We start from the raw sequence: 49,318 nt of genomic DNA, 5'->3' as shown, positions 1-49,318 counted from the left end.
AAGCCCTCCAGCGCCGATGGTACTTGGACCGCAGGGTCCTGGGAGAGTAGGACGTCGCCAAGCACGAGAAGCCTGTCGCAGTTTGCGGCAGGTTTTTTGTTTCGTTTTTTAACAAAACCTTATGAATTTGAGTTTAAATATACATAAAAAGAAGCTGATCCTCCATTTCTGGCTGAGGGACAGCTTCTTTTTAATGATAATAAATATGATGCAGCTATGAAGAAGCAAGTTAACGGTGGTAGTACGAGGCTTCGTATTTTCCTAGACGGAGAATGCCTTCTTTTTTTTGCTTGCGGAAGGTAACGGATAATAGGAGGCGTGGAACGATGAGCCACAGATGCCAACAGATTATGCTGATCATGAGCGATTCCGAAATCCATGGATATAAGATGCCTGTCCCGCAAAGTCCTATCCAGAATAACTGGCGATGTACGCGGCGAAAAAGCTGAAGCTTAATATCGTTGGCAGGCTTAAAGCCGAACCAAGGTGGCGTGATGCCCCAGACCCAGCGGCGATCAGCTGCCTCATCCACTCGAATAAAGGTTAGCAGCAAGATAATGAGATGAATGACCTGAATGACTGCAAAGCCGAACAACCAGCTGAAAAGTCCATCTCTTCCATACATAATAAGCTGAAAAGCCACGAATATAACCGCAATAAGGATATGGCTTTGGACAAGCTCTGGCCTAATAATTTTGCGTTTAACAAGCTGGTATTGATAAATCGTTGCAGCTTGCTGCTCAGATAATGATTGACGCATCTTTCTAACATCCCTCCATAACGTTCAAGCCTGTCCTATATATATCGGTTAATTAGAGTCTTCCCGCGATAGCATACGGGTAATTTTGTATTCACCATCTGGGCTCTCGCGGCATACGATATATAAATATTTGAAATGGGCTATGAAACAAGTTTAAAAAGCTAGAATATATGCCATAATAGTAGCTATAGAGTTGGGATGAAAGGCGGGATTCGAATGCTTGAAAATCATCAGCTTCATTGTATTATATGCGGTGAGCATAAAGCCGAGGGTGAAGGAATTCGCATCGTTACTGAATTTATATGCCAATCATGCGAAATTGAAATGGTGCAAACCGACGTTAAAGATGCTAAATATCCGTTCTTTATCCATCAGATGAAGCAAATCTTCATTGAAAAAAACGCTTGAGCGAACTCTAACTATAGAATTCGCTCTTTTTTTCTTGAAATATAGGCATGTACAAATCCTTTAAAATAGATTTAATTTTATAGTGAAAGGAACGGCTATCTTTGATGCAACATGTACATGCTCCATTATATGAAATGCTGCTTAAACATACAGATTCGCAGCCGGTTAGTTTCCACGTACCTGGGCATCGCTACGGCCACGCATTTAGAGTGGATAAGCCTGAGTTGGAAGGCGAAGGGCTGGAGCCCGTTTTTATAAAAGAAATGAAAGAGACTTTTGCAGCGATTATGAAGCTGGATGTGACAGAACTGTCCGCTACGGATGATTTGCATCATCCAGAGGGGGCCATTGCCGAAGCGCAAAGTTTGGCAGCACGCTGCTTTGGCGCGGAGGAAAGCTTTTTTCTCGTGGGAGGGAGCACCTCTGGCAATCTAGCTATGCTGCTGGCTGTATGTGAGCCTGGGGATTATATTCTTGTACAGCGCAACGTGCATAAGTCAGTCATTAACGGCTTGAAGCTGGCGGGTGCCAGGGCGGTATTTATAATGCCGCAAATCGATGAACCAACAGGAATTGCGACGCAGCCTTCCCTTGCACAGGTGAAGATGACGATGGACTTATACCCGCAGGCGAAAGCTGTATTTCTCAATACTCCGAATTACTATGGGATGAGCGTGAACCTCCAGCCTTACGCTGAAGCGATTCATCAGGGTGGCATGCTGCTGCTTGTCGATGAAGCACATGGTGCCCATTACGGCCTGCATCCTGAGCTGCCAGGCTCAGCGATTGCGGCTGGTGCTGATGCCGTCGTGCAGTCCACTCATAAAACGCTCACTGCACTTACAATGGGAGCGATGCTACATGTGCAGGGGGAGCTTATTAACCGATTCGCAGTACGGGAAGCTTTAGCTACGATCCAAAGCTCAAGCCCTTCTTTTCCAATAATGGCCTCGCTCGATATTTCCCGTGCAATGATAGAGGCAGCAGGAGCTGGATGGTTTGAAGATGCGCTAGCTGCTGCGGCATATTTGCGTATGGGAATAGAAGAGAGCTGTGCGGCAATTGAGATATTAACACCGTATGCTGATAGGTTAGCAGTATCTCCTGCTTACAATCAATTAGATCCATTGCGAATTGTATTATGGGATCGAACGGGTGCGTTAAGTGGTTTTGAGATATTGAAGCTGCTGGAACAGCAGGGGTGCTGGGCAGAAATGGCGGATATGCGCCATGTCGTTCTTTTGCTGGGGATAGGCATTCAGTTCGTGGACGTGGATCGTCTTATTCAAGCCTGTCAAGCGGTAGAGATGATTATCGCTTCTAAAGGACGGGTAATAGCTGAACAACCGCCTGCAAGAGCTGGGAGCCCTCTGTTTTTGCCAGAATCGGTAGAGCCTGTTACCTTTTCGAGAGCAAGTATTGGGTCCGTGGTAAGAGTAAAGCTGGAAGGTGCGGTAAATTGTAAGGCGGCAGAGATGGTCGTTCCTTATCCGCCAGGCATACCAATTGTATATCCCGGAGAACGGCTGACTGTGGAAATTCTGGGCTATATAAAGGAGCTTGCAAGCAGTGGAGCGAAGTTCCAAGGAGCGGTAGATCCAGCCATGCAATCCATTGCAATCGTGGAATAAATATGATTAAGCGGCAAAAGCTCGTATACAAGGGAAAGTCGCTTTGTTAAAATGGAAGTAAGCATTTCGCTGAAAAATTCAGTTTCATAGATTAGGAGTTACGAACCGTTGAATAAGGGTATTTTCATTACAATAGAAGGCGGCGAAGGAGCGGGGAAAACGACACTGATTGAGCAGCTTGCGCATAAGATGCAGCAGCAGGGCAAAGCAGTGTTGACCACTCGGGAGCCGGGAGGCATTCCTATTGCGGAGAAGATCCGATCGGTCATACTGGATCGGAATCATACGGCAATGGATGCTAGGACAGAAGCACTCTTGTATGCGGCTTCAAGGCGACAGCATCTTGTAGAGAAGGTCATGCCAGCACTTACAGCAGGCAAGCTTGTTATTTGCGACCGTTTCGTGGACAGCAGCCTAGCCTATCAGGGACATGCGCGCGGTCTTGGCATGGAAGAGGTATGGTCGATTAATCAGTTTGCAATTGAAGGTGCGATGCCGCAGCTTACGATCTACATGGATGTGACGCCAGAGGTAGGTCTTGCCCGTATTGGACAATCGGATGAGCGTGAGATTAATCGGCTTGATTTGGAGGAAATCGCTTTTCATGAGCGAGTAAGGGAAGGTTATTTTATATTGCTGGAGAAGTTTCCTGAACGAATAGTCCGAGTCGATGCGAATCAGGAGCCGGATATTGTGCTCAACGATGTTTTGACCGCAATAGAGAGCCGGATCTAGCATTTTTTGGATAAAGCAGAGTTAACAGTTTACGTTTAAACGACAACAAATAATGGGAGGAATCAGGATGAAATTAGTCATTGCGATTATTCAGGATAAGGATAGCAACCGCTTGTCGAATGCGCTTGTGACAGAAGGATTTCGGGCAACGAAGCTGGCAAGTACGGGCGGTTTCCTGCGCGCTGGCAATACAACATTTATGATTGGTATTGAAGACGAGCGCGTACATGAAGTGTTTCAAGTGATTAAAACCAACTGCAAAGTGCGCGATCAACTAGTTACGCCTGTATCGCCAATCGGCGGCTCAACGGATTCTTACATTCCTTTCCCGGTAGAAGTACAAGTTGGTGGCGCTGCTGTATTCGTCGTTCCGGTAGAACGCTTTGAACATTTCTGATTGGACGTGATAACGGATGAAAATTGATCCAGGCTTTCGTCCGCTTGGGGCGAATCGCGCGAATAACGACCTAGCTTCCAAGCAGCCGCAGATGAAGAGCTTTGGCGATGTTATGGTTCAGCAGGAAGCACAGCGGACACAAGAGCAATTGCAGCAGAAGCTGCAGGACATTCATAGGCAGGGCGATCATTTATCCAGAGTGATGACGGTGCGCGAATTAAAGCTGTACCGCCAGATGGTAAAGAAATTTCTGGAGGACACCGTTAGGCGCGGTATTGGGCTTAAAGAGCTGAGAGGCTTTGACCGCCGAGGCCGCACGAAGCGCTACAAGCTGCTTGACGAGATTGATGCAGAGCTCGTTAACATGGCCGAGGAGCTGCTGGAGACCGAAGAAGGGCGTATTGAATTGCTAGCCCGAATTGGTGAAGTGCGTGGCATGCTAATTAATTTATTGTTTTAGGTCGGGAAGGCTTCGATCGAGGAAGGAATATTTGAGCTTATGAGCATGGAGCAGCTAACCGGTCAATGGAAAGCGAAGCGTATTTTACAGCATGCGCTGCAAAGCGGTAAAGTGTCGCATGCTTATTTATTTTATGGACCGAAGGGCAGTGGCAGACTGGCGATGGCGGAAGCTTTCGCTAAAGCATTATTCTGTACAAGCGGTGGAGATGATGCCTGTGGCCACTGCTTGGAATGCCGCAAGTTCGATAATAACAATCAGCAGGATATGATTCGGATCGCTCCGGAAGGTCAGTCGATCAAGATTGATCAAATTCGCGAGCTGCAGCGGGAGCTTGGGCTGCGGGGCAGCGGGGCGAAACGAAAAGTATACATGATTGAGCGAGTAGAGACGATGACGCTTCAAGCGGCGAACAGCCTACTGAAATTTTTGGAGGAGCCGCTATCCCCTGTTGTAGCGATATTAATAACCGATAATGGACAAGCTGTTCTGCCGACCATTCGTTCGCGCACACAGTGGGTGCCGTTCCTCCCGATGTCTTCCGCCGAGATGCTTCAAACGTTAACAAATGAAGGACTGCCCTCCATTCTTGCCCGCGCAGCTGTACAGCTGAGCTCAGGATTGGACGGTGCTAGGGAAATCATCCAGCAGAATCAGTTTGCAGAAATCCGAAACGTAGTGATACAATTAGGGAAGGACAGTCTGACCCGATTCACCGCGGCAATGATTACCGTCCAGCAGCAGTTCATTAAGAAGGATATTGGTGAAGATCCACAGCTGCTGTTATCTCTGTTTGTATTATGGTTTAAGGACATGATTAAATTTCAGGCCGGAAGGCAAGAAGATATTGTATATATAGATCAGTTGGAATGGATAAGCAAGCATGCATTCAGCCGGCCAGTTGAAGGCTGGGTCACTTGCATGGAGCATACACTCGAAGCAAGCAAGCGTATTCGGTCGAATGTATCTGCTCAACTCGCTTTAGAGCAATTAATGGTAAACTTACAGGAGGGCTAAATCCTTGTATAATGTCGTGGGTGTCCGCTTTAAGAAGGCGGGTAAGATTTATTACTTTGATCCAGCCCTGCATCCCGTTGACAAGGACCAGCATGTCATTGTTGAGACGGCCAGGGGGATCGAGTATGGCAAAGTAGTGGTTGGACAAAAGCAAGTCGGTGAATCGGATGTTGTCCTTCCGTTAAAGCGTGTTATACGAATCGCCAGCGACGTGGATGCGAAGGTAGTAGAAGAGAATCGTTCTGCTGCTCAAGCTGCATTCTCAACCTGTTCAGACAAAATAAAAGACCATCAGCTGAAGATGAAGCTGGTTGATGTCGAATTTACGTTCGATCGCAACAAGATCATTTTTTATTTTACAGCTGAGGGCAGGGTGGATTTTCGCGAGCTTGTGAAAGATTTGGCTAGCGTATTTCGTACCCGGATCGAGCTGCGGCAAATCGGGGTTCGTGACGAGGCGAAGATGCTTGGCGGCATCGGACCATGTGGGCGGATATTATGCTGCTCCTCATGGCTGGGCGATTTTGAGCCAGTCTCAATCAAGATGGCGAAGGATCAGAATTTGTCGCTCAATCCGACAAAGATCTCTGGTTTATGCGGCCGCTTGATGTGCTGCTTGAAATACGAGCATGACAATTATGAAAGCTCGAGAGAAGAGCTTCCAGCCATCGGCAAAATCGTTATCACTTCGCTTGGTGAAGGCAAGGTAACGGGAATCAATGTTGGTTCCAAAACTGTGTACGTGCACTTGTTTGAAGTTTCGGGGAAACCGAAGGAACTTCCGTTAGACGATGTCATTTTGAAATGACAGCATTAAGAACAATTCATAGCATGTCCAAACGACCAAGCGCAATGCTTACAGCTAAGGTGCAAGACGATGCTTGAAGCTCTGGGGTGGGAACTTGGAGAAAAAAGAGATTTTTGTTCAAATGGATCAGCTTGATAGCCAAATGGGCGAGTTTCATCGCCAAGTTGGGGATCTGAAGCTGCGAGTGAAGGAACTGCTGGAAGAGAATAAGCGGTTAAGCATGGAAAACCATCAGCTGCGCAAAATTTTGAAACGGGAAACTGTTCCGCCACAAGTGGAGGAGCCTTTGCCAGTCAAGGCAGCAGGAGCTTCAAAATCAGCTGCGGGCAAGACGATGGGGACGAGCACAAAGGTAGAGCAGCAGGCAGAAGCAGCCGATCTGTTCACCTCCGCGGAAGATGCAGCTGCATATTCCGTAGGAGAAGGGCATGATAATTTGGCCAGACTTTACCATGAAGGCTTTCATATCTGCAATGTCTATTATGGGCATTTGCGGACAGAAGGAGATTGTCTCTTCTGCTTATCCTTCTTAAATAAATAATGCAATCGGTCAACACTATGCCGTCCTTGCTAAGAGGACGGTATCTTTATGTCAAGGGAGCAGTGGGAAAGTCGTGGAAGATCAAATCAAGCTGGAAGCCAATGAACGATTGGACGATTTAATGATGGATACCGGACTGCGAATTATCCAGAGCAGGGAAGTATTCAGCTTTTCAACAGATGCGGTACTGCTTTCCAACTTCGCAAGTATTCCGAAGAAAGGAAAGATTATTGACCTTTGTACAGGGAATGGAGTCATTCCATTGTTACTGACAGGGCGGACGAAAGCGCAAATTGATGCGGTGGAAATTCAGCCTAGACTTGCAGATATGGCTAGGCGGAGCGTTAGCCTGAATGGGCTGGAGCAGCAAATTAATATTGTAGAAGCGGATTTGCGACATTTTGCAGCGAATAAAGCGATTTATGGAACTTATGATGCGGTGACGGTAAACCCGCCTTATATGTCGGCTGAAGCAGGCGACTCTAATGAAAATGAGCATTATGCGATTGCCAGGCACGAGGTGCATGGTACCTTGCAAGATATTGTTGAAGCATGCTCAAGACTTGTGCGTCCAGCTGGAAAGGTCGCTATGGTTCACCGCCCATCACGCTTTGTAGAAATTATTGAGACGATGCGCAAGTATAAGCTGGAGCCGAAGCGGGTACAGTTCATTCATCCGAATAAAAATGGCGAAGCGAATATGGTGCTTATTGAGGCTATGCGCGATGGAAGACCAGAGCTGAGACTGCTGCCGCCGATTATGGTATATGATACTTAGCCTAGTGGAATGCTAGAAGGAGGGCTCAACAATGTTTGTGCAAAAAAGCTTTAGCGGGCCGCAGCAAAATGGTGCCGGGACGTTATATTTAGTCGGAACACCAATCGGAAACTTAGAGGATATGACCTTTCGCGCGATTCGCACGTTGAAAGAAGTTGATCTTATAGCTGCCGAGGATACGAGACAGACACGTAAGCTTCTTTCCCATTTTGAAATTGCTACACGCCTTGTCAGCTATCATGAACATAATAAGCAAGCGAGTGGCACTGAGCTTATAAGATTACTGCAAGAGGGCCAATCCATTGCTCTTGTAAGTGACGCGGGGCTGCCTGCTGTCTCCGATCCCGGTGCGGATTTAGTAGCCGAGGCGGTAGAGCAGGGTATTTTTGTCGTTCCGATTCCTGGTGCAAATGCGGCCTTGTCGGCTTTAATTGTATCCGGCTTGCCAACGGAGCGTTTTATGTTTGCTGGATTTCCGCCGCGCGAGAAAAGGTCGCTTGCGAAGTGGCTGCTTCAGCTTCATGCACAGGAAGGCACCTTGATGCTGTATGAGTCGCCGCATCGCTTACGGAAGACACTGGAGGCCATACTGGAGCATCTGGGAGATCGCCGCATCGCGATGGTGCGGGAGCTGACGAAACGTTTTGAAGAAATGGCGCGTGGGACAGTAACGGAATGTATCGCTTGGATTGAGGAAAATCCGCCTTTAGGGGAGTACTGTCTTATAATAGAAGGAAGTAACTCGGATGAGAATACGGGGGAACTTGCTGCCGCTTGGTGGGCGGAGCTGAGCATGGAAGAGCATGTGCAGCATTATGAAGCAGAGCTTGGGCGTAAGGACGCGATTAAAAAGGCCGCTACAGATCGTGGTCTATCAAAACGTGATGTTTATAATGAAGTAAACCGCTAGAAAAACAAAAAATAGAGAAAAAAAAGACCTTCCTGGCCGGGTTCTAGCGCAGGAAGGCAATAAGGAGTATTAAAAGGTTAGAATTAACTAGTTGAATAAGGCTATTATAACCTATTTTTTTTATTTTGTCACAGGTGAAGGCATTTCTGATAAACAAATGTGACAAACAATTTTTCCTTTGAAGTAAGATACGTTCTCAGCGTTACCACAGAAGATACAAGCTGGCTCGTATTTCTTCAACATAATGCGCTCGCCGTCTACATAAATCTCTAGTGCATCTTTCTCTCCAATACCAAGCGTACGGCGAAGCTCGATAGGAATAACAACGCGACCTAATTCATCAACCTTACGGACAATACCTGTGGACTTCATCATAATAATTTGTTTCCCCTCTCATCAAAAAGTGTATTCGTCACTTTTCGACATAGTTTCTCTTTTTATGTCTACTATAATACCAACGTTTCCCATAATAGTCAACTGAAATTATTGAAGCAAATTGCAGCTACTAAGGGAGTTTGACTATATAGTAAGGTCATATTACTCTTACTATAGAATACAACAGCTTCGACATTTTGGAAACTGTTTTGCGACATTCTTCGACATATTTTTTACTTTTTTATGTCGAACCAGAGAACAAAAGGAGTTGATTTGTTGAATGAACCGACAGCTATCGGAAGAAAAAGTTTTTAAGGACCCTGTTCATAAATATATTTATGTCCAGGATCAGACAATATGGGATTTAATCAACACGAAGGAGTTTCAAAGATTACGGCGTATACGGCAGCTTGGAACCTCTTATCTCACTTTTCATGGCGCTGAGCACAGCCGATTCTCCCATTCCCTTGGTGTGTACGAAATCACTAGAAAGATTATTTCGCAATTCGAGCGGAATGGTTTTCCCGGCTGGCCGCAGGAGGAGCGGCTATTGGCGCTTTGCGCTGCCCTGCTGCATGACGTTGGTCATGGGCCATTTTCCCATTCGTTGGAGCAAGTATTCGATACCCATCACGAGCAGTGGACCTGCAGCATTCTGCTTGAGGATACCGAGGTCAATCGTGTACTACGAAATGTAGCAGACGACTTTCCTGAACATGTAACAGCTGTTATTAATAAGACATATCCAAATCCAATTGTCAGCGGGTTGATTTCCAGCCAGCTTGATGCGGACCGTATGGACTATTTATTGAGGGATGCCTATTTTACAGGCGTTAATTACGGCAACTTTGACCTGGAGCGTATTTTGCGCGTGCTCCGTCCTATAGATGGAAAGATCGTTGTTAAAGAAAGCGGCATGCACGCCGTAGAGCATTATTTGATGTCCCGCTATCAAATGTATTGGCAAATTTATTTTCATCCGGTGACAAGAAGCTCGGAAATCATCCTTAGACAAATATTTCGTAGAGCGAAGGAGCTTTATGAGGGTGGCTATGCTTTTGGCTGGATGCCGGAGCCGCTCAAACGGCTGCTTGACGGGACAATTGACGTTAAACAATATTTGAAGCTGGATGAGGCCTATTTGCAGACGGCCTTTACAGAATGGGGCGACGAGGGCGATGAGCTGCTCGCAGAGCTATGTGATCGTTTTCTGACGCGTCGCCTCTATAAATACATTATGCTGGATAAACCGGATATTAGCCTCTTTAATGAAGTAAGACAACAATTTGCAGCGATCGGATTGAATCCGGATTACCATATGGAAATTGATTTTCCATTTGATCAACCCTATGATGTGTATCAGCCTGATACGAAAAAAGGCGGAAAAGAGGAAAAGACGCCGATTTTGTTAATGGACGGGTATGAGGCTGTCAGTGAAATTTCCACGAAATCCGACATCATTCGTTCCATCACCGGGCTTCATCAGGGCCAGTCCCATTTGTATTATCCGGAAGAGAAGCTGCGTGCTTCTGCAGATCAATTAAGCGATAAAGTACGAAAGTTATTTAAAATATAGGAAAGTATTTGATTTTGCTATACTTTCTCTATATTTCTCGGACTGAAACGCGCCGCCAAAGGACGGCTTTCGACCGTTTCACCTTAAACTATAATATAGAAGGAGTTTGCTGAGCTATGATTTCTTTATTCGACACACACACGCATTTGGACTCCCCACATTTTGACGAAGACCGCGAAGCCGTTATCGAAAGAGCGCGTGCAGCAGGGGTGGATTTAATGGTCAATATTGGCTTTAATAGGGAAACGATTCCAACTACGCTTGCACTTGCAGAAAAATATGATTTTATATACGCCGCGGTCGGCTGGCATCCCGTTGACAGCATTGATATGCTGCCAGAGGATCTTAATTGGATTGAGGATTTGTGCTCTAATCCTAAAGTGGTAGCCATTGGCGAAATCGGACTGGATTACCATTGGGATACGTCCCCTAAGGACGTACAACACCGTGTATTTCGCGAGCAAATTCGATTAGCCAAAAAGCTGAAAAAACCAATTATTATTCATAATCGCGATGCTCATGAGGATGTTGTCAAGCTGCTGAAGGAGGAAAATGCATCTGAAGTCGGAGGCATTATGCATTGTTTTTCCGGCAGTCCAGAAACGGCTCAAAAATGCCTAGATATGAACTTCTATATTTCGTTCGGTGGACCGCTTACATTCAAAAATGCAAGGGTGCCAAAAGAGGTGCTTGCGATGGTTCCGAGCGACCGAATTTTGATCGAAACGGATGCCCCATATTTGACCCCTCATCCATTCCGTGGGAAACGAAATGAGACGTCTTATGTGTCGCTCGTTGCGGAAGCGGCAGCAGAAATATTAGGAAAATCGGTGGCCGAAATCGCCAATTTGACGACCGAAAACGGTAAAAAATGTTTCGGAATTGAGTAAAAACGGCTATAAAAGCGAGAATAAGTGACCTTTACGGCGATAAAACTAATTTTTCATGCTGAAATAGACTCTCTTTTCCGTAAATATCCTAAAATTTCGCTTAAATCGGTTTTTATCTGATCTTTACAATTAGGCTCCGATGAAGGTATGATTCATTTCAGAGCTTTAAATTTTTGTATTGGATTTCCAGTTTGCGCTTAATCTTCGAACTTTGGAGAGCGGGGGAACCAGGCACGATGCTGTGAGGAAATTGCGGATCACATTGCACGGGCACTTGAATTTCTTCTAGGGGTGAATTTGGCGGGGATTGCCATGAGCATTCTTCCGACGATAGGGCAGCTCTCTTGCCCGAACCCGACAGCTAACCTCGTAAGCGTTTATAGAGAGTGATCAACCTCGTGCATCCACCATTCCTGAATAGTCTATTCGACGTTCCCAGGAAGCCACGATACAGATCCTCTGTCGACGGGCTTTCTTTTTATTTTTGAATATTGGGTAAACCGTCGTCATAGGGTAAATCTAGGAGGTTGCAGAGGAAATATACTGGAGCGTGCTAGAAGCACGCCAATATACTATAGTCGCGTCAATGGTATCATGCGTAATTCGACGGCGGGGCTATGAAGGAGGACCGATGAAGTGGGCATTATTCAAGCAAGTGAGACCCATGGGAAACGATCATCCAGCATGTCTTTCGCATTGCGATGGAAGCGTGAAAACTTGCGTTTGATTCTTTTGAGTACTACGATCTCAATCGCTATGACTTTCATGTTTTTGGTGTTGTTGTACGGATCGGCTGACAAAAGCGTATCCGTAGTAGTGAATGGACAAGAAACTGTTGTTTCAACGAAACAATGGGTCCTGCAACGCCTACTGGATGAACAAGCTATTACAATTGGCCCGCATGATGAGGTATCTGTACCTCTGAATACGGCAGTAAAGGAAGGGGACCGCTTTGAGATTAAGCATGCGGTACCGCTACTTGTAAAAGCTGATGGCAAGACATCAACGGTGTACACGACAGAGAAAACCGTGCAGGCAGCGATAAAGAAATTAAATATTCCTGTTGAAGATGATGATAAAGTATTACCTTCGCTTGGCTCGGGCGTCAGCGCGGATATGACCGTAACGGTCATTCGCGTCGATACGAAGCTAGGCAAGTCGTCCAGCACAACACCGTTCACCATTGTGAAGAAGGAAGATCCGAACCTGGAAGTAGGCAAGGAAAAGGTTGTGCAGACGGGCAAAGAAGGCGTCGTAACGATCAAAATTGAGAAGCAGTTTGAAGATGGCGTGCTTGTCTCCAAGAAAGTAGTAGACAAGGTAGTTGAATCGGCTGCGGTTAATCAGGTCGTTGCAATCGGTACGAAAAAGCCGGAGCCTAAGGTTACTGTGCTGTCCACAGCGACAACCAGCAACAATGTAACGGTAGACGGCACCACGCTCACATCCAAAAAGGTGCTTAGCAACGTCACCTTGACGGCTTATTCAGCTGGCTTAGCTTCGACGGGCAAGAGCGAAGGCCACCCGGATTACGGTATTACGGCTTCTGGTGCTAAAGTATCGGAAGGACGGACGATTGCCGTTGACCCGGATGTCATTCCACTCGGTTGGTGGGTGTACATCGAGGGTATTGGTTTCCGCCGCGCTGAAGATACCGGAAGTGCGATCAAGGGTAATAAGATCGATGTGTATTTTGACAGTGAAAAGCAAGCTAATCAATTCGGGAAGAAAAAAGGTTTTACCGTCTATGTGATTGGTCCTAATAAGCCATCGCTTAGCTAATTAGCATCAGTTCTTTATGGATTGTGCTCTAGTTTATCGCAATTATAAGCTAAATATGACAGGTTACGGAAGAGGCCTTGCCTCTTCTTTTTGTTTGCGTAAGATTCGCTTGAATAGCTAATTGGGGGTATAATAAAACAGACGCGAATGAGCGGGTTGTTGTTGCAGCAATCGCCCATTTTTTTGAAATATATGCATGGATAAGTTTCCCTTTGCGAAAGGATTGTTCGATGTGATCAAGGAAATGATTGTAGTAGAAGGCAAAGAGGATACGGTGGCGATTAAGCGGGCCGTTGAAGCCGATACGATTGAGACGAATGGATCGGCCATTGGTGAGGATGTGCTGCGGCGCATTGCGCTGGCACAGGAGCGCCGTGGCGTTATTATATTTACAGATCCGGACCATGCAGGAGAGCGTATTCGCAAAATCGTCGCTCAGCGCGTACCGGGCTGCAAGCATGCTTTTTTACCGCAGGAGCTGGCCTCCTATAAAGGGGATATCGGCATTGAGAATGCGGCTCCTGATGCAATCAGGCAGGCGCTCTCGGAGCTGCGGACAGAAACGGCTGAAAGCGTGGGGGCCATTACTTGGGATGATTTGATGGCGGCTGGCTTAATCGTGCATGAGGAAGCGGCGAAGCGGCGGCTGGTTATGGGCAAGCTGCTGGGAATCGGCTACGCTAATGGGAAGCAGTTCTATAAGCGCTGCACAAGCTTCTGCATTACGCGCGAGGAGTTTGAGAAGGCGCTGCAAGCCATGGAACAACAGGAACAGGGGTGACGAGGGCGTATGACGGAGCAACAAGGGTTGAATAAAAGCGCGGTTAAGACCGCAGAGGTAGCCACGCCTAAACGGACGAAGGAAATAATTGCAAAGTACGGGTTTTCCTTTAAGAAGAGCTTAGGACAAAACTTTCTCATTGACCAAAATATATTAAACAATATAGTCAGTGCAGCTGAGCTTGACGAGACAAAAGGGGCACTTGAGATCGGCCCTGGTATCGGAGCGTTGACGCAGCGCCTTGCGGCAGTTGCGGGTACCGTAACTGCTGTGGAAATCGACAATCGGCTTATTCCGATTTTGCATGATATTTTCGAAAACGAGGCGAATGTGGGCATCGTGCACGGCGATGTGCTCAAGCTAGACCTGAAGCAGCTGTTCGAAGAGCGTTTCAGCGGCGTAACGGGCGTCAGCGTCGTGGCGAACCTGCCTTATTACGTGACGACCCCAATTCTGATGAAGCTGCTGGAGGAGCGCCTGCCGCTGGAAAATATCGTCGTCATGATCCAGAAGGAAGTCGCACAGCGGATGGCAGCGAAGCCGGGTGGCAAGGAATACGGCAGCCTGAGCGTGGCTGTGCAGTATTATTGCGAGCCTAAGCTCGTCTGTACAGTTCCTCATACGGTGTTCATACCTCAGCCGAATGTAGACTCGGCGGTTATTAAGCTTGCGCTGCGGGACAAGCCGGCTGTTGATGTGCCCGATGAGGCACATTTCTTCCGCATTGTGCAGGCCAGCTTCGCACAGCGCCGCAAGACGCTCTACAACAATTTGACGGCGCTTGTGGGCAAAGAACAGCGGGAGGCGTTGACAACGCTGCTGCAGGGGCTTGCGATCGATCCTGCGCGGCGGGGTGAAACGCTGTCGCTGGAGGAATTCGCCAAGATCAGCCGCGCATTTTTGGAAGTGGGCTGGAGAGGCTAAATAAAGATGGGCGCCGCCGGGCAATCGCTCCGGGGCGCCCGTTTGATTTTTCCGCACACTACACGCCATTTGCCCATAGGATAGACGAAGAGGTGATTTACCTATGGAGCAAGGGGAGCTGGTCGTCCGCAAATCGTATGGCGGTGACGTGCTATTCCGCGTAGAAGCTGTTCGAACGGATCATGCCCTGTTGAAAGGCACGGATTACCGATTGCTTGCGGATGCACCGATTCCTGATTTATCGGTTGTTCGCGATCCAAAGAAAGAAAAAGCTACGCAACTGGTCCGAGTGAAAGTAAATGACTCGCTAAGCCGCATACGTCAGCAGCATGAGCAAATGGCCGTTCAGGTGAAGGCGGATATTCGGCATGCGATGCCACAAAGCCAGCCTTTCTTCGAGGTGCCCGGCAAAGTGCTGCATTTGGACGGTGACGGCAATTATTTGCGTAAAAGCATGCAGCTGTACCAGACGATGAACGTACCGGCGCATGGCGTGCATGCGCATGAGTCACAGATGGCTGATTTGCTTTATCGGCTGCTGCCTCAAGTGAAGCCGGACATTGTGGTCATTACGGGGCATGACGGCGTGCTAAAAACAAGGCTGGAAGCAGATCTGCACAGCCTGAGCAGCTATAAAAACTCGCAGAGCTTCTATAACGCGGTCCGCGTAGCGCGGGATTACGAGAAGAATCGCGACGGCCTTGTCGTCATTGCAGGAGCGTGCCAGTCGCATTTTGAAGCGCTGCTGCAAGCCGGCTCGAACTTCGCAAGCTCGCCCGGGAGAATTTTGATTCATGCGTTAGACCCGGTATACATTGCAATCAAAGCAAGCTATACGTCCATACGCGATACCATTAACCTGGCAGATGTCATTCATGGCACGATCAGCGGTATTGATGGCGTAGGCGGCATTGAGACGCTGGGAAGGTACCGCATTGGCTTGCCAAAGCCTAAAATTAAGGCAGCAGAGTCATCCTTGCAAAGCATTTCTTAACAAATGGCCGAGTGCAGTTGAGACTCGCAACCGTTCTCGGCTCCATTGATTTCATAATTTTTCGATAAATTATTCATGGAATGATAAAAATGGATGAAAACACCGTTGACAATTAAATAAGTTGACTGATATAATATTTTGCTTTGTTTGACAACCCCTCTCCATTTTGTTATAATGGACAAGGAAAGAGGTGGTAGTGGACAATGGCAAAAAATGCCCTACTGGATATAAAACGCAATTTGGAAGCTCATGTGGGCTCCAAGATTCGTCTGCGAGCAAATGGCGGTCGTCGTAAGACCGTTGAGCGCACCGGTGTGTTGGAAGAAACCTACCCTTCTGTTTTCATTGTTAAACTGGATCAGGAATCGCAGTCATTCAAGCGTGTTTCCTACAGTTATGCGGATATACTGACGGAGTCGGTGGAAGTGACCGTATGCAATGATGAAGGTCAAGTCCGAATTACCCAGACATAACATCAGATCTATAGATGCCGATAGGCTATACTAAACGCGGAGACGAAAGTTCTTCGCGTTTTTTTTCATTTTCCAAGCTGGAAGCGGTCGGTTGGTGGTCAAGCGTATAGGGCGGCTAGGTTGTCGCATACTAAGGGGGCATAACCAATTCAGCAGCAAGGGAGGACCTCACGCATGAGCCGTAGAAGACGCAGTGTAATGTCCGAGGAATTGAAGTATGAGCTGGCGAAGGATCTAGGTTTTTATGATACGGTACAAAAGGAAGGCTGGGGCGGCATACGCGCCAAAGATGCTGGCAATATGGTCAAGCGGGCGATCCAGATGGCGGAGCAAGCCGCGGCAAATGGAATCAATCGGCCTTAACTGGGCACCTGGAATGCAACGCAAAAACGGCAATAATCGGCTAAGAGTCGCCGCTCTGTATATAAGCGGCAGGACTCTTAGCTTTTCTTCTGCCCGTTTGCTATAATATTGGATAAGTTAATGATAGGAACGGGAGAGCTTAGGATGAAAATTTATGAAAAAGCTCCGGCTAAAATCAATTTGTTGCTCGATGTGCTTCGCAAGCGTGAAGATGGCTTCCACGAGGTCGAGATGATCATGACGATGGTAGACCTTGCAGACCGTCTCGAAATGCAGGAGCTGCCGCGCGACACGATTATCATATCGAGCCAGGCCGGCTACATACCTTTAGATGAGAAGAACCTGGCGTTTCAGGCAGCGCGGCTTATTAAAGACCGCTATGATGTGCGTAAAGGTGTATATATTCATTTGGACAAAAAGATTCCGGTTGCCGCTGGCCTTGCCGGCGGCAGCAGCGACGCGGCAGCAGCCCTTAGAGGGCTGAACAGGCTGTGGCAGCTGAACATCCCTGAGCAGGAGCTGTGTACGCTTGGAGCGGAGCTTGGCTCTGACGTACCGTTTTGCGTAACGGGCGGGACTGCCATCGCTACCGGACGCGGCGAGCGTCTGGAGCCGATCGAAAGTCCGCCGCAGTGCTGGGTCGTCCTTGCGAAGCCCCCAATCAATGTTTCCACCGCAGACGTGTACGGCAAGTTTCGGGTAGCGGGCATTGACCAGCATCCGTCTGCTGCCGACATGGTGTCAGCTATTCAGCGCGGTTCCTTCGCCGATGTGTGCGGGGGACTTGGCAATGTGCTGGAATCGGTAACGCTTGATCTATATCCGGAGGTGCGCCAGCTCAAGGAGAGCATGATTCGTCTCGGAGCGGATGGCGTGTTAATGTCAGGCAGCGGGCCGACGGTATTCGGGCTAGTATCGAAAGAAGGTAAGCTTCCGCGTATTTATAATGGGCTGCGCGGTTTTTGCAAGGAAGTTTACGTGGTAAGAATGCTAACATAAAAGTGACGTTTTCCTTGATTAAATCCGTATAAAAATGTTATATTAACATTATAATATTCGGATTTTAGCAGGGGGAGAATTCCTTGAAAAAGTTAAAACGCAGCGCAAGACTGGTAGAGATGACGCAATACCTGCTAAGTCGCCCACATACGTTAATCTCGCTAACAGCTTTTGCGGACCGCTATCAGTCAGCCAAATCGTCCATTAGCGAGGATCTGGCGATCATTAAAGAAGTATTTGAAGAAGAGGGCATTGGCGAGCTTAACACCCTTGCGGGCGCCGCAGGCGGCGTAAAGTTCGCACCGAAGATGCATGCCTCTGATGCACGCGACATTATGAATAATATTTGTCGTCAGCTGGAGCAGCCTGAACGGGTGCTCCCTGGCGGTTATTTGTATATGACGGATATGCTTGGCCAGCCTGAGCTGCTGGCTGATATCGGCCGCATGTTTGCGACCGCTTTTGCCGCTAGGAAAATTGATGTCATTATGACGGTAGAGACGAAGGGCATCCCGCTCGCTTACGCAACGGCTGCCTGCCTGAATCTGCCCGTCGTTATCGTACGCCGAGATAATAAGGTGACGGAAGGCTCTGCGGTTAGCATCAATTACGTCTCTGGCTCTAATAAACGCATTCAAACGATGTCTCTTGCTAGGCGCGCACTTAAGGAGCAGTCCCGCGTGCTTATTATTGATGACTTCATGAAAGCAGGCGGCACCATTCAAGGGATGATGGATCTGCTCTTTGAATTCAAGGCGACCGTTGCCGGCGTTGGCGTCTTTGTAGAATCGGGCGAGGTGGAGCTCGAAGAACGACTGCTTGAAGATTATGTGTCGTTAGCGAAGCTGACGGCCGTAGATTTGAAGACCAAGCAGACGACGGTCATACCAGGCAATTATTTTCGCACAGAATAACGATTATAACTAAAGAAGGGTTGGAATAAATGATGTCACAGCATTTAGAACCGAAGGTTATTGCAACAGATAAGGCGCCTGCCGCTATCGGACCTTATTCACAAGCGATTCAGCTTGGGGGACTTCTTTTTACATCGGGGCAAATTCCGCTTAACGCAGCTGGCGAGCTTGTGACGGGCGATATTACGGTGCAGGCGAACCAAGTATTCCGCAACCTGGAGGCTGTGCTTGCCGAAGCGGGAGCAACACTGCAAAATGTAGTGAAGGCAACCGTCTTTATGAAGGACATGAACCAGTTTGTGGCGATGAATGAAGTGTATGCTTCTTACTTTGGTGACCACAAACCAGCACGTTCGGCAGTAGAAGTAGCAAGGCTTCCGAAGGATGTCCTTGTCGAAATTGAAGTGATTGCAGCGATTCCTGTCGAATAGCGTCAGATAAAATTCAAATAGAAAATTTTTTTAAAAATATGCATGTTTTTTCCAAAATAGGAGAAGGAATTGGCACAAAAATGTGGAATATTACACCAAGTCCCAGATAGGCAAAGGTGGTGAACACAAGTGCAAATTACTGATGTAAGACTCCGCCGTGTCAATTCGGAAGGTCGCATGAAGGCTATTGCTTCCATCACGATTGACAACGAATTCGTCGTTCACGATATCCGTGTAATCGACGGAAACAATGGAATGTTTGTTGCAATGCCGAGCAAGCGTACCCCCGATGGAGAATTCCGAGATATCGCTCATCCGATTTCTTCGACCACTCGGGAGAAAATTCAAGCTGCCGTACTCGCTGAGTACGAGCGCGCTGCAACGGAAGAAGAAGTGGCCATTGAAGAGGGTGCTTAATAGCAGCTTCGTTAGAGGGCAAAAATCAGTATCTGCATGAAGAGATAAGGGGGCCAAGGGGGCTCCCTTTTCTTTTTGCCCAAGATGGGATATATTCTTGTAGATAGATGGATGCGGCAGGCCATATATATAATAGGACAACAAAGATTCAGAGCCTGGTAGAGAAAAGCGGTTTTCATGTTGCAGGCGCTTGTGCTCACTAGACTTTTAACTTGGGAGGAATAGCAATTGAAAGTAATGGCGATTGTGCTTGCAGCAGGTCAAGGCAAGCGGATGAAATCCAAACGATATAAAGTGCTTCATCACGTATGCGGCAAACCGATGGTAGGCCATGTGCTGGATACGGTAAAACAGGCGGCTAGCGAGCGGACGGTTGTCATCGTTGGCCATGGCGCAGAGATGGTTAAAGCTTATTTGGGCGAGCAGGCGGAATATGTGCTGCAGGAGCAGCAGCTCGGTACGGGCCATGCGGTGCGTCAAGCTGAAGCGCTGATTGGCGCAGAAGACGGCAAAACGATCGTTATTTGCGGCGATACGCCGCTGGTGCGTGCAGAGACGATTCAGGCGATGCTGGCTTTGCAGCAGTCGAGCGGAGCGGCGGCAACGGTGCTGACGGCTTCTTTCGTTGATCCGACAGGCTATGGACGAATTATTCGCGGCGAGAGCGGCGAGGTTGAGAGAATCGTCGAGCAGAAGGATTGCACGCCAGAGGAAGCAGCGACGAAGGAAATCAATACGGGTACGTACGTGTTTGATAACCGCAAGCTGTTCGAGGCGCTTGCCAAGGTAACAAGCAATAATGCCCAAGGCGAGTTTTATTTGACTGATGTCATTGGCATTTTCCGCCAAGCAGGCGAGTCCGTTCAAGGCTATTGCACAGAGGATACGGCGGAAGCGATCGGCATTAATGACCGTGTAGCGCTTGCTGAAGCGGAAGGCTTGATGCGGGCGCGCATTAACCGCAAGCATTTAATTGAAGGTGTTACGATTATTGATACAGCATCCACTTATATAGAAGCAGATGTGCAAATTGGTGCCGACACGGTTATTTACCCAGGCACGGTGCTGCGCGGTTCTACGGTTATTGGCGAGGATTGCATCATTGGGCCAAATGCGGATATTCAGGATTCAGTCATCGGAGACGGCGTTAGCGTTAAATATTCGGTTATCGCCGAATCAGAAGTCGGAAATAAAAGCTCGGTTGGGCCATACGCGAATTTGCGTCCCGGCTCCAAGCTGGGCGAAGACTGCAAAATCGGCGATTTTGTCGAGCTGAAAAATGCTACGCTTGGCGACGGCAGCAAGGTATCGCATTTGAGCTATGTGGGCGATGCAGTAGTCGGTAAAGACGTGAACATCGGCTGCGGAGCGATAACGGTCAATTACGACGGCTTCAATAAGTCGGTGACGGAAATTGGCGATGGCGCCTTTGTCGGCAGCAACGTTAATTTAATTGCTCCAGTGAAGATTGGCGACGGCGCTTTTGTCGTTGCTGGCTCGACGATTACAAAGGATGTGCCAGCAGGCGATCTAGCGGTTGCGCGTGCCCGTCAGGAGAATAAGGAAGGCTACGCCGAGAAGATTCGTAATCGTGCGAAAGCGAAGAAGGATAAGAGCAAGAAGGGTTAATTATATATCACGGCGAAGCGAATGCTGCTTCTAAAGCTGCCCTAAAAAAGGAAGCGCCGTTTAGGTTTGTTTATTTTTTGGCTCATTAGGGTAAAGCTATATGGAATATCACTTTTCTAGGAGGTTTCCATGATGTCTAACTCGATGATTGCCGAAACAAGAACTGCTCTTACAAACGGTGAGCTGCGCTCCCTGAGACAGCGGGGCAAAGTGCCTGCCGTGGTATATGGCAAACAGCTGTCCCAATCTACATCTGTTTTGCTTGAAGAGAAAGAATTGCTGGCTTTGCTCCGTTCGCATCCAAAGGCCGTACTGGAACTGAATATTCCATCCCATGGCAAAAAGCCGGTTATGATAACGGATGTACAGCGTGATCCGGTATCGCGCCAAGTGCTGCATGTGGATTTTCATCAAATTAACATGAATGAAGAAGTGAAGACGCAGGTCCGTATCGACTTCTTGGGTGAATCGAACGGGGTGAAGGAAGGCGGCATTTTGCAGGTGATGCTCCATGAGCTTGAGGTGCAGTGTTTGCCGGGCAGCATTCCAGATTCCATTGAGCTGAACGTGGCGGATTTGGAGATGGGCAGCAACCTGCTCGTCAGCGATATCGAGGTGCCGAGCGGTGTAGAAGTGAAGTCCGATCCCGAGCAGGTCGTTGTGACCGTGCTGGCTCCTCAGAAGGAAATTTCCGAAGAGGAAGCAGCGGAATCGGCAGCCGAGTCGTTTGCTCACGAGGTACGCTCCGAGGATGCGAAAGAGGTTGGCAGCAGCTCGTAGCCTGCAGGCTCGCAGTAGCTTAGCTCTTAGTTAGCAGCTAGTAGCTCGTAGGACAAGCGTGACCGGCAGCTTCTGCTGGATCATTATATAGGTATTGAAGAAACGTTGCCACACGATAAAAGCGGCTAGCGGCTCCATGCATTTGCATGGGGCCGCTTTTTGTTTGTCCGTTAAGGTAGTTGCCCTCAAACGTCGATGCAATGGATGGCAGCGCCTCACGACGCCAACATTGAGACGTAGAACATGCTCAGGTACCTTTTTCAAAAAAGGCTCCCGCCTTGAGCTGGTCCACGAATTGCTGGAGCCAAGCGTAATATTGCACAGCATGCCGCAGCTTCTGCAAATCCTCCAAGCAGCGCATACGCTCCTCCTCGCTCGTCTTCATGTCCAGAATCAGCTCGCTGAGCAGCGGAATAGTCGATTCGGCGGCTTCTGTCATAACATCCACTTCGTGCTGAAGCTTTGAGGTGAAAAAGTTTTGGAACGTTTTGAAAAAATCGGTCTCCGCCTGATACAGATCCTGCCGCTCCCGCTTCTCTGGCAGCTTCATAATCATTTGCGATGACATTAACGAGCGTACAGCGTAGCTCATGTTGCTTTTGCTCATATTCATATGCGCCTTCATCTCATCGAGCGTCATCGGCTTATCCTCAAAAAACATAATGCCATATAATTGTCCGAACGAATAGTTCGCCCCGTATAAATTCATCGTTTGCGCGATTGCGTCAATCATCGTTTGGCGCAAGGCTAGCCGCTGCGTCTCCTGCTCCTCCGTATGGTCTGGCATAACCATCCTCCATTTCTCCCGTCTGCCTCTTGTCCATATTATAGCGAACTCTTAAAAATTCAGCTTTATATTTGTATCTTTACAAGAAATTAAGCTGGTGATGACGATGCGTTAATAGTTCTACGACATAATGAGTATACAATAAATTTTGAATTTATAGATTTTTATTTCGGTAAAACGGCTAAAAAGGTCATTAATTAAATTTTTATTGAATGGAGAGTTTAGGTATTGAAACGGACAGGATGGTTGAACGAGTTAAAAGCAGTGCTGTTTACGCTGCCGGCAATGATTCCAATTACGGTCTTCTGGCTGGCGCCGCTGGTGTATGTCTTTTATTTGAGCTTTGTGGAATGGGACTTTATGAGTCCGGATAAGCTGTTCGTCGGCTTGGACAATTATGTATATTTGCTGCAAAATCCCGCCTTCTACCAGTCGCTGAGGGTGACGCTTCTATTCTGTCTCGGCAGTGTGCTGCCTATTATGGCAGGTGGGCTGGGGCTGGCGCTGCTGCTTGGGCGCTCGCTTAAGGGCTCCGCTCTGTATCGAACGCTCGTATTTGCGCCCTGGGTAACGCCAACGGTGGCCGTTTCAATCGTCTGGTCATGGATATTAGAGCCTAAGGTGGGGCTAGGCAATACGATTTTAGGGGCGATAGGGCTTCCGGCAATTGGCTGGCTGCAAGACCCCAAATGGGCATTGGTCGGGGTGCTGCTGGTGGGCATCTGGAAATCGGTCGGATGGGCGATGATCTTCTACATTGTAGCGCTGCGAAGCGTGCCGACGGATATGCTGGAGGCGGCAGGGCTGGATGGAGCCGGGGCTGTTCAAAAATTTCTGAACGTAACGCTGCCGCTTATCTCGCCAACAACGTTCTTCCTGTTCGTTGTGCAGACGATCGAGGCGCTGCAAGCTTACGATTCCATTAATGTATTGACGCAGGGCGGTCCATCAGGCTCGACTCGGACGCTGCTGTATCTGTATTACCAATCGGCCTTCGAATCATTCCAGGTTGGCGAAGCGTCGTCGATTTCTATCGTTATGATCGTCATTTGCGTTCTATTGTCCGTTCTATCCTTCACGGTCAGCCGCAAAATGGTGCATTACAACTAGCTAATAGGGAGGAATTTGGAGTTATGAAGGCTGTTTACCAAGCAGGGCTGGCGCTGCGGCATATTAGCTTGCTGGCTATTGCGCTCGCAATGGCATTTCCATTCTATTGGATGATGACAAGCGCGCTGAAGACAAACGATGAGATTTGGCAGTTTCCACCGACATTATGGCCGGAGGTGCCGTTATGGAGCAATTATGTGGAGGCGTGGCTTGCAGCACCCTTCGGTCAATACATTGCCAACAGCGTAATTGTTGCGGGCGCCATTGTCCTTTTGCAAATTATTAATTCAGCGATGATGGCTTACGCTTTGACCCATATGAGATTTCGGTTAAAAGGTTTTTTGACCAGCATTATTATGCTCGGTTACATGATTCCAAGCACAGCGGTGTATTTGCCCAGCTATATGATTTTATCCAAGCTCTATTTGCTAGATTCATATGCGGGCCTAATTATATCAAACGCGGTCAGCGTCTTCTCGATTTTTCTCATCAGACAGGCCTTTCTGCAAGTGTCGCATGAGATGGTGGAGGCCGGGCAAATCGATGGTGCATCGCACAGCCGAATTTTATGGACGATTATGGTGCCGCTGACCCGTGCCTCGTTCGTAGTGCTTGCACTCATTACGTTCATCTCGCAGTACAACAATTATTTTTGGCCGATGCTTATTACGAAAAATCCCGATCTCCAGCTCGTGTCGGCGGGACTGCGCAGCTTCTTCGTGGAAGGGGGTGCTTACGGGCTGAAATGGCCGCTCATTATGGCGGCAAGCTCTTTCACAATTATTCCGCTCTTGCTGCTGTTTCTGTTCGCCCAGCGGACGATTATGCAGAGTGTTAACTTATCTTCTGGCATTAAGGGGTAGCTTTACGCAATTAAAATAATAAAAAGTGGAGGAATGGACCATGTTGAAAAAAATGAAATGGGTGAGCACAATGTCGCTCACACTTGCAATGGTGACGCTTAGCGCATGTGGACAGACGGCAAACACGCAGACAGGTGGAGCGAGCAGCAGCAGTACGCCTGAGCAATCGGCAGCAGCCTCGGAGGCGCCGAAAGCGCCGGTGCAAATTGAGTTTTGGTACGGCCTTGGCGGCAAGCTGGGCGAAAATGTAGAAGCCATTATTAAGAAATTCAATGAATCGCAAAGCGAGGTCATCGTCAAAGGTGTCGTTCAAGCGGATTACAATGAAACGGAGCAAAAGCTTCAGGCAGCTATTGCCGCTGGACAGCCTCCCGCTGCGGTGCTGGCCTCCAATGTGGATTGGGCGGCTAAAGGGTATTTTGAGCCGCTGGATGGCTATATCGCCGCTGCGCCAGATTTTAAGAAAGAGGATTTTATCCAAACGTTTCTAGAGCAAGGACAAGTAGCAGGCAAGCAGTATTTTATGCCGATGTATGGTACGACTCAGCTCATGTATTATCGCTTGGATACTTTCGAGAAAGCGGGCATCAAGCCGGAGGATATCAAAACGTGGGAGGACCTTGCGGCAGCGGCTGAGAAAATGGCGGTGAAGGAAGGCGGCAAAACGACCTTCTATGGCTGGGAACCGATGTGGGGCGCAGACAATATGATTGATGCGACGCTCAGCAAGGGCGGCAAAATTTTGAGTGATGACGGAAAGACGGTTGTATTCGATTCGCCGGAATGGATTGAGACATGGGATTTATTCCGAAAATGGCTGCATGAAGATAAAACGATGGCGATTCACTCCGGTGGACAAGGCTGGGAGTACTGGTACAAAACGATTGATGATGTAATGAAAGGCCAAGCGGCAGGCTATACGGGTTCAAGCGGTGACCAAGGCGATCTGGATTTCAGCATCGTTGGCGCTATGCAGCAGCCGGGCTGGGAAGGTGTAGGCGAAGGCAAGCCAGTCGCTCGAGCAATTATGGCGGGCGTTCCTGCAAAAGCGAAGGATGAGCAGAAGGAAGCGGCCTTTAAATGGCTGTCGTTCTTCACGGGAAGCGAAAATACGGCATCGTGGTCGATGAACACAGGTTACATTGCGGTACGTTTATCTGCACAAGATGATCCAGCTTTTAAGGCATTCAGCGAGACAAATCCGCAAATTAAAGTGCCTTTGCAGCAAGCGTCGCATGGCTCGAAGCCATTTCTTGACCCGACAGGCGGCAAAATCAGCGATGCGCTGACTGTAGCGGCTGATCAGGTGCAAATCGAGAATATTTCGGCAGAGAAGGCGCTGAAGCAGGCTAAGGAAACCGCGCAGCGTGAGCTGGATAAGGCGCTAAAGGGCAAATAAGCGATGATGGATCGTTTAGCTCGTCTAGCTGGAAGGGAAGATGGCATAGAGCAGGAACAACAGCGAAGTCAGGAACAGCAGCGAAATCAGGAAAAAGCGCAAGGGAAGCAGCATCCAGTTGCTAGCCTTAAGGTTGACGAAGGCAAGCCCTGTGACGTTGAAGCCATTCTTTTTGATAAAGATGGAACGATTATTGATTTTGTCTCGATGTGGGGGAATTGGAGCGAGCTGCTGGCGAGCCGCTATACGGAGCGCCTTGCGGCTAAAGGCTTGCTGCTGTCCAAAGGGATGTTCCCCTCCCTCTGGGGAACCAGCCTTGATGCGGCGGGGAATGTATGCGCGTATGACCGCAACGGTCCGCTTGCGATGGGGACGATGAATGACTTGTATGCCATTGCAGCCTTGCAAGGCTATAAGCTCGGCTTGTCTTGGGGCGAATCGATGCAGCTAGTGAGGGAAAGCAAGGAAGAGGCTGATTTGGAGCTGAAAAGACGAAAAGCTGCCATCCCGCTTGCGGGCGTTATCCCTTTTATTGAACAGTGCAAAAAGGCAGGGCTGAAGCTCGGCATCGTCACGGCCGATGATACCGAAGCGGCGCGTGAGCATTTAGAGTGGATGGGGCTGCTGCCCTATTTCTCCGTCGTTATAGGAGCGGATCTCGTGCCGCGCAGCAAGCCGTATCCCGACATGCTGGAGCTGGCTTGCCAGGAGCTTGGTGTTGTCCCTTCGTCGATTGCTATTATTGGCGATACCGATGGCGACATGAGAATGGGGCAGGCAGCGGGGGCGGCATTATGTATCGGCATAGCGAATCAGGCCGCGAGCGTGCTTCCCTCGGCGGATGTCATCATTGCTTCCTATTCGCAGCTTGTTGTGGAGGAAGCTCATACTGAAGGGTGAGTAAATAGTGGGCTATCTATGGCTGGCACTGGCAATTGTGCTGGAGTTGTCTGGAACAATATCGATGAAACTATCGGCGAGCTTTACGCGCGTGATTCCGTCGATTGCTATGTTTATTTTTTATGGAAGCAGCTTTACCTGCCTGAACTTTGCCCTGCGTTATATGCATGTAAGCGTTGCGTATGCGGTATGGTCAGGTGTAGGCATTACGCTCATTACAGGGGCTGGCTATATCTGGTTCGGCGAGCGAATCCCGCTCTCGGCTCTGCTATGGGTCGGAGTTATTGTGATCGGCGTTGTTGGGCTGAATATGAGCATTAGCGCGCATGGGGCGGCGGTTAGAGGAAATTAACGGAGCTAGAGCAGCGAGGCAGCTAAGGTTAAGGAAGCAAAGCAGCAAAAGGAGTTTTAATGATGAAGAAGGTTAGTTTGTGGTGTGAAAAGAATACGGCGCCTAACCTCGGCGAGCCGCTGATGTTTTTTCAAGTCATTACGGATACGCATGTAACGGTTGACCCGAATCATGTGCATAATCAGCAATTTGAGCGCGCGCTTATGGATATTCAAGAACGGGCGGCAGCTTCGGGCAGCGCTGGCATTATGCATGCTGGCGATATTACGGATCATGGGGAAGAAGCGGAATATTTACAGTTTTCAGCGATAGTCGAGCGTGTGAAGCAGAACGGCAAGCTTCCGCCTGTGCTTTATACGATTGGCAACCATGATACGTGGAAGGATTGGGAGCAAGGGCAGGAGCTTGGAAGCTTCAAGCATTTTACGGGGATGGACAGCGTTTATTATGATCGCTGGATCGCGGGCTTCCATTTTATTTTTCTCGGGTCGGAGACACAGACGCCTAAAAATGCGGAGCTATCCAGCACGCAGCTGGCATGGTTTGGAGAGAAGCTGGAGGAGCACCGCGGGGATTCGCGTCCCGTATTTCTATTCCTTCATCAGCCGCTGAAAAATACCGTTGCCGGATCGCTGGAGGAGCAGGAGTGGTACGGCGTGAATCAGGACGAAGAGCTGCGCGAGGTGCTGGCCGGCTGGCCGCAGGTGATTTTGTTCACCGGGCACACCCACTGGGAACTGGGTGCGCCGCATACGGTGTTTGATGGGCAAGGCGAGATCGCGACTATGTTCAACGCGGCATCCGTCGCGTATTTATGGACGGATGAGGATGCGCATAAGGCCGGCAGCCAAGGCTATTATATTGAAGTCTACGAGCAGGGCGTGCGTGTCCGAGGCCGTGATTTTGTGGCGCGCCAGTGGATGGAAGCCCAGGACTATTTTGTGCATAACGGTCATGCGGGTGAAAAAGAAAGCTAGCTCCGCCATTTTTCGTCTTCAATATTGTTCCAAACGATGACGCCTGTCTTATTGATATAAGCATGCATGGCGGGCGTTTTCATTTTAGAATTTTCACGGAGCTCGACGACAGCCAGCTCTCCCCGGAACGGCTCGGCATAGCTATATGCAGCCGTCGGTTTGATCGCATAAGCACCTTGCTGATTGATATAGCCAAAGGATGAGCCTGCTTGAACAGGGGCTAGTCCGTTTGAGAAAGGGCCACCGGAACTCACGTTCATGGTTGCTCTTTTTCCTTGTTTATTAATGAAAAAGGATTTGCCATTGCGTTCAACGTAGGCAAGGCCCTCTGAGAAAGGCTGAATAGCGGTGTAATTGGGCTCGAACAGAAACTCGCCGCTCTTGTTAATAAAACCGTAGGTGTCTCCAGAAGACACGCGTGCAGCGCCCTCCGTAAATGAATCCGCATAGTTGAAGCGCGCAGGAATAACGAGCTTTCCAGTTTGATCAATAAACCCGTATTTGATTGTCACGCCTTCCTTGCTTTTTTTTAGATAGCCCACTAAAGCCATGCCATCTGAAAAATTGGTTGCACTGCTGAACTGATAAGGAATAACGAGTTTGCCATCCGTATTAATATAGCCGCTGCCTTTACCTATGGTTACGATGGCGAGCCCTTCGGAAAAATCACGGGCTTTATGAAAAATAGGCTCGGTTATTTTTTCTCCCTTGGCATTCAAATAACCATACTTCTTCTGCAGCTGTCCATCTGCTCCCTTAACTTGCTCCTTGTAAATGACACGCTCGTTCTGCATTATGCCGACGCAGCGCGTCTGAGGGCATTCAAAAAGCTTCGTTCCTTCAGCCGAAAAATAGATGATCGTCTTCTGTTTATTGTCAGTAACTTGGACGGGCTCATTCGGCTTTAAGGAGAAGGAACGCGAGCCGCCGTCGTATACGGGATCAATGACTATTTTCCCGCTTTGATTAATGTAGCCGTATTTGCCGTCCTTTTTAATCAAATACAAATAATGGCGGGCTTCAGCCGCCGATTTCGTCTCCTTTTGCGAACCAGTGTCTTCCGCACTGCTGGCAGATACCGTGCCTGTAATCAGGCTAGTGATGATGGCAAACATAAGTAATGTACGAAATAACCGCATATGCTCATTTCCTCTCCTGTAGCTAGTATGGTTGGATATGGAATTATTTTCTCCATGTTTAATTGACGTTGTTGGTGTGGGTTAGGTTGCAGCGGCAGGAAAGACAGATCATTGTTGAGCTAGAAAAAATAATAGACAGTGGGGAAACAGATATAGAGGAAATAGAATATTTGCTTGCCCTAACTGAAGAATACCAAACTTTGGCTAAAAAAAATAAAGACCTTCCAATTGTTGTAGAATCATTTGCAATAACATACGAAGATGAATTTGAAAGAATTGATGCGCTTGCACAAGAGTATTACTATGATTATAAGAAAACAGGGGTATTACCTGAACATAGTGCAAAAGGAGAAGGGGGAGCTATTTTAATTGCTCAGGGTGTTACGGCACTAGGTTCTCTGGGGATTTCGGAAACAGAAAGACGACTTGCTACTAGATTGGTAACTCTTGGAGTTACGGCGCAGTTGGATGGTCCATTGCCAGTGCTTGATTTTATTTGTTTAGTAGCTGGAGTGGTCATAGTTACCGATTATGTAGTAGATGGTTTGAGAAATAACAGGCCGGCGGTTACAAATCAAATTCGATCATTTTATGGTGAAGCATATGGGGTAGTATCAAGCACCACAATGGGTGTCTCTGTTGCAGTATTAGCTCAAGCAAGGAATGGATGGAATCATTTTGAAGCTTTTAGGATTAATCCGAACGGACTGGGCGGGATTGCAGTAGGAAATCCACTTCCCTACTCAGCGGCGGCATCATGGCTTGGTGCAAGCAATGATGTACAAATTCTCAATAAACCTCATTACCATGCAACAAAATTATTTGTTAGAGTAGGAGGACATTCCTTCTGTAATTAAATCTAAATCTGAATAGTCTGAGTAGGTTTGACCTACTCAGACTATTCAGATATCTTAGGAGGTAATTTTATGTGTTATTTCATGTATGCAGCTACGGATAATAAGCTCAATAGTGATATTTTTCATGAATACAATAGGAAGTACAACATTTATATAGAGGATATTACAGCTTACGTTCCTGAGAGAATGAAGGATTATATTTATTATTCTATAAACAGACAGTGTTCATGTGACTTTTATTCATCAGATGCAAGAAGAAATAATGAGAAAGAACTCTTAGCGCTATTAACATTAATAAAACAATCAGGAAGCTTGATATTTTGCATCGTAGATGATGGGAATAATAAGTATGAAGGAATAAGTTTGCAAAAAGTTATGGAGAGCTTTCCTGATGAGGAGCTAGCTTTAGATGATTTTTTAAACAGGTATCCGATAGCGTTAAAGCCTGATCATGTATATAAGGTTTCATAAATATAGAGTATGTGAAAATAGTAAAGAACCAGACCGCGTGAATTTTATAAACTTATATATCACACGAATAGAATGGATAACTAAAAACAATTTCAGTCTGTTTCTTTAAGATTACGGGGACGATAGTGAAATGAACCGCCTGATAGCCCGCTTGGATGACCCTGCTGGCGGCCAGGTTTTTTTCACGTGGAACATTTTTCGTAGAGAAGGGGTCCGCGATGTTATCGTTCATATCGGTTATCCGCTGCAATATATTGACCGCAATGAAGGAAAATAAGGTAAAATGGAGAACATAACAATCGATAAGGATCGAGACAGCAAGGAGTGAAAGACCGCTATGAAATGGATTGTGGGACTCGGCAACCCTGGGACGCAATATCAGGGCACGAGGCACAACGTTGGATTTATGGTTATTGATGAGCTCGCACGGCGATGGGGCATCCAAGTGACGCAAAGCAAATGCAAAGCGCTGATTGGCGAGGGCAATGTGAATGGTACGAAGGTTGTGCTGATCAAGCCGATGACGTATATGAATTTATCTGGTGAATCGGTGCGTTCGTTCATCGATTATTTTAAATCCGATGTGACCGAAGGGCTCGTCGTATACGATGATCTCGATACGGAGGTTGGGCGTATCCGTCTTCGTTTCCAAGGTGGGCCCGGCGGACATAACGGCATTAAATCGTTGATTGCGCATTTAGGCACGCAGACGTTTGACCGGATTCGCATGGGGATTACACGTCCGCAGCCCGGCGGCAACATCGCCGACTACGTGTTGTCCAATTTTCCGAAAAACGAGCAGGAACAGTTGAAAACGATGATTGATCTGGCTTGTGATGCAGCGGAGTTTTCACTGAAAGCGTCCTTCGAGGAGACGATGGCGAAGTTTAATCGCTAATTTGGTGAAAAAGGTCCAGCTGTTCATGCCGTGCAGGCTCTTTTTCCCGATGCTGCTGTAGAAGATGCGTAAAATAGGCTAAAGCCGGGCATACTGAAGGGTATAACCATTCTTCAGGAGGCATACATATGGCTGTAAACTATATTTGCAAACACTGTCGTACGCCTATAGGGACGATTGCAGGCGGTGGCGAAATTACCGAGCAGCAGCTCGGTTTCGATTTCTTGACCCTTGAAGAGCGCAGCGATATAATTACGTATGACCAGCACGGAGACGTGACGGTTAAGGTGATTTGCGATTATTGCCGGGAAGCGCTAGAGGCGAATCCTGAGCTGAACTTAATCGCGAGCCCGTTGCAGTAGAAGGTAAGTCATTTGAAAGTAGCTTGTAAAGGGCATTGAATGAAACACGCTGCGCCACCAGGGACGGCGACAGCCGTTTCACCTTGAGCTCACAAGTAATGTAAGGCCTTGGCGGCTGGCTGAGGCTTCTTTTCGATGATAGCGATTCATACATGCAAAGCATAGAGCTCACCTTTTTAGGTGGGCGGTTTTGCTTGAAATTTAAGAATGTATAAGTGGTCTGTTTATAGAAATGGGGTGCCGAGACGATTGAAAGCGTTAATACAGGCTTTTGCGGCTGATCCGGATGTGCAGTCCATAATAGCCGGAATCCGTTCAGGAATGCGCGAGCAAATGGTATCAGGGCTTGCTGGTTCATCCAGACAAGTGCTGATGGCCGCAGTGAAAGAAGAGATAGACCGTCCGATGCTTGTCGTGACACATAATATGTTTTCAGCGCAGAAAATTACGGAGGATCTTCAGGAATGCTTCTCTTCGGATACTGTGCTGCTCTATCCCGCTAATGAGCTGGTAGCTGCCGAATCGGCGATCTCGAGTCCTGAGACGCTGGCGCAGCGAATGGACGTGCTGATCAAGCTGTCCGAAGGCTTCCGCGGGATTGTTGTCGTGCCATTTTCCGGTGTGCGGCGCTACTTGCCCGTACGCGGCGTTATGGCAGAGGCGAAAATCACGATTAGCGTGGGCGATGTTCTGCCGATTGACAGCTTCCTGCGAAAAATGACCGGACTGGGCTACATTCGCGTAGATCGCGTTGAATCCCGTGGTGAAATGAGCGTACGCGGGGGAATCGTCGATTTTTACCCGTTGACTGAGGCTTCCGCTTACCGGATTGAATGGTTCGGCGATGATGTCGATTCCATTCGGACATTTGACGCCGCTGACCAGCGGTCGCAAGGCAATATTCAGACGTATACGGTTCCGCCATGCCAGGAAATTGTTGCGAGCGCAGAGCGCTTTGCATCAGCAGCTAGCCATGCGGCGGCCTTGCTGGAGCAGCAGCTTGGCAAAATGTCCGATCGTACGGCTAAGGAGCGCCTTCGCTTGGAAATTGGCAGCGAGCTGGAGAAGCTGCGCGAGCATATATATTTCACCGATATTTATAAATATATTTCCTTGCTGTATCCGGAACGCCAGACCATTATGGACTACATGCCGGAAGATACGCTGCTCATTATGGATGAGCCTACCCGCTTGATCGAAACGGCGAAGCAGTTGGAGCGCGATGAGGCAGAATGGGCGACCCATTTGCTGCAAAACGGCAAATCGCTGCCAGGCTTTGAGCTTGCGTGCAAGTCGGAGGAAGTTTTGTATGGTAAGCGGTTTCCTACCTTGTTCTTATCCCTGTTTTTAAGGCAAATTCCGCATTCGCAGCCGCAAAACATTCTCAATATGACGAGCCGGGCGATGCAAAACTTCCACGGACAAATGAATGTGCTCAAGGCAGAGATGGACCGCTGGCGCAAAATTGGGGCTAACGTGCTCATGCTGGCCGGAAATGCGGAACGCATGGAGCGCATGCGCCGCGTGCTGTTCGATTATAATATTGAGCCGCCTACGCTGCTGGAAGGCAACCTGCAATCTGGTTTCGAGCTGCCCTCTTCGCATCTGGTCGTCATTACAGAAGGAGAGATGTTCTCCCAGAAGCAGCGCAAGGCGCGCCGTATCGACAAGAAGATAGACAATGCCGAGAGGATCAAGAGCTACACCGAGCTGAAGGTCGGCGACTATGTCGTGCATCAGAACCATGGCATCGGCAAATATGTCGGCATCGGAACGCTGGAAATTGCGGGCATTCATAAGGACTATTTGCACATCGTATACGCAGGCGGGGATAAGCTCTCTGTTCCGATTGAACAAGTCGATATGATTCAGAAATATGTCGGCAATGAGGAAAAAGAGCCGAAGATCAATAAGCTGGGCGGCAGCGAGTGGACAAGGGCGAAAAGCAAGGTGCAGTCGTCGGTTAAGGACATTGCCGATGACTTGATCAAGCTGTATGCGCAGCGCCAATCGGCGCCGGGCTTCGCCTTTGGACAGGATACCGCTTACCAGAACGAGTTTGAGGAAATGTTCCCTTACGATGAGACGCGGGATCAGCTGCGGGCCATCGAGGAAATCAAACGGGATATGGAGAAGCCGATGCCAATGGATCGTTTGCTATGCGGCGATGTGGGCTACGGCAAGACGGAGGTTGCTGTACGGGCAGCGTTTAAGGCGGCTATTGAGGGCAAGCAGGTTGCGATTCTCGTGCCAACTACCATTCTTGCGCAGCAGCACTATGAGACGTTCCGCGAGCGTTTCTCTGGGTATCCGTTCAATATTCAAGTGCTGAGCCGTTTCCGCTCCCGCAAGGAGCAAAACGATACGATGAAGGGCCTCAAAGCTGGGACCGTCGATGTCGTCATTGGCACGCACAGGCTGCTGTCGCAGGACATTGTGTTCAAGGATCTGGGCCTGCTGATTGTCGATGAAGAGCAGCGGTTTGGCGTATCGCATAAAGAGAAGCTCAAGAAGCTGAAAAATAACGTCGATGTGCTGACGCTGACGGCAACGCCGATTCCGCGCACGCTGCATATGTCGATGCTGGGCGTTCGCGATTTATCGGTTATTGAGACGCCGCCAGAAAATCGTTTCCCGGTGCAGACGTATGTGGTCGAATACAACACTGCGCTTGTCAGAGAGTCTATTGAGCGTGAATTGGCCCGTGGCGGCCAAGTCTATTACTTGTACAATCGCGTTCAGGGAATCTACCAAATGGCGGAGCTGATTTCAGAGCTAGTGCCGGATGCGAAGGTAGCGGTCGGGCATGGGCAAATGTCGGAGCAGGAGCTGGAGAAGACGATACTCGACTTCCTCGACGGAGAATCCGATGTGCTGGTCAGCACGAGCATTATTGAGACGGGTGTTGATATTCCGAACGTCAATACGCTCATTGTCCATGATTCGGATAAAATGGGCCTGTCGCAGCTTTATCAGCTGCGGGGACGGGTTGGCCGCTCCAATCGGATCGCATATGCCTATTTTACCTACCAGCGCGATAAAGTGCTGACGGAAGTCGCAGAGAAACGTCTGCAATCCATTAAAGAGTTTACGGAGCTTGGTTCCGGCTTCAAAATCGCGATGCGCGACCTTGCGATTCGCGGTGCCGGCAACTTGCTGGGCGCAGAGCAGCATGGTTTTATTGCGTCGGTTGGCTTTGACTTGTACTCGCAAATGCTTGCCGATGAGATTGGCAAGCGCAAGGCGGAGCTGGGTGGCGCTCCTGTGCAGGAAAGCAGAGTCGTCAGTACGCTCATTGATGTCAGCGTAGATGCTTACCTGCCATCCGATTATATTTATGACAGCATTCAGAAGATTGAGATTTACAAGAAGGTGGCGTCCGTTCGCTCCTTCGATGAGGCGGAGGATTTGACCGAGGAAATTATCGACCGTTTCGGCAATCTGCCGCAGGCGGTAGATAATCTGATGACGGTGGCAAAATTGAAGGTGTATGGCGCGATGTATGGCATTGAGCAGATTAGCCAGCGCAATGATGAACTCGTCGTTCGATATGCTGCCGCCGAGAAGAAGCGGATCGATAGAAAGCAGGTCGACAAGCTGTGCCTGCATTTTGAAAATCGGTTCCACCAAGGCAGCTCGCTGGAGGACAATCCGGTAGTTACCCTTCGAGGCAAAGGACTGGATATGGATCAGCGTCTGCTGCTGCTTGAGCAGTTTTTGAAGCGTTACGCTGATGCACGAATTGTGAAGGAGGAGCTGCAGGATACAGCTCCTTGATTTCCTGTAAATTCGCAATAGGGCCCACATATCTGTTACAATACAATCAACTTTATGATTTGAGAGGAGATTTATTAATGTTGCACAATACACGCAAATCGACATGGCGCAGAATGGCTCTGCTCGTAGTCGCGGCCGTGCTGGTTATGTCGGTTTTGGCGGCTTGCGGCTCGAAGAAAGAAGAAGGAAACGGTACAGCGTTCAGCGGTACAAGCGAGGGAGCGACTGTTGCTACTTATAAGGACAATGGCAAAGTAACCGAAGCTGAATTCACAAAGTATTTGGCGGTATTTAATTTCTTGCAGCCTGGCTATGAGTCCGTAACGGCTTTGCCACAATTCCAAGAGCAATTGCTTCAGCAGTACATTGCTTACAAAATCTTGGCGGCTCAAGCAAGCGAAGAAACGGTGAAGCAGGCTGCTACAGATACGGACAAGCAGTTTGCAGATTTTGAAGCGGCACTGGAGCAGCAAGCCGAACTGAAAACGCAGCTGGAAGCGAAAAAAATCACGAACAGCGATGTAAAAACCTATATGAAGCTGATGCTGGTAGTCGTAGATCACATGAAATCCAAAGTGACCGACGAAGAAATGAAGAAAGAATTAGAAACTAATCTTGCTAAATATACGACGGTAACCATTCGTCATATTTTAGCTGCTACAAGCGAGACAGATTCGGAAACACAAGAGACCAAGGAGCTGCGCACGAAAGAAGAAGCGCTGAAAATCGCCAAAGAAGTAAAAGCGAAGCTGGATGAAGGCGGCGACTGGGCGGCTCTCGCTAAGGTCTATTCGGACGACCCAGGCTCCAAAGAAGCTGGTGGTCAAATTGCAAATGCAAAGCCAGGCGACTGGGTTGAAAACTTCAAAAATGCTGCTATGACGCAAAAAATCGGCGTTATCGGCGATCCAGTAGAAACCGAATATGGCTATCATGTCATTCTGGTTGAGAAACGCGATGAGCTGACGTATGACAAGCTTGATGATACGACGAAAGAAGCCGTAGAGAGTGCTGTAGCTTACGCCCACATGAGCACTTTCATGAGCGAAGATATGAAAAATCAAGATGTGAAAATTACGCTGCCTGAGCAATCTCCTGCACCAGGTGCAGAGCAATCCCCAGCAGCAAGCGACGCTGCGAAAGCGACTGATGATGCTGCGGCATCGCAAGAGCCGGCTGCATCGGCTTCACCTAGCGCGTCGGTAGAACCGTCCGCATCGCCTGCGGCGAAGTAATAAACGCCTATCGCACAAGCGATAAGTTTATAGAATAAGCAAAAATCCCCATGTTCAGCTTACTAGCTGGGGCATGGGGATTTTTGCTGTGCACGCTTGGTGCGCGCGTTTAGCCATGCGAGAAGCGCTGGCGGTATTGGCGCGGCGAGAGCCCCTCATAACGCGAGAAGCAGGAGGTGAAATAAGCAGGCTGATTGAAGCCGACCTCCTCGGCAATGCGGGCGACTGCTAGGTCGGTTTGAAGCAGAAGCAGCTTCGCCTGTTCCAAGCGGAAGCGCATTAAATAATCGAAGGGCGCGCAGCCGAACTCTTTTTGCATGCATCTGGCAATGTAGACGGAATGGAAGTTAACCGCCTCGCTTAGCTCCTGCGCCGTTATGTTATCGCGGTAGTGCTCACGCAAATACGAGGCGGCTTGCTCGGCACATTGCGCGGAGGGAGAAGGTCCGGCAACCTCTAGGGAGGCAGACAGCTGTTCCATAATTTCTTGAAAAGCGAGCTGCTGCTTCCATTTGACGCCGGAAATATGATCATTCGTATTCAACTGCACGAGCTGCCGCAGCAGGCTGTCCATACGCGAAGGCTGGAGCAGCCTCGCAAATTGCGGGAGTTGTTTTGTAAAGGTTGGCATCGTGTAAAAGTTATTGTTTTGTATACGCTCGAGGCTGCTGCCGCCAGGCTGTTGATCGGCGAGCCTTTCTGAAACACTCCATGCTCCGGTCGTCTGAAAATGTATCCAGTAGTAAGCCGTGGTTTCTTGGCAGGCCTTCGTCGCATAATGGTAGGCATCAGGCCGCAAAATGAGTGCATGACCACCACGCACCTCATATTCCCGCTCTTCTTCCCCGATATAAAGGCAGCCCTTATTCACGACGAGCAGGTCGAACACGCCAATATTTCTTCTGCTCGGGTGTTTTCGTCCTGCCGGGGCGATGGAAAGACCGCCTATAATGTAATGGGGAAGCGGGGGAATCGTCAAATGAATCATCGTCATATGGCCGTGCCACCTCCTTGTCTTGAAGTTTGTATTTTAATAGTTTCGGTTTTGAAAATGATACATCATGCTCAGTATAGCATCTATAATTTGAGAAGACGAATGACACTAGAGCAACGGATGAGCGAGTAAGGCTGGCTCCAGAGGGAGATAGGAAAATGGCAGTAACGAACAAAAAATTATCGCTGTGGCTGCTGGCATGGCCGATTTTTATTGAGTTATTTTTACAATTTTTGCTTGGCGCGGCAGACACGCTGATGGTAAGCCGGATATCCGATCAGGCAGTTGCCGTTGTCGGCTTCTCCAATCAGCTGTTTCAGGCGCTCACGACGCTGTTTATTACAGTGGCCAGCGGGGCAGGCATACTCATTGCCCAAAAGCTGGGATCACGCAAAAACGAGGAGGCCCGGACGATTGCGATAATGGCGGTCAGTGTGAGCGGCATTATCGGGATTGGGCTGAGCGTCGTACTATATACGATGCCGGGGCAAATCGCTTCGCTCCTTAAGCTGCCGGAGCATTTGATGCCGCTTGCTGAAACTTATATTTCCATCGTAGGCGGGGGCATGGTGCTCATTTCCTTGATGGCAGCGCTTAGCACGGCGATTCGCAACACCGGCAATACGAAGGGACCGATGTATACAGCCATAGGCATGAACATTATACATGTCGTTCTCAACTATGCGTTTATTTTTGGCGCCTTCGGCTTCCCGGAATGGGGGCTGAAAGGGGTAGCGATATCGACGGTCATCTGTCGTGTGCTTGCCGTCACGGTGCTGTTTGTTATGTTCATGCATGCTTTTGAACGTACGATTCGGGTTCGCGATCTTGCAAATTTCAGCCGAAAGCTATTTGGCGATGTGCTGCGAATCGGTTGGCCGCTTGGCGTCAATATGTCCTGCTGGGTATTTACACAGCTGCTTATTTATACGTTTTTGGCGATGCTCGGCACGACCGAGCTCGCGGCTCGGACGTATTTAAATACACTGGAATCGTTTTGCTTCATGCTGGGGTATTCCATTGCTTTGGCGGTGCAAATTCAAATTGCTCATTTGTTTGGAGCCGGCCGAATGAAAGAAGCGTATGGCATAGCGTATCGCGCCATGTGGATCGGGCTTGCCATCGTTACGGTCAATGCCACGCTTATCTTCCTATTCGGCAAGCAGCTGCTCGGATTATTTACGGAAAATCGCGAAATTATAGCGCTCGGCGTCTCGCTGCTAGGCCTCAACCTCATTTTGCAGCCAGGAAAAATGGTCAATATGGCGATGGGGAATGCGCTAAATGCAGTCGGTGACACAAGGTTTACGATGTGGAGCTCGCTAATCTCCATGTGGCTCATTGCAACGGCGCTCGCCTACTGGGTCGGCATCGAGCTTGGCTGGGGGCTACTCGGCATTTATGCTTGCATGATTTTGGATGAGTACATTCGGGGTGCGCTAGCTCTATTTCGCTGGCGGGGGCGAAAATTTCTGCTCAAAGCCGAGCTGCAGAATGAACTGGAGCAAAAGGCTGTACAAGGCACGCTAGCCCCGGGCTCGGGTGCCCTTGCTAAGTGAAGATCGGTTTAAAACGTTGGAGCGATGCTTGAGGTTTTTGCATCAATAAAACAAGGAATAGCAGCTATGCGCTAAGCGTGTAGCTGTTTTTTTATGCTTGAGAACAAGAGCTGCGAATGAACAAGGGGCATCATCCTTCGTAAAAGCGATTTGGAAGTCTAATTGTATGTTAGATAAAATAACTTAAACATGAAGAGGAAAGCGAGTCGAAACGAAAATGAGGCATTAGAATCATCTTTGGACTGAATAAATATGTCACAAAAACAATTTTTTTGTCGAATAGAATAGAAAAATAAAAAGTTGTGTTAGATATATTGACATTAGATAAATTGCCAATCTATAATGAACCTGCGAACGTTCCCTCTGGACGAACGATTTATACATAATTTCTCTTAACGTTCGGTTTTAGCTATCTCTTATACAAATAATGCTTAACTTAGGGGAGTGGAGAAATGAAAAACAGAAAGTTCATTCAAGCGGGGATTATCGTATTGCTTATTAGCCTTATTGTATCGGCATGCGGGGGAAATAAAGAGACAGCCTCGACAACACCTTCGGAAACGGCGGGGGGAAGCGATGGGGCTGCGTCGTCTGATGGCATTAAGGTAGGTATTCTTCACTCGCTTAGCGGTACGATGGCGATTAGTGAAGTGTCAGTAAGAGATGCAGAGCTGATGGCCATTGAAGAAATTAATGCGGCAGGGGGCGTGCTGGGCAAGCAAATTGTTCCGGTCGTTGAAGATGGAGCGTCGGATTGGCCGACCTTTGCTGAGAAAGCCCGCAAGCTGATTTCCGAGGATAAGGTGGCGACGGTGTTCGGGGGATGGACCTCCTCAAGCCGCAAGGCGATGAAGCCGGTATTCGAGGAATTGAATGGCTTGCTCTGGTATCCGGTGCAATATGAGGGGCTGGAGGCATCGCCAAACATTTTCTATACGGGAGCGACGACGAACCAGCAAATTGTGCCGGCTGTTGACTGGCTGCTCGAAAATCGCGGCAAAAAAATGTATTTGCTCGGCTCCGATTATGTATTTCCGCGCACGGCTAATCTGATTATTAAAGAACAGCTCAAGGCTAAGGGCGGCGAATTGGTAGGCGAGGAATATACGCCGCTTGGACATACGGATTACAGCACGATTATTAGCAAAATCAAAGAAGCGAAGCCGGACATCGTATTTAATACGCTGAACGGCGACAGCAACGTCGCTTTCTTCAAGCAGCTGAAGGATGCGGGCATTTCCGCTCAGGATTTGACGACATTGTCGGTATCGGTAGCGGAGGAGGAAATCCGCGGCATTGGGGTAGATGTGCTGGAAGGGCATTTGGCGGCATGGAACTACTATCAGACGACAGATACCCCGGCCAATACGGCTTTTGTAGCCAATTATAAGAAGAAATACGGGGAGGATCGAGTGACGGCTGACCCTATTGAGGCTGGATACACAGCGGTGTATTTGTGGAAGGCGGCCGTAGAGAAGGCGGGCTCCACTGATGTTGCCAAAGTAAAGGAAGCGGCGAAGGAGCTGGAGTGGGATGCGCCGGAAGGCAAGGTGCGCATTGACGGAGAGACGCAGCATATTTACAAAACGGTAAGGATTGGCGAGGTTCAGGCGGACGGACAGTTCAAGGAGCTGTGGAATTCTGGCGAAGCGGTGAAGCCAGACCCTTATTTGAAAAGCTATGAATGGGCAGCAAGCATCCAGCCATCCGAGTAGAAAGCTTAGGCGCATGCTTTCGGAATGCTTGTGGGCATGAAATGCCTACCTATTGCAGCAGCGGTATAATGGCGATGGCGCAAGCCATCGCAGGAGGTGAAGAGCGGGATGGACGTATTTATATTGCAGCTGTTCAATGGCATTAGCGTAAGCTCGATTTTGCTGCTGATTGCACTGGGGCTGGCGATTACATTTGGCTTAATGAAGGTCATTAATATGGCCCATGGCGAGCTGATTATGATTGGCGCTTATTCCACCTATTTGACGCAAAATCTGTTTCACGCCTATATGCCGGGCTCCTGGTTCAACTGGTACTTTGTTCTATCGATTCCAGCGAGCTTCCTGATTGCATTTTTGTTTGGACTTCTGCTTGAAGTCAGCCTGATTCGCCATCTGTATGGCAGGCCGCTTGACAGCTTGCTTGCAACCTGGGGCGTCGGCCTTGTGCTTCAGCAGCTGGCACGGTCCATTTTCGGCGCTCCCAATGTGGCGGTGACCAGCCCCTCTTGGCTAAATGGCGGCATGCGCATATTGAACGATGTCGTGCTTCCATACAAAAGGCTGTTCATCGTCGGCTTGGTCGCGGCCTGTCTGATCGCCATGTACTTCTATATTTACCGCAGCCTTGAAGGTCGGCGCATGCGTGCCGTTATGCAAAATCGCGATATGGCGGCATGCCTTGGCGTATCGACCCGCCGCGTAGATGCAATGACCTTCGCGATTGGCTCAGGTATCGCAGGAATTGCGGGCTGTGCCTTAACGCTGATGGGGCCAATCGGCCCTTCTCTGGGCACCTATTATATTGTTGATGCATTCATGGTTGTCGTGCTTGGGGGTGTCGGCAAGCTGGTTGGTACAGTGCTTGGCGCGCTCGGCATTGGCGTGTTTAATACGATGTTTGAATATTGGACGAATGCTTCGCTCGGCAAGGTACTGGTGTTCCTGTGTATCGTGGCATTCCTGCAATGGCGTCCTTCCGGGTTTGTGGCAATGCGCACACGCTCGCTTGATTAATAGAGAAAGGGGTGACGGGTGTGAAAATAGAGCAGCGAAGGTTATCACCCCAGCGTTTGTGGATTTTGGCAGGTTATGCAGCTGCGGCCGTGGCGTTGTTCTCGGCTCCGATGTTTTTAAGTGATTTTCGCCTCAACCTGCTGGCAAAATTTCTTGCTTTTGCTATTGTGGCGCTGGGGCTGGACTTAATTTGGGGCTACACGGGCATTCTTAGTCTCGGCCATGGTATTTTCTTCGGGATCGGTGCTTATGCGATGGCGATGTACTTGAAGCTGGAGGCAAGCGGCGGGAAGCTGCCGGATTTTATGGGCTGGAGCGGGCTCAAGGAGCTGCCGCTGTTCTGGCAGCCGTTCAGCAGCTTTGGCTTTGCGGTAGCTATGGGTATTGTCATGCCTGCGCTGCTGGCGCTATTTCTCGGTTTTTTCACCTTTCGCAATCGCATTCGCGGTGTATATTTCACAATTTTGACGCAGGCATTGGTCATTATTACGACGACGCTGCTCGTCGGACAGCAGGCTTTTACAGGCGGGACGAACGGCGTAACGGGGTTTAGCAAAATATTAGGCGCTTCGCTCGCCTCCCCTGATACGAAGCGAATTTTATATTTTGTTACGGTGCTGGTGTTGATTGCGGTTTTTGTAGCATGCCGTTATGTCGTTGGCAGCCGCTTCGGCAAGGTGCTCCGCGCCATTCGCGACGGAGAAAATCGCGTGCGCTTCATCGGTTACAACCCTGCGATGTATCAAATGGCTATTTTCACTTTATCTGCCGCGTTTGCGGGTATCGCGGGCATGCTGTTTGTGCTCCATGTTGGCATTATTTCGCCCTCCATGATGGGCATCGTGCCCTCCATTGAAATGGTGCTGTGGGTGGCCATTGGCGGGCGCGGCACATTAATTGGAGCGGCGCTGGGCGCTGTATTGCTCAATTGGGCAAAAAGCGAATTCAGCACCTCCTATCCCGAGGGCTGGACCTATTTTCTCGGTGCAATGTTTGTCATCGTTGTAGTATTCCTGCCGAATGGCCTAACGGGACTGCTTGGCAAAATCAAGCTCGGCAAAAAACGGAGGGTGACGAAAAATGAGCCAACCATCGAGTATCCTGCAATGTAATGACGTGACGGTGGAATTTGACGGCTTTAAAGCGATTCAGGGCATGAGCCTCAACTTGGCAAAAGGGGAGCTGCGCTTCCTGATCGGTCCGAACGGCGCGGGCAAAACGACGATGCTGGATGTCATTTGCGGCAAAGTTCGTCCATCAACGGGGCAGGTCACATTCAATGGCGATATCGATATTACGCGAAAAAAAGAGCATCAAATTGCCGAGCTGGGCATCGGGCGCAAGTTCCAGGCTCCTTCGATTTTCCCCTCCATGACCGTTCTGGAAAATCTGGAGATCGCACTGCGTCAGCGGCGCGGCGTATTCGCTACACTGTTTGCGAGGGCGCAGGCAGAAGAACAGAAGCGGATGAGACGGCAGCTGGAGATGATCGGGCTGTCTGATCAAGAGGATAGCCGTGCAGGCGGTCTGTCGCATGGTGAGAAGCAGTGGCTGGAAATCGGCATGATGCTGCTGCAGGAGCCGGATATTTTGCTGCTAGATGAGCCGGTGGCCGGGATGACCGATAAGGAGACGGATAAGACGGGGGAGCTGCTTCAGGAAATTGCCCGGGAACGCTCCGTCGTCGTCGTCGAGCATGATATGGAGTTTGTGCGCAGCTTTGCGAGCAAGGTGACGGTCATGCATGAAGGCAAGCTGCTCAAGGAAGGCACGATGGAGGATGTGCAGCGGGATGACCGGGTAGCTGAAGTGTATTTGGGGAAAAGGCGGGATGCGGATGCTAGCCGTTCGACAGCTTGAGGCCGGATACGGGGAAAGCATTATTTTGCGCGATGTATCCTTAAAGGTGGAGCCGGGTCAGGTTGTATGCCTGCTCGGTCGTAACGGCGTCGGGAAAACGACGTTGATGAAAAGCGTTATGGGGCTGCTGAAAGCGCGGCATGGTACGGTGGCCTATAAAGGCGTGGATTTGACGAAGCGCGCACCGGGCAGAAGGGCGAAGAGCGGCATGGGATACGTGCCGCAGGGAAGAGAGATTTTCGGACAGCTCACGGTATACGAAAATATTTTGATCGGCTTGGAGGCCGCGCCGCGGGAGGGGCGAGGGCGTGGACAGGCGAATATGATCCCGCCCGCGGCCATTGCGAAATTTCCGGTGCTGCCGGAAATGTATGCGCGGCGCGGCGGTGATCTCAGCGGCGGACAGCAGCAGCAGCTTGCTTTCGCCAGAGCGCTCGCATCGCAACCGTCACTACTGCTGCTCGATGAGCCTTGCGAGGGCATTCAGCCCTCCATCGTGGATGATATCCGCGAGGTCATTCGTTCCATTAAGGCGGATGGCCAGACGGCGATCCTGCTCGTTGAGCAAAGCCTCGATTTTGTAAAAAGCGTAGGCGATTATTTTTATATTTTGGAAAAGGGCGCTATCGCTTGGGAAGGAACACTCGCGCAGTTGAGCAACGACGTGATCAAGAAATATTTGACGGTGTAGCATCCCCGCTTTAAAGCAGATAATAAACAGAAAAAGAGAAAGACTTACCTTTTTAAAGGCATTGGCTGCCCTTAGACGAGTAAGCCTTTCTTTTTGTGTTCTATTGCTATTGCTGTTAAGCCATTTATCTGATCTTATTGCTGCATTTTTGTTACATTTTTGTTTTGCGATAATGACTCCACAGCATAACCATAAATAAGGGAATAGCAACTGCATTTGTAGTGTGGGCAAGCGGCATGTCGGTAATAGGGGAGAGAAACTTGCTTAAAAGACTTACAAGCAATAAGAGGATGGCTCCGATAATGGCTGATCCTGAAATAATAATTCGGTAATTATTTCCGAACCATTTGCTGAGCAGAACGGCTGTTACAAATCCTACGCATGCTACTGGTCCAACAAGCCACACGGCCATACCCGTCATAACGATAACGACAATAGCGGACAGACTATATACAACAACACCGGCATTTTTCTCTTGATAATAATGTTTGGAAATAAAGAATGACAGAATCATAGCGCCAATTAGAGCGACGACAATCAGGGAAGCTAGGGCATACGATTCTCCTTTGAAAATGCCATGCCCTAATACTGAAATGAAAATGGCATCTTGGTCAAAGGTGTGACCCATATAAAGACGCAGCAGTAATGAGGAGAAATGGGCAGTTGTTCCCATTAAAGCGCCAGCAAAAATAAGCTGAATCGAGGTCAGTGGGATTTTGAGCATTCGAAACATGATATATAGGATGATGCAGCCTATAAGACAGCCTGTAATAGCGCTTACTGCTGTAATGATAGAGACTGTGCTTGAATTAGGAATATTAATCATACTCGGCCAGGTGACAAGCAGGGCAAGGCTTGCCATTTCCGTCAGCCCAAAAGTTGTGGGTGCAGCCATACGATTGCGCGTAAGTCCTTGAAGCATAGCTGCAGATGCGGCGAGTGCCGCTCCTGCCAATGTAATGGCAAGGGTATTGGGGAGCCGTAATGTCATCAGCACTTCGTATGTATTGGATTCCCAATCCTTTGCAAGAATAACTTCTTTAAAATCATTGAGAGTTAGTCCCATGACACCGGTTGACAAATGCCAAGCAAAACAGCCAATAAGCAAAATTGGCCCTAAAATAAACAAAGCAGAGACAAACAGCGGATTCGCTTTCGTACGTGTAGTCATGAATCAGTAGTCCTTCCTGAAAAAATCTATTTTCCTTTATATCGGAAATATAGAGGGGAAATTACACTCAGACTGTTCATCACCTTAGTATGTTTGCTTATTTCCCGAGCCATTGCCGCAGCAACTGGGCAGTTTGCTCTGGGTGGGAGATCGGAAAATGATGCCCATAAGGAAGGCTACCCATGTGCAAATGGCGGTAGCGATCATGCAGCTGATAATTCCGTTCCTTTTCTCCCCATAAAATATGAACCTTCTTCTCATCCCACTGTTCCGGCGCTAGCTGAAAGCTTTGCGGACGCGTCAACTCGCGTAATAGCTCAGCAAGTGTCTTCCTTACCCGCGGTGAGCGCAGCTCATCTTGGACATAACGGGTATATTCGGCTGGAATTTGTGCCTCTGATTCGAAGCAGCTTTGCTTAATCAGCGACTTGATTAGTGCGGCCTCACTCATGCGAGAGAGCGCCATTTCCGTAAGCCAGCGCTGTTTATACATGGATGGTGCCGGATGAAAAACGGGCTGCAGCAGTCCTAGCGCTTGAATTCGTTCTGGCAGACGCTCCATGACTTTGGCGGCAAGGAGCGCTCCATAAGAATGCCCGATTAAGGTAACGGGAGCATCCATTGCTGCAATGGCTTCTATAAGGCTCTCCAAGTGGCCATCAATTACATTGGACTTATGGTGATAGGGGCTTCTGCCTAGCCCAGGAAGGTCGGGGAGCCAGACGTTGGCATTCTGAAAATGATTGGCTAGAGGAATCAGGCAATCCGCTCCGCTAAAAGTGCCAGGTATGAACAAAATCGGATTTCCGCTTTTGTTGTTATTGTGCAATGCGGTCATACTGCCTAGCTTGCCCTGATTGTAGCCCTTATGCGCTGTCACTGAATGCGAGAGGCGGAAATCGAGGTCAGCGATTGTATGGTGCAAAGCAGACGGCGTCACCGTGTAGTCCAGCGCATATTTTTGTTGAATATAGCGGGCGGATTCGAGCGAATAAGAATCGTCTACGACAAAGCTCAGTGATTCCTGGGGAATACCCAGTTTGCCGCCCAGTGGGCTTCCGAGCACTTTGGATAAGACGCCAAGCGGTAGAGAGCCGACGGGCTTGGCTACGCGCAGCTCCTTGGCCATCGTTGTAATCAGCTGCCTCATATTAGGGCTGTCTTCCTTCGCTTGCAACAAATAATACGTTTGGCTGATAGGTTGCTCTTCTTGGGCAAGTGCGGCGAGAAAGGCGGCGGCGTGATCAAGGTGGAACAGGGGCAACCAATATTTTTCGCCTCCCGGCACAAGGGCCATCAGTTTTCTGCGTGCAGCATCAACGAGAACGCCGAGACCACCGAGCTGCTCTGTCTCTCCTGTTGCGGAATCGCCGATGACGACGCCGGGGTGGACGACGGACAGGGGATAGCCTTGTTCGGCGCTTTGCTCCCGCAGGTGAAGGTCGGCGAGGAACTTGGCCTGCTCATAAGGCGGCTCATGGTTTAAAGATGCAAGGGCCTGCTCTTTCTGCGATAGATCCTCATTGCGGAATGGGCTTTTAAAGCCGACCAAGTGGATAAAATGGCGCAGCGTCGTCTCCGTATGAATCAGCGAGGCTATTTCAGCCATATGCTGCGAGGCTTGTAAAAACACCAGCTTGGCCTGTTCGTCGCTCAGTCTGATATCCATAGGGCCACCCGCATGAATAATGACCTCTGCTGTTTTCACCCGCGCCAAATCTTCTTTGCTCAAGCCCAATAAAGGCTGCGTCAAATCGCCGCATACCGGCGTGATGAACTCGTTATGCCGAAGGTTTAGCTTGTCCAAAAGCTGCTCATATTTGCTTAAAGAACGAACGAGAACGGTTACGTGCTGCTTGGTTTGTGCAAGGGCCTGTATGAATCGTTGTCCAATAAATCCTGTGCCGCCTGTAACAAATAAATGTGTCATAATCTTGCTCCTTCTATATAAATCATTTTGTGAGTTAAAAGGGGATTACCGTCTAAAAATTAGTACTTATTAGTACTAAAATGATTAAAAAAATTACTTTAGCAAGGCTGCTAAAGCATGAAACGCATGTGTAACTGTATTTGGGTTCTGGCTGGCATGCTGCAAAAATAAAGCTCCCTCAATCGTAGACAGCATAAGTGCGGCGGTTGGTTCGACCGGCAAGTCGGGCTTGAGCTCTTTGCGCGATATTCCCTCGTGCAGCAATTGTTCAATAAAGGAAAGCTGGCTTTGGAAAAAGCGGCGGAACTGCTCGCGGAACGGTCCGTTCTCCAGCGGAGCCTGCGTATAGAGGGTCAGAAATGGGCAGCCGCCAAGGCAGCGTGCATCCTGCTCGGTCAATAGCCAGGCGAGCTTATCCAGGCGCTTAAGTACAGGTAGATCATTTTGCCTGCCAATGTGCTCGAACAAGCTTTCATATTGGCTGATCATCCGCTCAATAATGGCGGACAGCAGCTCTTCTTTGCTTTTGAAATAATAGTAGATATTCGTTTTGGACACTTTGCTGGCAGCTACGATGTCATCCATGCTCGTAACCAAATAACCTTTGCTCAAAAATAACTGTTGGGCCGTATGCAAGGCGACCTCGCGGTTGGATTGTTTTGTTTTCATATTAGTACTGTATAGGACTAAAATTAATTTGTCAATGATTGAAGATACGCAAATTGTTGTAATAGAGACTTTATACCATTGTTAAATGTATGTTAGTTATTATTACACAACTAGGTACAAAGTCACTTGTTCTATTTATATATGTGAGATAATATAACGCAATAGAGATTATAATATAGTTAAGTGGAGGGAACCAAGATGATGCTGTCTATTAAAAGGATGACTGTTTTTTCGCTTTCTGCCATTATCGCACTCGTAACATTTATTTCTCCTGTAGGAGCCGCTGAGGCTGCTATCCAGGCAATTACTTTCCCGGAGGTGCCTGCTTCCTTCCAAAAATCGAAGCTCCCTAACATTTTGGTTATTGGTACAGGCGGTACAATTGCTGGACAATCGACTGATGAGACAAGCTTTCAAACGTACCGTGCGGGTACGCTTTTAATTAAAGATATGGTGAAGAGCCTGCCGAATTTGGATAAGATGGCGGACGTTGAGACTGTGCAATTTGGCAACAAAGGCTCATCGGCTTATCTGATGGACGATCTGGCAAGCCTGTCGATGACAGTGGATGCAGCGTTGAAGAAATACGACGGTGTAGTCGTTACGACGGGTACGGATACGATGGAAGAGATCGGTTATTTCCTCGACCTTACGGTCCGCAGCTCGAAGCCAGTTGTTATTACAGGTTCTATGCGTCCATGGACGGTAATCGGAAGCGATGCTCCGGCGAACTTGTTCAATGCAATCAAGCTGGCGGCAAGCGGCAAGACGAAGAAATTCGGCACGGTGCTTATGCTGAATGATGAAATTCATGC

The 49,318-nt window shown here is 48.8% G+C and carries 52 protein-coding genes and 1 riboswitch (1 of these 53 running past the window's edge); of the genes, 44 read left to right on the top strand and 8 right to left on the bottom strand.

Annotated elements, in window-relative coordinates; all coding sequences use genetic code 11:
- Positions 1 to 229: 229 nt before the first annotated feature.
- Positions 230 to 760: a transposase gene (locus AC50YG_RS29730; RefSeq protein WP_338553784.1), complete on the bottom strand. Its 531-nt coding sequence runs from the start codon at positions 758 to 760 to the stop codon at positions 230 to 232.
- Positions 761 to 976: 216 nt separating this feature from the next.
- Here AC50YG_RS29730 and AC50YG_RS29725 point away from each other — a divergent pair, with 216 nt between their 5' ends.
- From AC50YG_RS29725 to rsmI, 10 genes are all read left to right on the top strand, one after another.
- Positions 977 to 1,168: a sigma factor G inhibitor Gin gene (locus AC50YG_RS29725; protein WP_081418785.1), complete on the top strand. Its 192-nt coding sequence runs from the start codon at positions 977 to 979 to the stop codon at positions 1,166 to 1,168.
- Between the two features lie 104 nt (positions 1,169 to 1,272).
- Positions 1,273 to 2,799, top strand: a complete 1,527-nt coding sequence (locus AC50YG_RS29720; RefSeq protein ID WP_494832300.1) for an aminotransferase class I/II-fold pyridoxal phosphate-dependent enzyme — start codon at positions 1,273 to 1,275, stop codon at positions 2,797 to 2,799.
- A 108-nt stretch (positions 2,800 to 2,907) separates the two neighbouring features.
- Positions 2,908 to 3,534 carry a dTMP kinase gene (tmk, locus tag AC50YG_RS29715; protein ID WP_473755388.1) on the top strand — a complete coding sequence of 209 codons (627 nt, stop codon included), beginning with the start codon at positions 2,908 to 2,910 and terminating at the stop codon, positions 3,532 to 3,534.
- Positions 3,535 to 3,601: 67 nt separating this feature from the next.
- A complete protein-coding gene (darA, locus tag AC50YG_RS29710) occupies positions 3,602 to 3,931 on the top strand; it encodes a cyclic di-AMP receptor DarA (RefSeq protein WP_099517854.1) in 330 nt (109 codons plus the stop codon).
- A 16-nt stretch (positions 3,932 to 3,947) separates the two neighbouring features.
- Positions 3,948 to 4,391 (top strand): YaaR family protein, encoded by a 444-nt coding sequence (locus tag AC50YG_RS29705; RefSeq protein WP_338553787.1) that lies wholly within the window; start codon positions 3,948 to 3,950, stop codon positions 4,389 to 4,391.
- Positions 4,392 to 4,430: 39 nt separating this feature from the next.
- On the top strand, positions 4,431 to 5,408 hold the full coding sequence (gene holB, locus AC50YG_RS29700; RefSeq protein WP_473755389.1) for a DNA polymerase III subunit delta': 978 nt from the start codon (positions 4,431 to 4,433) through the stop codon (positions 5,406 to 5,408).
- 4 nt (positions 5,409 to 5,412) lie between these two features.
- The gene (locus AC50YG_RS29695) at positions 5,413 to 6,216 is read left to right on the top strand and encodes a PSP1 domain-containing protein (protein WP_046234497.1); all 804 of its coding nucleotides are present in this window, start codon (positions 5,413 to 5,415) and stop codon (positions 6,214 to 6,216) included.
- 121 nt (positions 6,217 to 6,337) lie between these two features.
- On the top strand, positions 6,338 to 6,757 hold the full coding sequence (locus AC50YG_RS29690) for an initiation-control protein YabA (RefSeq protein WP_445933818.1): 420 nt from the start codon (positions 6,338 to 6,340) through the stop codon (positions 6,755 to 6,757).
- Positions 6,758 to 6,878: 121 nt separating this feature from the next.
- Positions 6,879 to 7,535: a tRNA1(Val) (adenine(37)-N6)-methyltransferase gene (locus AC50YG_RS29685; protein ID WP_341282810.1), complete on the top strand. Its 657-nt coding sequence runs from the start codon at positions 6,879 to 6,881 to the stop codon at positions 7,533 to 7,535.
- A 31-nt stretch (positions 7,536 to 7,566) separates the two neighbouring features.
- On the top strand, positions 7,567 to 8,445 hold the full coding sequence (rsmI, locus tag AC50YG_RS29680; protein WP_473755390.1) for a 16S rRNA (cytidine(1402)-2'-O)-methyltransferase: 879 nt from the start codon (positions 7,567 to 7,569) through the stop codon (positions 8,443 to 8,445).
- Positions 8,446 to 8,565: 120 nt separating this feature from the next.
- On the opposite strand, the gene AC50YG_RS29675 is transcribed toward rsmI, so the two are convergent.
- The gene (locus AC50YG_RS29675) at positions 8,566 to 8,820 is read right to left on the bottom strand and encodes an AbrB/MazE/SpoVT family DNA-binding domain-containing protein (RefSeq protein WP_012772023.1); all 255 of its coding nucleotides are present in this window, start codon (positions 8,818 to 8,820) and stop codon (positions 8,566 to 8,568) included.
- Positions 8,821 to 9,100: 280 nt separating this feature from the next.
- On the opposite strand from AC50YG_RS29675, the gene AC50YG_RS29670 reads away from it, so the two are divergent.
- From AC50YG_RS29670 to AC50YG_RS29605, 14 genes are all read left to right on the top strand, one after another.
- Entirely contained in the window at positions 9,101 to 10,396 is a 1,296-nt protein-coding gene (locus tag AC50YG_RS29670) for an HD domain-containing protein (protein ID WP_494832285.1), read from the top strand.
- 116 nt (positions 10,397 to 10,512) lie between these two features.
- The gene (locus tag AC50YG_RS29665) at positions 10,513 to 11,286 is read left to right on the top strand and encodes a TatD family hydrolase (RefSeq protein ID WP_341280302.1); all 774 of its coding nucleotides are present in this window, start codon (positions 10,513 to 10,515) and stop codon (positions 11,284 to 11,286) included.
- Between the two features lie 184 nt (positions 11,287 to 11,470).
- A riboswitch (cyclic di-AMP (ydaO/yuaA leader) is annotated at positions 11,471 to 11,678 on the top strand.
- Between the two features lie 244 nt (positions 11,679 to 11,922).
- Positions 11,923 to 13,068 carry a resuscitation-promoting factor gene (locus tag AC50YG_RS29660; RefSeq protein ID WP_494832282.1) on the top strand — a complete coding sequence of 382 codons (1,146 nt, stop codon included), beginning with the start codon at positions 11,923 to 11,925 and terminating at the stop codon, positions 13,066 to 13,068.
- A gap of 232 nt (positions 13,069 to 13,300) precedes the next feature.
- Positions 13,301 to 13,849, top strand: a complete 549-nt coding sequence (gene rnmV / locus AC50YG_RS29655; RefSeq protein ID WP_056034944.1) for a ribonuclease M5 — start codon at positions 13,301 to 13,303, stop codon at positions 13,847 to 13,849.
- A gap of 9 nt (positions 13,850 to 13,858) precedes the next feature.
- Positions 13,859 to 14,773 carry a 16S rRNA (adenine(1518)-N(6)/adenine(1519)-N(6))-dimethyltransferase RsmA gene (rsmA, locus tag AC50YG_RS29650; protein ID WP_341280305.1) on the top strand — a complete coding sequence of 305 codons (915 nt, stop codon included), beginning with the start codon at positions 13,859 to 13,861 and terminating at the stop codon, positions 14,771 to 14,773.
- A 103-nt stretch (positions 14,774 to 14,876) separates the two neighbouring features.
- The gene (gene yabG, locus AC50YG_RS29645) at positions 14,877 to 15,767 is read left to right on the top strand and encodes a sporulation peptidase YabG (RefSeq protein ID WP_341280306.1); all 891 of its coding nucleotides are present in this window, start codon (positions 14,877 to 14,879) and stop codon (positions 15,765 to 15,767) included.
- Positions 15,768 to 15,970: 203 nt separating this feature from the next.
- Positions 15,971 to 16,240 carry a biofilm formation stimulator Veg gene (gene veg, locus AC50YG_RS29640; RefSeq protein WP_056034935.1) on the top strand — a complete coding sequence of 90 codons (270 nt, stop codon included), beginning with the start codon at positions 15,971 to 15,973 and terminating at the stop codon, positions 16,238 to 16,240.
- Between the two features lie 174 nt (positions 16,241 to 16,414).
- Positions 16,415 to 16,603, top strand: coding sequence for a small, acid-soluble spore protein, alpha/beta type (locus tag AC50YG_RS29635; RefSeq protein ID WP_056034932.1), 189 nt, complete (start codon positions 16,415 to 16,417; stop codon positions 16,601 to 16,603).
- 144 nt (positions 16,604 to 16,747) lie between these two features.
- The gene (ispE, locus tag AC50YG_RS29630; RefSeq protein ID WP_338553799.1) at positions 16,748 to 17,602 is read left to right on the top strand and encodes a 4-(cytidine 5'-diphospho)-2-C-methyl-D-erythritol kinase; all 855 of its coding nucleotides are present in this window, start codon (positions 16,748 to 16,750) and stop codon (positions 17,600 to 17,602) included.
- Between the two features lie 83 nt (positions 17,603 to 17,685).
- Complete coding sequence (purR, locus tag AC50YG_RS29625) at positions 17,686 to 18,516, top strand: pur operon repressor (RefSeq protein ID WP_341280307.1); 831 nt, start codon at positions 17,686 to 17,688, stop codon at positions 18,514 to 18,516.
- 32 nt (positions 18,517 to 18,548) lie between these two features.
- Entirely contained in the window at positions 18,549 to 18,947 is a 399-nt protein-coding gene (locus tag AC50YG_RS29620) for a RidA family protein (RefSeq protein ID WP_099521529.1), read from the top strand.
- Between the two features lie 129 nt (positions 18,948 to 19,076).
- A complete protein-coding gene (gene spoVG / locus AC50YG_RS29615; protein WP_020620824.1) occupies positions 19,077 to 19,364 on the top strand; it encodes a septation regulator SpoVG in 288 nt (95 codons plus the stop codon).
- A gap of 228 nt (positions 19,365 to 19,592) precedes the next feature.
- Positions 19,593 to 20,993, top strand: coding sequence for a bifunctional UDP-N-acetylglucosamine diphosphorylase/glucosamine-1-phosphate N-acetyltransferase GlmU (gene glmU / locus AC50YG_RS29610; RefSeq protein WP_494832277.1), 1,401 nt, complete (start codon positions 19,593 to 19,595; stop codon positions 20,991 to 20,993).
- 132 nt (positions 20,994 to 21,125) lie between these two features.
- Positions 21,126 to 21,773 (top strand): 50S ribosomal protein L25, encoded by a 648-nt coding sequence (locus tag AC50YG_RS29605; RefSeq protein WP_494832275.1) that lies wholly within the window; start codon positions 21,126 to 21,128, stop codon positions 21,771 to 21,773.
- 247 nt (positions 21,774 to 22,020) lie between these two features.
- On the opposite strand, the gene AC50YG_RS29600 is transcribed toward AC50YG_RS29605, so the two are convergent.
- Complete coding sequence (locus tag AC50YG_RS29600) at positions 22,021 to 22,560, bottom strand: GbsR/MarR family transcriptional regulator (RefSeq protein ID WP_494832273.1); 540 nt, start codon at positions 22,558 to 22,560, stop codon at positions 22,021 to 22,023.
- A gap of 285 nt (positions 22,561 to 22,845) precedes the next feature.
- Between AC50YG_RS29600 and AC50YG_RS29595 the strand changes: the two genes are divergently transcribed.
- The 6 genes from AC50YG_RS29595 (at position 22,846) to AC50YG_RS29570 (ending at position 28,161) form a co-directional block, all read left to right on the top strand.
- Complete coding sequence (locus AC50YG_RS29595; protein ID WP_494832297.1) at positions 22,846 to 23,670, top strand: carbohydrate ABC transporter permease; 825 nt, start codon at positions 22,846 to 22,848, stop codon at positions 23,668 to 23,670.
- 23 nt (positions 23,671 to 23,693) lie between these two features.
- Positions 23,694 to 24,533 carry a carbohydrate ABC transporter permease gene (locus tag AC50YG_RS29590; protein ID WP_473755396.1) on the top strand — a complete coding sequence of 280 codons (840 nt, stop codon included), beginning with the start codon at positions 23,694 to 23,696 and terminating at the stop codon, positions 24,531 to 24,533.
- Positions 24,534 to 24,573: 40 nt separating this feature from the next.
- Positions 24,574 to 25,932, top strand: coding sequence for an ABC transporter substrate-binding protein (locus AC50YG_RS29585; RefSeq protein ID WP_494832271.1), 1,359 nt, complete (start codon positions 24,574 to 24,576; stop codon positions 25,930 to 25,932).
- A gap of 3 nt (positions 25,933 to 25,935) precedes the next feature.
- On the top strand, positions 25,936 to 26,832 hold the full coding sequence (locus AC50YG_RS29580) for an HAD family hydrolase (protein WP_494832269.1): 897 nt from the start codon (positions 25,936 to 25,938) through the stop codon (positions 26,830 to 26,832).
- Between the two features lie 7 nt (positions 26,833 to 26,839).
- Positions 26,840 to 27,184 (top strand): DMT family transporter, encoded by a 345-nt coding sequence (locus AC50YG_RS29575; protein ID WP_494832267.1) that lies wholly within the window; start codon positions 26,840 to 26,842, stop codon positions 27,182 to 27,184.
- Positions 27,185 to 27,246: 62 nt separating this feature from the next.
- Positions 27,247 to 28,161 carry a metallophosphoesterase family protein gene (locus AC50YG_RS29570; protein ID WP_494832265.1) on the top strand — a complete coding sequence of 305 codons (915 nt, stop codon included), beginning with the start codon at positions 27,247 to 27,249 and terminating at the stop codon, positions 28,159 to 28,161.
- Here the strand turns inward: AC50YG_RS29570 and AC50YG_RS29565 are convergent.
- The gene (locus tag AC50YG_RS29565) at positions 28,158 to 29,300 is read right to left on the bottom strand and encodes a WG repeat-containing protein (protein WP_494832262.1); all 1,143 of its coding nucleotides are present in this window, start codon (positions 29,298 to 29,300) and stop codon (positions 28,158 to 28,160) included. The two genes, AC50YG_RS29570 and AC50YG_RS29565, sit on opposite strands and share 4 nt — an antisense overlap.
- A gap of 86 nt (positions 29,301 to 29,386) precedes the next feature.
- Here AC50YG_RS29565 and AC50YG_RS29560 point away from each other — a divergent pair, with 86 nt between their 5' ends.
- The 7 genes from AC50YG_RS29560 (at position 29,387) to AC50YG_RS29530 (ending at position 36,900) form a co-directional block, all read left to right on the top strand.
- Positions 29,387 to 30,157: a hypothetical protein gene (locus AC50YG_RS29560; protein ID WP_494832258.1), complete on the top strand. Its 771-nt coding sequence runs from the start codon at positions 29,387 to 29,389 to the stop codon at positions 30,155 to 30,157.
- A gap of 69 nt (positions 30,158 to 30,226) precedes the next feature.
- A complete protein-coding gene (locus AC50YG_RS29555) occupies positions 30,227 to 30,628 on the top strand; it encodes a hypothetical protein (RefSeq protein ID WP_494832256.1) in 402 nt (133 codons plus the stop codon).
- A gap of 130 nt (positions 30,629 to 30,758) precedes the next feature.
- Positions 30,759 to 30,905 carry a hypothetical protein gene (locus AC50YG_RS29550; protein WP_494832254.1) on the top strand — a complete coding sequence of 49 codons (147 nt, stop codon included), beginning with the start codon at positions 30,759 to 30,761 and terminating at the stop codon, positions 30,903 to 30,905.
- A 60-nt stretch (positions 30,906 to 30,965) separates the two neighbouring features.
- Complete coding sequence (pth, locus tag AC50YG_RS29545) at positions 30,966 to 31,526, top strand: aminoacyl-tRNA hydrolase (protein ID WP_494832252.1); 561 nt, start codon at positions 30,966 to 30,968, stop codon at positions 31,524 to 31,526.
- 128 nt (positions 31,527 to 31,654) lie between these two features.
- Entirely contained in the window at positions 31,655 to 31,888 is a 234-nt protein-coding gene (fin, locus tag AC50YG_RS29540) for an anti-sigma-F factor Fin (RefSeq protein WP_046234476.1), read from the top strand.
- A 249-nt stretch (positions 31,889 to 32,137) separates the two neighbouring features.
- Complete coding sequence (mfd, locus tag AC50YG_RS29535; RefSeq protein WP_494832250.1) at positions 32,138 to 35,665, top strand: transcription-repair coupling factor; 3,528 nt, start codon at positions 32,138 to 32,140, stop codon at positions 35,663 to 35,665.
- Positions 35,666 to 35,742: 77 nt separating this feature from the next.
- The gene (locus AC50YG_RS29530) at positions 35,743 to 36,900 is read left to right on the top strand and encodes a peptidylprolyl isomerase (protein WP_494832248.1); all 1,158 of its coding nucleotides are present in this window, start codon (positions 35,743 to 35,745) and stop codon (positions 36,898 to 36,900) included.
- 109 nt (positions 36,901 to 37,009) lie between these two features.
- Here AC50YG_RS29530 and AC50YG_RS29525 read toward each other — a convergent pair whose 3' ends face one another.
- Positions 37,010 to 37,894, bottom strand: coding sequence for an AraC family transcriptional regulator (locus AC50YG_RS29525; RefSeq protein ID WP_473755408.1), 885 nt, complete (start codon positions 37,892 to 37,894; stop codon positions 37,010 to 37,012).
- A 158-nt stretch (positions 37,895 to 38,052) separates the two neighbouring features.
- Here AC50YG_RS29525 and AC50YG_RS29520 point away from each other — a divergent pair, with 158 nt between their 5' ends.
- From AC50YG_RS29520 to urtE, 6 genes are all read left to right on the top strand, one after another.
- Positions 38,053 to 39,453: an MATE family efflux transporter gene (locus AC50YG_RS29520; RefSeq protein ID WP_494832245.1), complete on the top strand. Its 1,401-nt coding sequence runs from the start codon at positions 38,053 to 38,055 to the stop codon at positions 39,451 to 39,453.
- A gap of 452 nt (positions 39,454 to 39,905) precedes the next feature.
- The gene (gene urtA, locus AC50YG_RS29515) at positions 39,906 to 41,168 is read left to right on the top strand and encodes an urea ABC transporter substrate-binding protein (protein ID WP_494832240.1); all 1,263 of its coding nucleotides are present in this window, start codon (positions 39,906 to 39,908) and stop codon (positions 41,166 to 41,168) included.
- 108 nt (positions 41,169 to 41,276) lie between these two features.
- Positions 41,277 to 42,182, top strand: coding sequence for an urea ABC transporter permease subunit UrtB (urtB, locus tag AC50YG_RS29510; protein ID WP_056034884.1), 906 nt, complete (start codon positions 41,277 to 41,279; stop codon positions 42,180 to 42,182).
- A gap of 110 nt (positions 42,183 to 42,292) precedes the next feature.
- Positions 42,293 to 43,294: an urea ABC transporter permease subunit UrtC gene (gene urtC, locus AC50YG_RS29505; RefSeq protein ID WP_473755468.1), complete on the top strand. Its 1,002-nt coding sequence runs from the start codon at positions 42,293 to 42,295 to the stop codon at positions 43,292 to 43,294.
- On the top strand, positions 43,263 to 44,042 hold the full coding sequence (gene urtD, locus AC50YG_RS29500; protein ID WP_494832235.1) for an urea ABC transporter ATP-binding protein UrtD: 780 nt from the start codon (positions 43,263 to 43,265) through the stop codon (positions 44,040 to 44,042). The genes urtC and urtD overlap by 32 nt, the downstream gene beginning before the upstream one ends.
- The gene (gene urtE, locus AC50YG_RS29495; protein WP_494832233.1) at positions 44,020 to 44,733 is read left to right on the top strand and encodes an urea ABC transporter ATP-binding subunit UrtE; all 714 of its coding nucleotides are present in this window, start codon (positions 44,020 to 44,022) and stop codon (positions 44,731 to 44,733) included. The genes urtD and urtE overlap by 23 nt, the downstream gene beginning before the upstream one ends.
- Before the next feature lie 151 nt (positions 44,734 to 44,884).
- Here urtE and AC50YG_RS29490 read toward each other — a convergent pair whose 3' ends face one another.
- From AC50YG_RS29490 to AC50YG_RS29480, 3 genes are all read right to left on the bottom strand, one after another.
- Positions 44,885 to 45,904 carry an iron chelate uptake ABC transporter family permease subunit gene (locus AC50YG_RS29490; RefSeq protein ID WP_494832231.1) on the bottom strand — a complete coding sequence of 340 codons (1,020 nt, stop codon included), beginning with the start codon at positions 45,902 to 45,904 and terminating at the stop codon, positions 44,885 to 44,887.
- 97 nt (positions 45,905 to 46,001) lie between these two features.
- Positions 46,002 to 47,834 (bottom strand): alpha/beta fold hydrolase, encoded by a 1,833-nt coding sequence (locus tag AC50YG_RS29485; RefSeq protein WP_494832229.1) that lies wholly within the window; start codon positions 47,832 to 47,834, stop codon positions 46,002 to 46,004.
- A 93-nt stretch (positions 47,835 to 47,927) separates the two neighbouring features.
- Entirely contained in the window at positions 47,928 to 48,503 is a 576-nt protein-coding gene (locus AC50YG_RS29480) for a TetR/AcrR family transcriptional regulator (protein ID WP_494832227.1), read from the bottom strand.
- 198 nt (positions 48,504 to 48,701) lie between these two features.
- On the opposite strand from AC50YG_RS29480, the gene AC50YG_RS29475 reads away from it, so the two are divergent.
- On the top strand, positions 48,702 to 49,318 hold the 5' portion of the coding sequence (locus AC50YG_RS29475) for an asparaginase (RefSeq protein WP_494832225.1). The gene runs 559 nt beyond the window's last position; only the first 617 of its 1,176 coding nucleotides appear in the window; the start codon lies at positions 48,702 to 48,704; its stop codon lies beyond the right edge, outside the window.

The organism is Paenibacillus sp. J31R34 (assembly GCF_059383715.1).
The sequence above is the reverse complement of the archived record's forward strand: the minus strand, read 5'-3'. Positions and strand labels throughout refer to the sequence as shown.

Bases quoted from the DNA above. Each gene is read 5' to 3' on its own strand.
- AC50YG_RS29730 (WP_338553784.1), bottom strand. From the start codon at position 760: ATGCGTCAATCATTATCTGAGCAGCAAGCTGCAACGATTTATCAATAC.
- AC50YG_RS29725 (WP_081418785.1), top strand. From the start codon at position 977: ATGCTTGAAAATCATCAGCTTCATTGTATTATATGCGGTGAGCATAAA.
- AC50YG_RS29720 (WP_494832300.1), top strand. From the start codon at position 1,273: ATGCAACATGTACATGCTCCATTATATGAAATGCTGCTTAAACATACA.
- darA (WP_099517854.1), top strand. From the start codon at position 3,602: ATGAAATTAGTCATTGCGATTATTCAGGATAAGGATAGCAACCGCTTG.
- AC50YG_RS29705 (WP_338553787.1), top strand. From the start codon at position 3,948: ATGAAAATTGATCCAGGCTTTCGTCCGCTTGGGGCGAATCGCGCGAAT.
- holB (WP_473755389.1), top strand. From the start codon at position 4,431: ATGAGCATGGAGCAGCTAACCGGTCAATGGAAAGCGAAGCGTATTTTA.
- AC50YG_RS29690 (WP_445933818.1), top strand. From the start codon at position 6,338: ATGGATCAGCTTGATAGCCAAATGGGCGAGTTTCATCGCCAAGTTGGG.
- AC50YG_RS29685 (WP_341282810.1), top strand. From the start codon at position 6,879: ATGATGGATACCGGACTGCGAATTATCCAGAGCAGGGAAGTATTCAGC.
- rsmI (WP_473755390.1), top strand. From the start codon at position 7,567: ATGTTTGTGCAAAAAAGCTTTAGCGGGCCGCAGCAAAATGGTGCCGGG.
- AC50YG_RS29675 (WP_012772023.1), bottom strand. From the start codon at position 8,820: ATGATGAAGTCCACAGGTATTGTCCGTAAGGTTGATGAATTAGGTCGC.
- AC50YG_RS29670 (WP_494832285.1), top strand. From the start codon at position 9,101: ATGAACCGACAGCTATCGGAAGAAAAAGTTTTTAAGGACCCTGTTCAT.
- AC50YG_RS29665 (WP_341280302.1), top strand. From the start codon at position 10,513: ATGATTTCTTTATTCGACACACACACGCATTTGGACTCCCCACATTTT.
- rsmA (WP_341280305.1), top strand. From the start codon at position 13,859: ATGACGGAGCAACAAGGGTTGAATAAAAGCGCGGTTAAGACCGCAGAG.
- yabG (WP_341280306.1), top strand. From the start codon at position 14,877: ATGGAGCAAGGGGAGCTGGTCGTCCGCAAATCGTATGGCGGTGACGTG.
- veg (WP_056034935.1), top strand. From the start codon at position 15,971: ATGGCAAAAAATGCCCTACTGGATATAAAACGCAATTTGGAAGCTCAT.
- AC50YG_RS29635 (WP_056034932.1), top strand. From the start codon at position 16,415: ATGAGCCGTAGAAGACGCAGTGTAATGTCCGAGGAATTGAAGTATGAG.
- ispE (WP_338553799.1), top strand. From the start codon at position 16,748: ATGAAAATTTATGAAAAAGCTCCGGCTAAAATCAATTTGTTGCTCGAT.
- AC50YG_RS29620 (WP_099521529.1), top strand. From the start codon at position 18,549: ATGTCACAGCATTTAGAACCGAAGGTTATTGCAACAGATAAGGCGCCT.
- AC50YG_RS29605 (WP_494832275.1), top strand. From the start codon at position 21,126: ATGTCTAACTCGATGATTGCCGAAACAAGAACTGCTCTTACAAACGGT.
- AC50YG_RS29600 (WP_494832273.1), bottom strand. From the start codon at position 22,560: ATGCCAGACCATACGGAGGAGCAGGAGACGCAGCGGCTAGCCTTGCGC.
- AC50YG_RS29595 (WP_494832297.1), top strand. From the start codon at position 22,846: ATGATTCCAATTACGGTCTTCTGGCTGGCGCCGCTGGTGTATGTCTTT.
- AC50YG_RS29590 (WP_473755396.1), top strand. From the start codon at position 23,694: ATGAAGGCTGTTTACCAAGCAGGGCTGGCGCTGCGGCATATTAGCTTG.
- AC50YG_RS29585 (WP_494832271.1), top strand. From the start codon at position 24,574: ATGTTGAAAAAAATGAAATGGGTGAGCACAATGTCGCTCACACTTGCA.
- AC50YG_RS29580 (WP_494832269.1), top strand. From the start codon at position 25,936: ATGATGGATCGTTTAGCTCGTCTAGCTGGAAGGGAAGATGGCATAGAG.
- AC50YG_RS29570 (WP_494832265.1), top strand. From the start codon at position 27,247: ATGAAGAAGGTTAGTTTGTGGTGTGAAAAGAATACGGCGCCTAACCTC.
- AC50YG_RS29565 (WP_494832262.1), bottom strand. From the start codon at position 29,300: ATGCGGTTATTTCGTACATTACTTATGTTTGCCATCATCACTAGCCTG.
- AC50YG_RS29555 (WP_494832256.1), top strand. From the start codon at position 30,227: ATGTGTTATTTCATGTATGCAGCTACGGATAATAAGCTCAATAGTGAT.
- AC50YG_RS29550 (WP_494832254.1), top strand. From the start codon at position 30,759: ATGAACCGCCTGATAGCCCGCTTGGATGACCCTGCTGGCGGCCAGGTT.
- pth (WP_494832252.1), top strand. From the start codon at position 30,966: ATGAAATGGATTGTGGGACTCGGCAACCCTGGGACGCAATATCAGGGC.
- fin (WP_046234476.1), top strand. From the start codon at position 31,655: ATGGCTGTAAACTATATTTGCAAACACTGTCGTACGCCTATAGGGACG.
- AC50YG_RS29530 (WP_494832248.1), top strand. From the start codon at position 35,743: ATGTTGCACAATACACGCAAATCGACATGGCGCAGAATGGCTCTGCTC.
- AC50YG_RS29525 (WP_473755408.1), bottom strand. From the start codon at position 37,894: ATGACGATGATTCATTTGACGATTCCCCCGCTTCCCCATTACATTATA.
- AC50YG_RS29520 (WP_494832245.1), top strand. From the start codon at position 38,053: ATGGCAGTAACGAACAAAAAATTATCGCTGTGGCTGCTGGCATGGCCG.
- urtA (WP_494832240.1), top strand. From the start codon at position 39,906: ATGAAAAACAGAAAGTTCATTCAAGCGGGGATTATCGTATTGCTTATT.
- urtB (WP_056034884.1), top strand. From the start codon at position 41,277: ATGGACGTATTTATATTGCAGCTGTTCAATGGCATTAGCGTAAGCTCG.
- urtC (WP_473755468.1), top strand. From the start codon at position 42,293: ATGTTTTTAAGTGATTTTCGCCTCAACCTGCTGGCAAAATTTCTTGCT.
- urtD (WP_494832235.1), top strand. From the start codon at position 43,263: ATGAGCCAACCATCGAGTATCCTGCAATGTAATGACGTGACGGTGGAA.
- urtE (WP_494832233.1), top strand. From the start codon at position 44,020: ATGCTAGCCGTTCGACAGCTTGAGGCCGGATACGGGGAAAGCATTATT.
- AC50YG_RS29490 (WP_494832231.1), bottom strand. From the start codon at position 45,904: ATGACTACACGTACGAAAGCGAATCCGCTGTTTGTCTCTGCTTTGTTT.
- AC50YG_RS29485 (WP_494832229.1), bottom strand. From the start codon at position 47,834: ATGACACATTTATTTGTTACAGGCGGCACAGGATTTATTGGACAACGA.
- AC50YG_RS29480 (WP_494832227.1), bottom strand. From the start codon at position 48,503: ATGAAAACAAAACAATCCAACCGCGAGGTCGCCTTGCATACGGCCCAA.